The following is a 54,594-nucleotide window of genomic DNA, read 5'->3' as shown; positions in this document are numbered from 1 at the left end:
TCAACTACTTTTGTGACTCGAAAAATCGTTTAATGGCAAAGAATTTAGTTATTGTAGAGTCACCGGCAAAGGCTAAGACTATAGAAAAATTTTTAGGTAAGGATTTTAAGGTAGAGTCCAGTTTTGGCCATATCGCTGATTTGCCTTCAAAGGAATTGGGTGTCGACGTCGACAATGGATTCAAACCCAAATATATTGTCGATAAGGACAAAAAGGCCTTGGTGAAAAAGCTTAAGGACCTGGCAAAAAAAGCAGATATAATTTGGCTGGCGAGTGATGAGGACCGGGAGGGAGAGGCTATTTCATGGCATCTTTCCGAGACCTTGGGACTGGATAAGAAAAAGACCAAACGCATTGTTTTCAACTCAATTACCAAATCCGCAATCCAAAAAGCCATTGAGAATCCCCGTGACATCAATTACAATTTGGTCAACGCCCAACAGGCAAGAAGGGTATTGGATAGATTGGTGGGGTATCAACTATCCCCGATTCTTTGGAAAAAAATAAAACCCGGACTTTCAGCAGGGAGGGTCCAATCCGTAGCGGTTCGTTTAATTGTGGAAAGGGAGCGCGATATTGAGGCCTTTACCCCGGAAGCATCATTCAGGGTAGCTGCGGAATTCAAGACAGACAATGGCAGTGTACTTACTGCCAAATTAGGGAAGACATTTGCATCGAAGGCTGAGGCAGAGGCATTCCTGAAGAAAAATATTGGCGCCAAATTCTCCGTAGGGGACTTGGATAAAAAACCTGCGAAAAAATCGCCGTCAGCACCATTTACTACCTCTACACTGCAGCAAGAAGCATCCCGTAAATTGTATTTTTCAGTGGGAAGAACCATGCAGGTGGCACAACGGTTATATGAGGCTGGACTCATCACTTATATGAGAACCGATAGTGTCAACCTTTCGGTAGAGGCTATCAATGCTGCAAAAGATGCTATAATTGATAATTATGGGCAAGATTATAGTACCGTTCGCAATTTCAAGGGTAAATCCAAAGGAGCGCAAGAAGCCCATGAGGCGATTCGCCCTACGGATATGACGATGCAATCCCCTTCCTTAGAGCGTGATCAATCGAAGTTATACGATTTGATTTGGAAAAGAACCATTGCTTCCCAGATGAGCGACGCCCAATTGGAACGTACCAATGTCAAGATAAAAGCCAGTACCCATAAAGATGAATTTATGGCCAATGGTGAAGTCATCAAATTCGATGGTTTCCTAAAAGTGTATATGGAAGGTATTGATGATGAGGATGTGAGTGAAGAGCAGGAAGGAATGCTGCCTCCAATGAAATTGGGCGAAGTACTATATAATAATTTGATTACGGCTACCGAGCGATTTTCAAGACCTCCGTATCGATTTACAGAGGCCTCCTTGGTTAAGAAATTGGAAGAGCTAGGCATTGGAAGACCTTCTACCTATGCGCCAACTATCTCAACAATACAGAATCGGGGCTATGTAGAAAAAGGAACTGTTGAAGGTGTCGAAAGAAAGTACACCCAACTCCTATTGAAAAATGATGCCATAAAGGGCAAGGAATTGACCGAAACCGTTGGTTCGGATAAAGGTAAAATGGTACCAACGGATATTGGAATGATCGTGACCGATTTCTTGGTCAGTCATTTTTCGAATATCTTGGATTATAACTTCACAGCCAAGGTTGAAGAGGATTTTGATGAAATTGCCGAGGGTGATGAGGATTGGCAAAAAGTAATGAAGGATTTTTATAAAGACTTTCATCCCATGGTACTTCATGTTGAGGAAAATGCGGATCGTGCCAGTGGTGAAAGGGTGTTGGGCAAGGACCCAAAGACCGGTAAACAAGTCGCAGTGCGATTGGGAAGATTTGGTCCAATGGTACAGATAGGTACGGTTGATGATGAGGAAAAACCCCAATTTGCCAGTTTATCCCCAGACCAATCCTTGAATTCGATTACCTTTGAAGAGGCAATGGACCTATTTAAACTTCCCAGAAAACTGGGTGTTTTTGAAGGGGAGAATGTCGAGGCCAATGTAGGTAGGTTCGGACCTTACGTTAAATTTGGTAAAAAGTTCGTCTCTCTGTCCAAAGGTGAAAATGCTATGGATGTTTCCTTGGAACGGGCCATAGAATTGATAAAGGAAAAACAGAAAGCGGATGCTCCTATCGCCGTTTACGAGGGTAAGGATGTGATAAAGGGGGTTGGTCGATTCGGACCGTTCATCAAATGGGATGGCACATTTATAAATGTCAATAAGAAATATGATTTTGACAACCTGAGCCAAGCGGATATCAAGGAGTTGATCGAGGCCAAAAAACAAAAGGAAATAGATAAGGTTGTACAAGACTGGCCTGAAGAGGGAATCAGGATAGAAAAGGCCAGATGGGGACGGCATACGGTAATCAAAGGGCGCGTTAAAGTAGAGTTGGCAAAGACTGTTGATGTCACTAAAATGAGCTTGGAAGAGGCTAAAAGCCTGATCGAAAAGAAATCCCCAAAGAAAACAACTAAGGCAAAATCAAAAGCAAAACCTAAAGCTAAAAAATAAGTATGGCGTTCGATTTTTTGGTCCCTGTAGAAGATAGGGTCTTGGCCCATTCCGAGTTATTACCCCCACAAGCCCTAGGAAAACATATATTCGCGCACACCAAAAACGATGGCCTGCCGGTATTGGCCAATGCCACCATAGCCCTTTTAGGGGTGAAGGAATCTAGAAATGCCTACGAAAAAAAACCCGAAAAATTAGATGTTTCCTCGATACGGATTCAGCTGTACAAGTTGATGCTCGGCAATTGGAATTCCACCATCGTTGACATGGGTGATATCGAAGAAGGGGAAACCGTTGAAGATACCTATTTCGTGGTCAAGGAAATCGTGGCAGGATTGATCGAAGAGAACATCATACCAATCATTTTAGGGGCGACCCAAGATATCACCTACCCGGCATATCGGGCGTTTGATGGTATACGGGATATGGTCAATTTAGTAGCCATAGACAGCCGATTTGATTTTGGAATGGAAGATGAGCTCATCTCATCCCACTCCTATATGAGTAAGATCATTACCGATAAGCCCAATAATCTTTTTAATTTCTCTAACCTAGGATACCAAAGTTATTTCAATGCGCAGGAAGAAAAAGACCTTATGGAGCGTCTTTTTTTTGATGCCTATAGGTTGGGTGACTTGATTCATGATATTTCCTTGGCAGAACCTGTGTTGCGTAATGCGCATATGGTAAGCTTGGATGCAAGGGCCATAAAAGCCGGTGATATAGGGATTTCATCTAATTTTTCCCCCAATGGTTTTGACGGTCGGGAAATATGTGCCATTGCAAGATATGCGGGCCTAAGCGATAAAGTAAGTGTGTTCGGCATTTATGAAATGGAGAATATAGACCAATCATTTCAGCTGTTGGCCCAGATTATTTGGTACTTCATTGAAGGGGTCAATTTTAGGATAAAAGAATCCCCCTATTCAAAAACAGACGATTTTACTAAGTACACCGTACCAACCGATACTGAGCAGTTGGTCTATTATAAGAGCCATCTTACCGAAAGATGGTGGGTAGAGGTACCCTCAATTTTGACTTCACATACTAAAGCCGAAGCCACGGCGTTATTACCATGCACCGAACAGGACTATTTGGATGCTTGTAATCAGATTATTCCCGAAAGGTGGTTTAAGGCGTATAGAAAAGGCTTTAACTGATTAAAAAAAAATTAGTCGATAATTGTACAACATACAATAATTTACTCAAATCGTAGTTTTAGAGAGTAGAATAATATTGTGTTTGCATTTATAACCTTAATCGAAATTTAACCTAAAGTATGAAGAAGCTATTGTTATCATCTATAGCATTTGTTTTTTTGCTCACCAGTTGTGGGTCCAAAACAAAAGGCGAGCTAGTTGGCGTCCAGGGTAAAAAGTGGTATCCTGAAAAACCTTATGGAATGGAATTGATCCCACGTGGATCTTTCATTATGGGTAAGAGTGAAGAGGATCAGGCTAAACTTCTCAATGCACCGACAAAGACCGTTACCGTGAGATCCTTTTATATGGATGACACCGAAATCACAAATAGCGAATATCGCCAGTTTGTCGAGTGGGTCAAGGATTCAATCGCTAGAACCAAGTTGGCCATATTGGCCGATGAATTAGGATTAGGCCCTGAAGATGGTGGAATTGGTGAATATGCATTCAAAGATGCGGATACGACCAAAGCCTCTGTGTATGACAAGTATATGTTGGATAACTATGCTGGTATGGGAGAAACAGGTTATGAAGGTCGTGGACTGAATAAGGATGTCGATCTCATTTGGGATGTCTCGGATTTCCCAGACGAGTATTATACAGAAGTTATGGACTCGCTTTATATTCCTGAAGAAGAGTCATACAATGGCCAAAGAACAATTGACGTTACCGCATTGAAGTTTAAGTATAGTTGGATGGATATCGAAGCAGCTGCCCGTTCTAGAACAGGTAACAGAAAAGACTTCATTAAACATGAGGAATTGGAGATTTACCCAGATACAACCGTTTGGATCAGGGATTTTGAATATTCTTACAATGAACCCATGCATAACGATTATTTCTGGCATGATGCCTATAGTGAATATCCTGTAGTTGGAATTTCATGGAAACAGGCACAAGCGTTCTGTAATTGGAGGACCAAGTACAAGAACGATGATCAGAAGAGTAGGGGGAAACAATTCGTGAATAAATTCAGGTTACCTACCGAAGCAGAATGGGAGTATGCCGCAAGAGGTGGTATCGAAGGGGGTACATACCCTTGGGGTGGCCCCTATGTCATCAGTGACACAGGTTGTTTTATGGCTAATTTTAAACCACAACGTGGTGACTATGCGGCCGATCAGGCATTGTATACGGTAGAAGCCAAGTCGTACGAGCCCAACGATTTCAACTTATACAACATGGCAGGTAATGTCTCTGAGTGGACAAACTCGAGCTACGACCCAAGTTCCTACGAATATGTATCTACCATGAACCCTAACGGTGGTGATGGCAACAACGAAAGAAAAGTGATCAGGGGCGGATCCTGGAAAGATGTTGCTTATTTCTTACAGGTGAGTACAAGGGATTACGAATACGCAGATTCTGCCCGAAGTTATGTTGGGTTTAGAACCGTACAGGATTATATGGGCGAAGAAGATTCAACACAATAAAAAATAGAATACGAGTAAATCATAAATACATCCCGATGGTTGTCGGGAAATAATCAAACTTTAACCAAATACTTATTATTAACATAACAAAAATTAAATTTAAAATTATGGCACAGTCAAAATCAACAAAAAAATTATTCAACATGGCCTACGGGCTTGGAGCATCGGTAGTAATTATTGGTGCATTGTTCAAGATCCTTCACTGGGAATTTGGTCCTTTAACAGGTGGACTTTTATTGGCAGTAGGTCTTATTACCGAAGCACTTATTTTTGCAATTAGTGCATTTGAACCAGTAGATGACGAATATGACTGGTCTTTGGTTTACCCAGAATTAGCTGGTGGTATGGGCGGTATGAGAAAAAATGAAGCCGCTGAGATCAAAGAGACAGAAACTTCCTTGTCCAAAAAATTGGATAACCTATTGGAAGAAGCCGGTATTGATGCCAGTCTGATGGAAAGCCTAGGATCCAGTATCAAGAATTTCGAAGGTGCAGCAAAAGGTATCGCCCCTACAGTGGATGCCATGCAATCTACCAAGAAATACTCTGATGAAATGGTACAGGCAGCCGCCCAAATGGAATCTTTGAACAGTTTATATAAAGTTCAGTTAGAGAGTGCAAGCAGACAAGCTTCGGTTAACGAAGAAGTTGTACAAAACGCAAGTGCACTTAAAGATCAAATGGAATCTTTGGCCACGAACCTTTCTTCATTGAACGGTGTTTACGGTGGTATGTTAAGCGCAATGAATAGAAACTAATTAGAACATTAGTACAAACCCAAATCAATTAATCAATAATATCTAATTAGAAAACATGGCAGGAGGAAAGCTATCACCACGTCAGAAGATGATCAATCTTATGTATTTGATCTTCATCGCAATGCTGGCGTTGAATATGAGTAAAGAAGTTCTAGCGGCATTCGGTATAATGAATGAAAAGTTAGAAGCTTCAAATGTAAAGACGACGGAAAGCAATGATGCTTTCCTAGGAAGTCTGGAAACCAAAGCATCTGAAGATGCAGCCAAATATGAAAAGCTGTATCAGAATGCACAGAAAATAAAGTCAATGTCCCAAGAGTACTTTGACTATCTGGAAGGTATCAAAAAAGGAATGACAGAAAATTTAGAGGATGCCAAGGATTATGCCCGTATGGATAACTCGGATTTTTTAGACGAAATGTTATTTCAAGGAGACAACCTTTCTGAAGCTGGTAAGGACTTCATGAAAAGGCTTACTGAATATCGTACGCAAGTGGCAGCAATAGCCCCTGAAAGCCTTAAAGAAGCAGTTAATTTACGTTTCAAAACCGGAGACGAAAATGGTAAGGTCGAAAAAAGGGATGGTACCAAGCAAGATTGGATCAACTACCATTATGAAGGCTATCCTTTAATAGCTTCATTGGCCAAATTGACTGCGCTTCAAGCAGATGTTAAGTCAACGGAGGAAGATGCTTTGAAATCAATGTTGGAAGGTGAGCTGACCAGCCAGGTTTCCTTGACGAATTTTAAAACCTCATTAGCCGCTAGTAAATCAGCATTCTATTCCGGTGAAAAATATGATGGAAAAATCATTATCAGCAAAACTGACGCCTCATCTACACCAGTACGTGCAGAATTGACCCTTGATGGAAGAAAACTTTCTGAAGGGAAAGACTATGCCTTTGAAGCAGGTGGAATTAAAATGCTTATCGGAGCTGGATCTCCCGGAGACCATGAAATTTCTGGAACCATGTACTTTATGCAGGATGGTGAGGAAATTCCGGTTGAAGTGAAAAACAGCTTTGCTACCATTAGTAAGCCTAATGCTGCGTTGATCGCTGCCGATAAGATGAATGTTGTTTATCGCGGTGTCGCCAACCCTATGTCGATTTCCATTCCTGGTATTCCTGACAATAAGGTAACAGCTTCAGCACCTGGTCTAAAAAAGATAAGTGCCAGCAAATATGTAATGAACCCTGGTACGGGTAGAACCGTTAAGATCGTAGCTTCTGGTGTTTTGCCTGATGGTCAACGTATCTCTACTCCTGCTGAATTCAGGATCAAGGATATTCCAAGACCAGCCGGTGCTATTCGAGGAGAGACTGGTAGCACAAAGATGCCAAGAAAGAACTTGGAAATTGCAACCGTTAGTGCTATGTTGGAAGACTTTGATTTTGATTTAGGTCTAAAAGTAAGTGGATTTAAATTCAAGGTGCCAGGTCAACCTACAGTAAGTGTAAATGGAGACAAACTTGATTCAAGGGCTATTTCAGCATTGAAAAGAGCGAGCCGTGGTGACGCTGTTCAGATATTCGATGTAAATGCTTATATCACGAACAATAAGAGCTACAAACTTAAAAAGGTATCTCCAGTTGTTGTTGAGATAACAAACTAATAAGTAGTATTATTTAAATTATATTTTTATGAATTGGAAGAATGTTTTATTAATCGGAGTTGTTAGTCTACTGCCCGCATCGATCATGGCCCAAGCAAACATTTTGAATGCTAAGAAGCCACAGGAAATTGGTGTGCGGACAGAGGCCCAAAAAGCTCTGGACAATGATGCTCCCTTAGAGTATGGTTATGTCGATGATAGGGATATCCTATGGTCTAAAACCGTATGGGAGACCGTTGACCTTGACGAGCGTGTCAACTTTCCTCTATACTACCCTATAGACACCATAGACATCGGTGCCGATAGAAGGTCCTTATACGATGTGCTGATAAAGAACATCAAAAACGGGAAGTTGGAGGATGTATACGTAGATTCCTATTTTACTGAAAAAAGAAAGTTCAGTGATTTGGCCGCTACCTTACGAAAAGTGGATACCACCGATATGGGATACGAACAGATAAATGCAGGTGAGACTTTGTCCGCCGAATTTATCAACCAGCGCGATTTGACTGCCGCTGACATAGAAGAGTATCGCATAAAGGGAATCTGGTATTTCGATAAGCGCCAAGGGGAACTGAAATACCGTTTGTTGGGTATTGCCCCAGTAGCTCCCGATGTTAACTTCATCGATGATGAATCCATGGATCCGGCCGATGCCAAGGTTGAACTTTTCTGGGTATGGTACCCAGGTGCCAGGCAGATATTACATGATGCCAAAGTTTTTAACCAACTTAATTCGGCGCAGCCCATAACTTTTGATATGTTGCTGAACGCACGTAGGTTCAATGGGGTTATCTATCGTGAGGATAATGTTCATGGTGACCGTAAGGTCAACGACTATATTGCGGATAACGCCCTTTTCCAATTGTTGGAGGCCAAACGAATCAAAGAGGCCATCAGGGATAGGGAGCAAGATATGTGGTCCTATTAAAATCTAGATTATTCCAATTCAATACATAAACTGAAAACCCTGACGATTTCGTCAGGGTTTTTTGTATGGATAAGGTAAGGGAACAATTCTAGATTGCATAATTTTACATGATGATAGATTATATAGTGGTTGGCCTAGGATTGGCGGGGATGTCGTTTTGTGAGCAATTACATGATCATGACAAGGATTTTATGGTCGTTTCGGATGATTCCCAAACGTCCTCGTTGGTTGCCGGGGGGGTATATAATCCGGTAATTTTGAAGCGGTTTACCCTGGCTTGGAATGCGGATGTTCAACTTGAAATCGCGATGCCCTTTTATAAAAGGCTTGAAGAGAAATTGGGAAGGCAGTTTGATCATAAAATTCCCATCCTAAGAAAATTCGCTTCGATCGAAGAACAAAATCTTTGGTTTGAAGCTGCAGACAAGAAACGACTGGATCAATTTTTGGATACATCCATTATCGAAAATAGAAACAAGGCCATTGACGCCCCTTATGGTTTTGGGAAGGTTTTGCATACAGGAAGAATAGATGTAAAGGCATTGATAGCAGCCTATGAAGCAGCGCTAATCGAAAAAGGCAATCTGTTGAAGGAAACCTTTCGATTTGATGCATTGGAGGTTCATAAAGATCATGTTGAATATAAGACGATAAAGGCAAAAAAAATTGTTTTTGCAACAGGTTTTGGGCTGAAATCGAATACGTACTTCAACTACCTTCCTTTGCACGGAAATAAAGGCGAGGTGTTAACGATAAAAGCCCCAGAAGTAAAGCTCCATTCCATCATAAAATCATCGGTGTTCATTATTCCGTTGGGCGATGACCTGTATCGGATAGGGGCAACCTATGATAGAACGGATAAGTCTAACGCCCCATCTTCCCAAGGCAGTAAGGAGTTATCAGAAAAATTGCAGACATTTTTGAAATGTCGTTTTGAAATTGTGGACCATGTTGCTGGTATTCGTCCCACAGTCGCCGATAGAAAACCATTGGTGGGGGTGCACCCAAGTCATGATCATATGTTTGTGTTGAACGGCTTTGGTTCCCGTGGGGTCTTGATAGCGCCAACAGCATCAAGACTACTCTATAACTTTATCGAGAATGGGCAGCCTATTCCTCCAGAGATGAACGTCAACAGATTTTCAGGAAAATTCGAGCCTAGGATTATTTAGCTATTTTGGGGTCGTAATGAATGAAAAAATTGATCCAGATATTTCTGGACAATCGAATGATGATTGGTAAAAAAACAATCATTGTAGCCACTATCGCAATAAAAGTATTCACCAAGGACGTTCCGATGAATACATAAGAGATAACAAAAGCCGCAACGGCAAATGCGATACCCACGCCATAACTTACATACATGGCCCCATAAAAAAAAGAAGGTTCGATCTTGTATTTGGTATTGCAAGTAGAACAACGCTCGTGCATTTTGAACAATTTGCCCAATTTATATGGGTTTTTTTCCAAATACATGCTTTCACAATGACATTTAGGACAAGTTCCTGTTAAAATGCTGTAGAGTTTGTTTCCTTTTTTTAACATTTGCAAAAGTTTTCGCGAAAATACGGTTTTGCGCTATTCTCTATTGTAACCTAGGTCACAAATTATGCTAAACATACATAATCTTTCAGTCTCATTTGGGGGTGAATACTTATTCGAGGAAATCTCGTTTAGGCTAAATGCTGGTGACCGGGTTGGACTCATTGGAAAAAATGGTGCTGGCAAGTCCACCCTTTTAAAGCTCCTGTCGAAGGATATGCCTATTGACTCTGGGACCATTGCTACGGAAAAAAACCTGAATATTGGTTTCCTGCGACAAGATATAGATTTTAAGCAAGGTAGAACGGTTTTAGAAGAAGCCTATCATGCTTTTGAGGAAATCAAGGCCTTAGAGCTTAAACTTGATGAAGTGAACCAACAGCTTGCCGAACGCACTGATTATGAGAGCGAGGCATACCATCAATTTATGGTGGATCTAAATGATTTTACGCATCATTATGAGATTATAGGGGGGTATAACTACCAAGGTGAGACAGAAAAAATCCTTCAAGGCCTTGGTTTTAAACGGGAGGATTTTGATAAAAAAACCGAAACATTTTCGGGAGGTTGGCGCATGCGTATCGAGTTGGCCAAATTATTACTTCAAAACAATGATGTGCTCTTGCTCGATGAACCTACCAATCACTTGGATATTGAATCGATCATTTGGTTAGAACAATTTTTGAACAACTACTCTGGTGCCGTAGTCATTGTATCGCATGATAAGATGTTCTTGGATAATGTGACCAACCGGACCATTGAGATATCCCTAGGTAGGATCTACGACTATAACAAACCTTATAGTGAATTTCTAAAATTAAGGGAAGAGATCAAGGAGCAACAGCTAAACGCCCAAAAAAACCAGGATAAGGAAATACAGCAAGCAGAACGTCTCATCGAGAAGTTCAGGGCAAAGTCTACCAAGGCATCCATGGCACAATCCCTGATCAAGAAGTTGGATAAGATCGAGAGGATAGAGGTTGACCAGGATGATACTTCCGTAATGAACCTGCGGTTTCCAATTTCAACGACCCCGGGCAAAATAATTGCCGAAATTAATGATGTCTCTAAGAGATATGGTGATAATCTAGTGCTCCAAAACATTGATTTATTGATCGAAAGGGACAGTAAAACGGCTTTTGTAGGTCAAAATGGACAAGGCAAGTCTACCTTGGCGAAGATCATTGTCGGTGAGTTGCAGTATGAAGGTCAATGTAAGTTGGGCCATAATGTACAGATAGGCTATTTTGCGCAAAACCAGGCGGAATATCTAGATGGCCGGAAAACGATCTTGGATACCATGATCGATGCTGCCAATGAGACCAACCGAAGCAAGGTTCGTGATATTCTTGGATCTTTCCTCTTTCGTGGGGAAGAGGTAGATAAATACGTTAAAGTGCTTTCCGGGGGTGAACGAAATAGGCTTGCCTTGGCAAAGATGTTGTTACAGCCCTTTAATGTATTGGTCATGGATGAGCCGACCAACCATCTTGATATTCAATCGAAGAATGTACTGAAAAGGGCCTTGCAAAGATTTGAAGGCACGTTGATCCTCGTTTCCCATGATAGGGATTTCCTTCAAGGGTTGACCAATAAGGTCTATGATTTTAGGGACCGAAAGATCAAGGAATATTTGGGTGACATTGAGTTTTATTTAGAACAACGTAAGGTGAACGACTTTAGGGCCATTGAACAGCAAAAAAATAGTGAGGTGAAAAAGGTCAAGGTCGATAAGCCCTCAAATTCTTTCCACGATCAAAAGAAAACGAAGTCATTGAAGAATAGATTAAGTGCTGTAGAGAGCAAGATTTCCTCCTTGGAAAGGGAATTGAAGGAAATAGACCACGATCTTTTAATGAACTATGATGCAACCATAGCCAAACCCAATTTTTTTGATTCCTACCAAGGGAAGAAGAAAAAGCTGGAAGAATTAATGGAGCAATGGACCCAAATCACAATCGATTTAGAAAAAACGACCCCATAACCCCAAAATTTAACTTACAGATATTTCCTACACCACAAATAAATGATCCTTCACAACATAATGGGGCCGTTTAACGATAAAAATTGCTTTTAGACCAATACATAGTTTACTTTTGTAGGGTAATTCTTAGGTTAATGAAAGTAAGGACAGTTAACGCTTAATTATTTGCAATATGAAAAAGATCCTTTGTTTGGTTTTGATTGGTGTTTTAAGCAGTGTTGCCGTACGTGCTGAGGTCCCTATGGATGAAAAGCAGGCCTTGATAGATCTTTATTACAGTACGAACGGGGCATCATGGAAGGCATCATGGGATTTAGAAACCCCATGCAATACCTGGTACGGTGTAAAAGTGGTCAATGATAAAATCATCGAGATTGATTTGTTTCATAATAATTTATCGGGAACCTTGCCAATGAGCATCGGTAAACTTGTTCATCTTAAAAAATTGAATTTGGCATTCAATGCCATTTCTGGAAAGCTGCCCACAGGTTTAGGGCTGTTGAAGGAACTCAGGGTGTTAAAACTGGAAATGAACCGATTTAAAGGGCCGCTACCCAACACGATTGGGATGATGGCCAAATTGGAAGAGCTATCCATTTTCAATAATTTCATATCAGGAAGTATTCCAGAGACGATTGGTGGACTTAAAAATCTGAAGGTACTGAACCTTTCGAGCAACAATTTAAAAGGAACCATTCCCAAATCATTGGGCGATTTGACCAAATTGGAAAGTCTAGGACTTTTCGAGAACGGATTGGATGGTAACATACCCAATGAAATGGGAAACCTATCAAAATTGAAAGAACTGGTTTTGGCAAACAATCAATTAGGGGGTGAAATCCCCAAGGAATTTGGGCAATTGGCCAGTCTTGAGATTTTCCAAATACAGAACAATAATTTCAATTCCTTTAAGAACTTGGGAATGATGGAAACAAAAGGCATGTTGGTCTTTGATTATGATAAGGAGGATGCCCAATTTGATTTCAAAGATATTAACTTTAGCAAAACTAGGATGGCAGACACAAAGTTCGAAGATGTTGAGGATTAGTTAGTGATTCATAGTTTTAGTTAGTTTGGTTAAAAGGGATGCAGCAGCATCCCTTTTTTATTCAATGTCAATAGGATGTTTAATCAAAAGCCAAAAACATTAAACAAATATTGTGATAATTTTAACATTCGTTGCATATGCAACTAATATGTATTTTGCTAGATTCGCGCAGTGAAAACGAAAGATGTGCATATTGATTTTGAGAGATCTATTGCCCCATGGATAGGCAGGACCTCGAAAGTGGTTGATTATTATTTGCATGACCTATTAAACCAATTTGGTTTGGATATGTCTAAAGAACAAGTGATCACCCTTAAAATGTTGCATGACAATGACGGTGATGGCCTCAACCAAAATGATCTGGCCTTTCTGACTTCCAGGGATAAATCATCCTTGGCACGCTTACTTTCAAAAATGGAAAAGAAAAAGTACATTCTTAGAAAACAGCATTTGGAGGATAAGCGGGTCAATCAGGTTTTCTTGACCGATGAAGGTAGATCGGTTTACAAACAAGCCAAAGTAGTTTTAAAACAACTGATTTGTTCGATGGAAAAAGATATCAGCCAAACTGAGAAAAAGCAGTTGGTCAACATATTGAAAAAGGTACAATTTAATCTAATGCAAGAAAAAGTAGGACTATAACCAAACCAAATGAGAAAAACTATATTGAGCATTTTGGGTGTTTTGATTATTGTGGCATCCGTTTTTGTGGCAAAAATGATCGTTGATAGCAAGAACAATGCACGGCCAAAAGCTGAAAAAATTGTCAAGACTGTTTTTGCAGAACAGGTGCAAAACGGTACCATACCCATCGTAGTCCCTGCGAATGGAAGTTTAAAAGCCAAAAACAGGTTGGAGCTTTATGCTGAAGTTCAAGGGGTTTTTAGAGGCGGGACTAAATTGTTTCGACCCGGACAAACGTATCGTAAAGGTGAACCTATTATTCGTATTGATGCGTCGGAATATGCAGCCAATGTACAATCGGCCAAAAGCAATTTATATAATCAACTTACGTCTATCATGCCCGACCTTCGGTTGGATTATCCCGATATTTTTCCAAAATGGCAAACCTATCTCACGGGTTTCGATATGGATAAGGTCACCCCAGAATTGCCGGAAATGACTACGGAAAAGGAGAAGTTCTTTATTTCAGGCAGGGGTATTTTGACCACGTATTACAATGTTAGGAATATGGAGCAACGACTTTCGAAATATCGAATTTCAGCCCCGTTCAACGGGGTCCTGACCGAAGCTTTGGTTACCGAAGGCACCTTGATCCGTGCCGGTCAGAAACTGGGGGAATTCATCAATACCGACATATACGAATTGGAAGTATCTATAAGTAAAAAATTCAGTGACCTGTTAAAAGTGGGAGAACAGGTTGCACTCAGCAATCTTGAAAATACCAAGAACTATAAAGGTGTGGTCACGCGAATCAATGGTAGTGTGGATCAAGCAACCCAAACGATCAAGGCCTATATCGAGGTAAGTGACAAAACCTTAAGAGAGGGAATGTATATGGAAGCCAACCTCGATGCCAAGGAAGAAACCAATGCCATTGAAATTGACCGGAACCTGTTGTTGGAAAACAACCAGATTTTCGTTGTCCGCGATTCACTTTTAGATTTGATCGATGTAGATCCAGTATATTTTTCAAATAAAAAGGTGGTGTTGAAAAATGTACCTGATGGGACTACGATTTTAAGTAAACCGGTCATGGGGGCTTTTACAGGCATGTTGGTAAAACAATATCAGGAAAACGGAATAGGGGAGCCATCTAAACCAGCAAACGAATGAGAAATATCATTACCTATTTCATTAAGTACCATGTTGCGGTAACAGTCTTTATATTCGCATTTGTTATTTTTGGTATTTTTGGGGCACTTTCCTTAAAATCCTCCTTTTTTCCACTATCGGATTCCAAGAATATTTTCATTAACATTACGTATCCTGGCGCATCCCCCCAAGAGGTTGAAGAAGGAATTGTCCTTAAGATCGAGGACAATCTAAAGGGTTTGGAAGGTGTAGATAGGGTAACCTCAACTTCCCGTGAGAACAGTGGCAATATAAATGTAGAGATAGAAAAAGGGCGTGATATAGATTTTATGTTGCTTCAGGTCAAAAATGCGGTGGATCGGGTGCCGACGTTCCCTACGGGTATGGAACCTTTGATCGTTTCTAAACTGGAGGCCGTTCGGCAAACGATTAATTTTGCGATCAGTGGGGAGAATATTCCACTGGCAACCTTAAAACAGATTGGGCGTCAAATAGAAAATGACATTAGGGCAATAGATGGAATTTCCCAGATTACCATTTCAGGATATCCCCAGGAAGAGATTGAGATTGCCGTGGACGAGAATAGCTTATTGGCCTATAATCTGTCTTTCAATGAAGTCGCACAGGCCGTGAACAATGCCAATATCCTGGTTACGGGAGGGAATATAAAGACAAGTGCCGAAGAGTACTTGATACGGGCCAATAATAGGTCCTATTATGGTAAAGAATTCTCCAACATCGTAATAAAAGCTGATCCGAACGGACAAACAGTTCGTCTTAAGGATGTAGCCATAATTCGTGATCGGTTTTCCGAGACGCCGAATGCTACCTATTTTAACGGTAACATGGCCATAAATACGGTGATTACCAGTACCAATACCGAGGATTTGATCAGTTCAGCTGAAAAAGTCAAGGATTATGTGGCCAGTTTTAACCAAAAGTTCAACAATGTACAATTGAATGTGGTGAGTGATCAATCGAAGACTTTGACGCAGCGAACACAATTGCTTACTGAAAATGCTATAATGGGAGTGAGTTTGGTCCTAATATTCCTTTCACTCTTTTTAAATACACGGTTGGCGTTTTGGGTGGCTTTTGGATTGCCTATTTCTTTTTTGGGCATGTTCATCTTTGCCGGGTTTTTCAATGTGACCATCAATGTCCTGTCCTTGTTCGGAATGATCATTGTTATCGGTATCCTTGTTGATGATGGAATAGTCATCGCCGAAAACATCTATCAACATTATGAAAGGGGCAAGTCGCCTTTGGCTGCGGCCATTGATGGGACCATGGAGGTAATTCCACCCATTGTTTCCGCGATTATCACCACCGTTCTGGCGTTTTCCGTTTTCTTGTTCTTAGACGGTAGGATCGGTGAGTTTTTCGGTGAGGTTTCGATCGTTGTAATATTGACCCTTGTGGTTTCCTTGATAGAGGCTTTGATTATCCTGCCTGCGCATTTGGCTCATTCAAAAGCACTACAGCCTGTTGACAATAAAGAGAAAAAGGGTATTGCCAAGGCATTTGCCCGGCTTAGGGTCATCAATAAGGCCGGAGATCGTTTTATGAAATGGATGAGGGACCGATTGTATAGTCCGACCTTGCGATTTGTCATGCAGTATAAGATGCTTTCTTTTGGCATTTTTATGATGCTCTTTATTTTGACCTTGGGTTCAATTCAGGGGGGGATTATCAGAACGTCCTTCTTTCCAAGAATTGCAAGTGATAGGGTACAAGTTGAATTATTGATGCCCAATGGCACCAATGAAAAGGTCACCGATTCCATCATATCATTGATCGAGGAGAAAGCGGAGATCGTAAATCAGGAATTGACCGGGAAGTACTTGAAAGGAACAGGTAAGGTGCTCTTTGAAAATGTTATAAAAAGTATAGGTCCAGGTTCATCAGCAGCTACGCTGACCTTGAATCTATTGCCGGGGGAAGAACGCCCGGATGAGATTATTTCAGATATGGTGTCTAACCGACTAAGGGAGTTGGTGGGGCCTGTAATCGGAGTGGAGAGTTTGATCTATGGTTCTGGAGGTAATTTTGGGGGCAGTCCCGTTTCGGTCTCCCTTCTCGGAAATAATATTGAAGAATTAAAGGCCGCAAAGGACGAACTGAAAACGGCTATGTTGAATAATTCTGCCTTGAAAGACATCGAGGATAATGACCCTGCAGGGATTAAGGAAATACGATTGGAACTTAAGGAAAATGCCTATTTATTGGGATTGGACTTAAGAACGATCATGAACCAGGTCCGATCCGGGTTTTTTGGGGCCCAAGCACAACGTTTTCAAAGGGGCCAGGATGAAATCAGGGTTTGGGTGCGCTATGATCGTGAAAACCGTTCCTCTATCTCTGATTTGGATGAAATGCGCATACAGACCCCGTCGGGTAATCGTGTGCCCCTAAAGGAAATTGCCACGTATACGATTGAAAGAGGGGATGTGGCCATAAATCGCTTGGAAGGTAGACGCGAAATTCAGATTTCGGCGGATCTTAAGGATGAAAAGGTCACAAGTGCCACCGATGTCATGGCAGAAATCAAAAGCGATATTATGCCCGAAATACAATCAAAATATCCCACTGTGAGTCCTTCATATGAAGGGCAGAACAGAGAGGCGGATAAATTGACGAAATCATTTCGGGTTGTAGGGGTAGTGGTCCTCCTCTTGATCTATATAACCATAGCATTTACCTTCAGAAGTTTCAGCCAACCTTTGATGCTGCTCTTATTGGTACCTTTTAGTATTACTGCTGTTGGATGGGGGCATTGGATTCATGGTTTTCCATTGAACTTCCTATCCATTTTGGGGATTATCGCCTTGATAGGGATTATGGTCAATGATGGATTGGTACTTATAGGTAAATTCAATGGAAACCTTCGGTTAGGTATGAATTTCGACGATGCTTTGATCGAAGCTGGAAAATCTAGGTTTAGGGCTATATTTTTAACCTCGGTAACCACGATTGCAGGTCTTGCACCCCTATTGTTGGAAAAAAGTAGACAAGCCCAGTTTCTAAAACCTATGGCGATCTCCATTGCGTATGGTATTGCTTTTGCGACAGTACTGACCTTATTGATGTTACCTTTGTTCCTGTCATTTAGTAACAAGATCAAAGTGCGTACAAAATGGCTTAAGACTGGTAATGAAGTAACCAAGGAGGAGGTTGAACGGGCCATTAAAGAACAGAAGGAAGAAGCCCACCTAAGCGGTGGCCTTTCAAAAGGTCATGAAGCAGTAAAAACGGATAACGAGTAAGTATTTTATGGAATACAAAAGATGGGGACACCTAGCGAAGTACCTTCAAGAAAAAAAGCAGTTGCATAGTATGCAAAATAAATTAGTCATTCTAAGTGTTATTGGCCTATTTACAATCGGGGTACATGCCCAAGATAAGCTATTGACCAAGGAAGATGCCATCGCGCTTGCTTTGGAAAACAACTATGGTATAAATGTGGCAAAAAACCAAGTTGAGGTCGCCAAGAATAACAAAAGTGTACTGAATTCAGGATATCTGCCGACACTTACGGGTAGTGCCAACGCCAATTACAGTAGGGATGATTCAGTCATTGAATTTCCGGGTCAGTTTAACGAAGACGGAAGTCCAAGAGGCGACCTGGAAATAGACCAGGCAGAAGCGCAACGCTATTCCTCTACCCTAAACGCGAATTATACGTTGTTTGATGGTCTTGGCCGTCTTTATAACTATAAAAGATTAAAGGAACAATTTCAACTGAGCGAATTACAGGCTAGGGAAACCATAGAAAATACGCTAGTGCAATTATTCAGTGTTTACTACGAGATCGCTAGACTTACAGAAAATGAAAATGTTCTAAAGCAAGCCCTAGATATTTCGCGAGATCGATATCAACGCTCACAATATGCCTTTGAATATGGGCAAAGCACCAAACTCGATATATTGAATGCCCAAGTTGATATTACCAATGATAGCATCAATGTTTTGAATGCAAGACAGCAACTGTCGAATACAAAGCGCGATCTTAATGTTTTGTTGAGCCAAAATATAGATGCGGTATATGCCGTAGATACTTTGGTAGCCTTTATTCCAAAATTACAATTGGAAGAATTTGTTGATCAGGCAAAATTGAATAATGTCGCCTTACTACAGACCGAAAGGGGTCTTGCGATCAATGCTTATGATATCAAGGTTCAGAAATCAGGTTATCTGCCTAAAGTTGGTTTAAATGGATCTTATGGTTGGAATTTGAACCAAAGCGCCGCTTCGGCATTTTTCCCGGGAACCAACAACAATAACTTTAATTTAGGTTTAGGGGCCAGTCTTACCTGGAATCTATTTGATGGTGGTGGTACCACGGTACGGGTGAAGAATGCCAAAATAGCCTTTGAGAACCAAGAATTATTAAAAAAACAAATAGAACTTGAAGTGCAACGCGATATCCAGAATGCTATGGCCATTTACGAAAATAGATTGGTGATTTACGCCATTCAGGAACAAAATGTAATCACCAATGAGAACAATTTTGAACGATCTAAAGAACAGTTCCAGTTGGGTCGGATCACATCCATCGAATTCAGGCAGGCCCAGATCAATTTATTGAATGCCCAGACCAATAAGAATTTGGCCAAATACGATGCTAAGTTGGCAGAACTTCAATTATTGCAGCTCACAGGTCAGTTGTTGAATGTGGAACTTTAAGGATGTACGAACATTATTTCCAATGCCCTTATTGCTGGGAAGAAATTTCCATGCTTTTGGATACTTCCATACAAACCCAAACCTATGTTGAGGATTGTGAGGTTTGTTGCAACCCCATAGAAATCACGCCAATATTTGAGAACAATATGCTAATGGCATTTGAAGCGCATGGTTTGGAACAGTAATTTTCCCAAAAGTACCGGTAGGTTTATGGCTAAAATGTTCTTGCCCACATTTAAAAGGCCAATGTAGGTCTTGTGGGGATGGTCATTCAATGTAAAGGATTAAAAATGATGCCTTGATAATTATTTTTTGAAGTTGGAATTTAATAATTTTAATAAAATTTTATTAATGACCTTCCTATTGAATAACCCTACCAAATATCGGTCTTTGTATTTTTGGATTCTAAGCATTACCCTGATTTTAAGCTCCTGTAAGTCGTCAGTTACCGCACTTGAAGCGCCTGTAGTCAAAAAAACAAACGAAGTCTATACCGAAACCATCCCGTTGACCGATGTAACATTTGAAATGGTTTTAATACCCGAAGGGCAATTCTTTATGGGCAGTCCAGCAAATGAGGCATACAGAAATGATGATGAAGGGCCCCAAAGGCAAGTGACCCTTGATGCCTTCTGGATGGGTAAGTATGAAGTAACCTGGGGCATTTTTGAACTTTTCTTTAAACAGAACCAATCCCTATTTGATAATCTGGAAGCAGAAAAACGGAATGCGATTGATGCTATAACCCGACCTAGCCCACCTTATGAGGATCCTTCGTATGGTATGGGTAAGGATGATTTTCCGGCTGTGAGCATGTCGACCTACTCCGCCTTGGTTTTCTGCAAATGGTTAAGTGAACTAACAGGGCGCTTTTACAGATTGCCCACAGAGGCCGAATGGGAATATGCGGCCCGAGCAGGGACACAGACTTTATTTGGGTTCGGTGATTCTATCGATGCATTGGATACATATGCCGTTTATCACAAAAATTCGATGGGCAAATATGCAAAAGTAGGGAGCAAATTGCCCAATACTTGGGGATTGTATGATATGCATGGTAATGTGGCTGAATGGACGTTAGATCAATATAAACCTGATGCCTATGCTAGCATGGAGGAGGATAATCCATGGGTTATACCTATGGTGATACATCCGCGGGTGATTCGGGGAGGTTCTTGGGATGATGATGCTGAAAGTTTGAGATCTGCCGCCCGAAGGGCATCGAGTAGTAAGTTGCAAAAACGAGACCCACAGATACCGAAAAGTTTTTGGTGGTTTACCGACTCCAATTTTGTGGGTATGCGGTTAGTGAGTCCCAAAGACCAACCGAGCCCAGAGGATCAGAAGAAATTTTGGCAAATGGTGCTCGATGAAGGATAATTAAAAATCACTAAACCATGAAAATTATAGTACTTATTCCGTTACTGTTATTCACCTCAATGTTGTTAATCGCCCAAGATTCCTATACTTTGTCGAATGAAAGTACATTAACGGTGGATGGCACTTCAACGTTACATGATTGGACGGTTACTGCAAATACCATTCAAGGTGCACTACAGAGTAATGCGCAAGTTTTCACCACGATATCATTTGAGGTAGATGTAACGAGTATTGTCAGTACAAGGGGGGCGACCATGGATAAGAAGACCCACAATGCCCTAAAAATGGAAGAGCATCCCAAGATTGTTTTCAGCGCACGGGAAGTTGCTTTTTCAGAAGGTAGCGATCAACATATTACTGGAAAATTGACTATTGCTGGCGTACAGAAAGATGTAGTGATTGTTGTGGCTATAAAAGAATCGGAAGGTAAAATACAAATAAGGGGAAATCATAAAATCATCTTGCAAGATTATGACATGGAGCCTCCAACGGCTATGTTCGGTTCTATAGTTGTTGGTGATGAGGTAACCGTAAACTTCGATCTGATCTTTGCGAAATAACCACTATCATCCTAGCCCATTATGGGTCGTATAAAATATTGCTGTGGAAAAGGTTTTACTTTCGTTATTATTGTTTCTTATCGGATATGTGGCCTGGTCACAAAATAGATTTGAATATACCTATCCACAAATGGGTACCCAGATAAGATGGGTATTATATGCCGAAAATGAAGAAAAAGCCGATTCGGTATCCGCTGTGGTCTCTGAAAGAATTGATGAACTAAACCGTAACCTTAGTGATTATCTTGAAGATAGTGAGTTGAACCAGCTAGGCAGAAAAGGGTTCGAAATGGTTCGGGTCGGCGATGATCTTTATCGGATTTTGAAAGCGGCAACGGAGATTTCTAGAATGACAGAGGGTGCTTTCGACGTAACCGTTGGTCCTTTGACAAAGCTCTGGAGAAAAGTTCGAAATATAAAAATACTGCCGAATAGCACTGAAATGGCAAAAGCCAAACAAAGGGTGGGGTACGGTTTAGTCCATTTTCCAGGGCCTGGCTTAGTACAACTTAAAGCAAAGGGAATGCAATTGGACCTCGGTGGAATAGGCAAAGGCTTTGCTGCTGATGAGATCATTGAAATATTTGAATCGCACGGAATCCATTCGGCTCTGGTTGATCTAGGGGGGGACATTCGAGTAAGTGATCCTCCTCCGGAAAGAGCGCACTGGGTAATAGCATTTTCCTATATCGATCAGAACGGCACCGAGCAGTTGCAAAAAGTTAACTTGAAAAAGGGAGCGGTAGCAACCTCAGGTGATCGATATCAATTTATTGAAATTGATGGCGTACGATATTCACACATTATCGACCCAAGAACGGGCATGGCCTTGAACGATAGGGTCCAAGTGACCGTAATAGCCAAGGATGCGACAACGGCGGATGCTTTTGCTTCAGCGTGTGGTGTACTGGGTTTTGATGAGGTAAAGGAACGTTTCAATGAATGGCCTTCTTTGGAGGTCTTTATTACCAATCAATCCCAAAAAGGGTATCGACAATGGAAGAGCCCCGGATTTGAGGCGTGTTTAATAAAGGATTAATTTAAGAATCAGTATATGAAATTCAATCTTCAAGGCAAGACTGCCATAATTACCGGTGGGGGGAGTGGTATTGGGAAGGCTATCTCAAAAACCCTTGCAACACAAGGTGCAACGGTCCATATTTTAGAATTAAATGTGAATACGGCCCAGGAATGTACAAGCGAGATCATTGCCGAAGGCGGAAAGGCTTTTGCCCATAAATGCAATGTTGCCAAACATTCAGAAGTACTTCATGTGGTGAACGGCATTGCAAAGGATTTTGAGTTGGACATACTTGTAAATAATGCGGGGATTGCACATATTGGTAACGTAGAGAACACCACTGAAGCGGATATCGATAAGGTTTATGAAGTAAATGTAAAGGGTATATACAATTGCATCTATGCCGTTATTCCTCACATGAAAAAAAAGGGTGGGGTAATTCTTAATATGACATCCATAGCATCTGCAGTTGGTATTAAGGACCGATTTGCCTATTCTATGTCAAAAGGGGCCGCGTTGACCATGATGTATTCCGTGGCCAAGGATTATATCACTTTTGGGGTACGCTGCAATAGCATCTCCCCGGCTAGGATACATACCCCTTTAGTAGATGGATATTTAAAGGAAAACTACCCCGGAAGGGAGGATGAAATGTACGGGAAACTCTCTGCGACCCAACCTATTGGGCGAATGGGCAAACCCGAAGAGGTGGCTGATTTAGCCCTATATTTATGTTCCGATGAAGCTTCTTTCATCACGGGTACAGAATTCCCAATTGATGGTGGATTTGTTAAATTGAATGGTAATTAAAACATTAGGAATACGCATATGAAACTAATACGATATGGAGTTAAAGACAATGAGAAACCAGGTGTGCAACTGGATAACGGAACAAGGTTGGACGTCTCGGCTTTCGGACAAGACTATGATGAACATTTTTTTGGTGGAGTGGGGGTCACCGATCTGAAGAAATGGTTGGTTTCCAATGAGGCTGCTTGTCCAAAAGTTCCCAATGATATCCGTTTGGGAGCTCCGCTATGCAGACCTTCCAAAATTATTTGTATCGGTTTGAATTATGCCAAACATGCCGCTGAAAGTGGTATGCAATTGCCTAAAGAACCAGTGTTGTTCTTTAAGGCTACCTCTGCGATTGTCGGCCCGAACGATGATTTGATTATTCCTAAAGGCAGTACAAAAACCGATTGGGAGGTAGAGCTGGCCGTTGTAATCGGAAAAAAAGCCTCTTATGTTTCACAAAAAGAGGCTATGGATCATGTGGCCGGTTATGTGTTGCATAATGATTATAGTGAAAGGGAATTTCAATTGGAACGTGAAGGCCAATGGGTCAAAGGCAAAAGCTGCGATACGTTTGCCCCCTTAGGTCCATTCATTGCCACAAAAGATGAAATAAAAGACCCACATACTCTGAATCTGTGGTTGAAGGTCAATGGTGAAATACTTCAAAATAGCAATACCTCTGATTTTGTCTTCAATATTCCAGAATCCATCAGTTATATAAGCCAATTCATGACCTTATTGCCCGGCGATATCATCTCAACGGGCACGCCATTCGGCGTTGGGTTGGGGTTTGATCCCCCACGATATCTAAAACCGGGAGATGTCGTGGAACTGGGTGTTGAGGGTTTGGGAACATCACGCCAAGTAGCCAAGGCATTCTAGGAAGTTATATAAGAGTGTCAGTATCGGATTTTAGCTGAAGGTTGAAGTGATTTCGAAGGCATCGATACCTTTAATCGATTACAGCATAATCGAATCGGCTTCATATTTCAAAGGCAAAGAATCGAAAGTAGTTTGGTGCAAATAACCAAAAATAATGGTTTAAACACTTGAAAAAGACGTTTAAAGATAGCCATTTAGTGCAAATTGCTTCAAAACCTATGAATTTTTGCTAGTACAAGGTTCAAAACTATTCTGGAACTTTGGTACCATTAGAACCCAAAATCTTTTACTTATGAAAAATGCTATACCCTACAACGTGGCCTTCGGCTTTATTATTATATTTTTCTGTTATTCTTTAAACGGGCAGGAGAATACGATTAACGATTCCAATTCAGTTCCTACCTACGAAACCCATAAGAGGGTCGGAGCGTATCTTGAATTACAAAAATTAGGATACGACGATAAGGAAATTTTCGAAGATCTTGGCAATGCGAATTTTCTGCAAAAGAAGTATGGCACTGCCCTTTTTTGGTATGATAAACTAAAGGAGGTGTCGGCAGAAGATGCCTTAAGTGACGGTTTTAATAGGCGATACCAACATGCCAAACAGATGATATCCTTTTCAGGGGTAACGACGTTAATGGATGATGAAGATTGGCTTGCAAACATACGGGCGGATTATGGAATAGCTTCAACAGAAAGCCCAATGGCGTCAAAATACCGACCGTTGGATACCCAGTTGCGGCCCCAGGAAGCTTTAGGGCAACAAGTATCGATAGGTGACCAAGGTGATTTGAATACTGATATTTTGAATGATCATCGTGCATATAAGGTGCCGATGACGGTAACTGCAGATGGAAAAACCGCATTTTTCAGTAAGGCTGTTTTTATAAAACCCCCGATTGGGATTTTCTCAAAAAAGGAGTTGGTTCATAAAATCTATCGGGCCGAAAAAAGGAATGGTAAGTGGCAAAATATTAAAGAGTTAGCGCTTTGCCCGAAATACCATTCCGCACTTCACCCTGCGGTATCCTTAGATGGGAAACGCTTGTTTTTTGCTTCGGATATGCCGGGCACGTACGGTAAATATGATATCTATGTGTCTAATATTCAGAGTGATGGTGCTTTAGGTAGGGTCAAGAATCTAGGCGATAAAGTAAACACCAGAAAAGATGACCTATATCCTAAACTAGTAGGCGAAAACACCCTCTTCTTTGCATCCGACGGACGAAAAGGCCTAGGCGGTCTTGATATGTACATGGTGCAGGTAAACAGTGATAACGTCGGCCTGGCCATTAATTTGGGAAGAACCCTGAATAGCGAGGAAGATGATTTTGCAATTCGTTTTATGCCTAAAAAAGGGGTGGCCTATGTGATTTCAAATCGGCGTAAGGAGAAGGACGCCTTACATCAAGTTGCCTTTTCATATAATCATCTGAATGATGATATTTCTGAGGAAAAAACGGTGTACAACGTTTTGGAAGTCCTAAATAAGGATCTAAGTATTGATTATTCCTCATCGGTCTTTGAAGATGAGTGAGCTTTAGGAAAAAGATACCCAGTGCAAACCTTACTGTATTTTTTAAATGATATCCTGATTTCGTAGGGTAAAACAGGGGTAATGAGCCTTACTATGCTACTAATACTGTACATGATGATTTTAGGTAGATAAGTAGGTAGAAATACTTTCTAGGGATTGCAAAATAGACAAATAATAAATTTCAACAAAATGAGCTATAATACTACAATAACGCAAAAGTTACGCTTTCTGATGGTATTTTACATACTTTTTAGTGCAACTACCTCATTTGCACAAAACGAAAGTTCGGGCCTTAGTTCCAGAAGCGCCTATCATAATCAGTTGTTTTTCAACCGGTTTCTGATTAATCCAACGTTCTCCTTGGTGCGGGAAAATAAATCATACCTAAATATCTTGCATAGGAATCAATATGCCACCTTTGAAGATAATAGCCAAAACTACTTCTTGGGATTCAGTAACCGCCTGAATGAGAATACAGCCTTAGGGATTGGCGTATATAGCCAATGGGAAGGCGTAGTGCAGGAATTCGGTTTTAACGCCAATTATGCCACTGCCGTAAAGTTGGGGGCGAAAAGCAAATTGACCTTTGGCACCAATGTTTCCTATTACAATGAGGGTCTTGACAAAAACCGTATTATTACAAATGAGGATGATCCTGAGGTGCTCGAAGCAAACAAGGAGAGTAAAATTGCCATACAACCTGGTGTCACCCTATCCGTAGGAAGTTTTGATTTTGGATTGTACGCTGAAGATCTGTTTAAATTCAATCAAACCACCAATGAGTTCTTGACACAGTTGGATGATAAGAGCATAAAGGCTTCGTTGCAATATACCCATTCCTTTGGGGCTAATATGGGAATGTTCAAGAATGCCCGGTTAATGCCATTGATACAAGTTGGAAGAAATAAGGATAATTCTATGTCCTATCTTGGTTCCCTGCTCTTAGATCTCCCAAGCTATGGTTGGTTGCAGACTACATTGGATGATACCTATGGCCTTTCGATGGGCCTTGGTTTCAATCTTAGTAAGAAGATGTCTATTGGGTATTTAATGGAAAAAGATATTAAGCAACAAGATGCCGATCTTGGTTTCAATCACGAATTGTCATTGGCCTATACCTTTAAGGATGACAATGATTCCAATGGAGGAAATGTAGGTACTTCAGTGGATGAGAAGATAGATCGTATTGTTCGAAATTATGAAGAGCAGATTCTTGCACTTAAGGCTGAAAAAAAGGCGATAAACAAAGAGGATCCCGTTCAACCAGAAAGTGACGGGAATGCGGGCTCAAATAATCTAGCGTATCAAAACCGTCTTATTTTGGACGAACTTATTATAAGACAGGACTCGGTTGAACAGGCACGCAATAAAGAATTTGAAAAACGCTTTGAGACCGTAGTACGGGTATTGCGAAATGATCTGAAGCATAATATCGAGGCAAATATTAAGGAGTTTAGCAGTGCGGGCCACACGGTGCTGGTTACCAATGAACAAGGGACCGAGACCTCAGATCGTATGAATGAATTGGAACATAAGGATTATGTAAAGTTACCTATTAAGGTGTTGAACCAGTCCGATATTATCGGTGTAAAGACCGGGTACTACGTCATTGTCAATGTATATAAAAATAAAAGGTATTTGAATGCCTTTATGGATAACCTGAAGCATCAAGGACTGAATGCTAAACAATTCTATAACAAATCAAATGGACTACATTATGTCTATTTGGCTGATTATGATTATAAAAAGGACGCAGAAACGGCTATCGTTTCTAATCTTGAGGGTGAATATCGTGACGAAAAATGGATCATGCAGGTAGAGAATACGACCGCAACAGCTGCGAATTTATATGATGAATAGAGACGATACTTAGTTGCCTTAGACCATAATCAGTCGCAAAGACTGCAAGTTCCTAAGGTTAAAAGTGTTTCTACTTAAAAAAGTTTTCTGATTGGGTTGATAAAAGGAGGGGTATCCGGGGGGATAATCTTTTACCCCCTCCTTTTCATTGTTTTATGGCTTGACAAAACCCAAAATTAGTACAGGATAACGTACAATGTGCCATAATCTTTGCGATCCTCTTCAAGGGAAATCTTGAATATAGGGTTTTGCCCACTGTGCATTTGAACGAAAATACGTACAAAAAATCAGGGTGTATTTCAAAATTGGCTATCATTGTATAACAAATCAACCAGTATTAACCTCCAAATCCCCCCACGAAATGGAACCAAACCTACAGTACCCCAAAAGTATCGAACACGGTATAGTGCTTCATACAAGATTTCTTCAAAATCACCCGTCATTTAATAGTTTACGCTTGAGAGATAGTTATCCTACTTCTTCTCAACATCCGAGCTTTCTGTTTAAGAAAGCTTACAATCGCAAGATTTATTGCTAAGAAGTTTATTGGTTCGAAATGCTTTGAGGGATCCATTCGTAGTTCTCTCCTATAAATCCTACCAACAAATTTCCAAAGTGGTGTTTTTCCTAAATGATATCTAATCGTTAGGAAGAACCTGTGACTCTTGTTGTATGGTTTTAAAAAGCATAAACGGTTCTCGTAGTAGGCCTGTTCAATCGCGACCTGAATCTAGAAAACAGAAATTTATGTAATAAAAATACCCTACGTTATGAATTCAAACATCTTAAAGATCATTATCTTGGATAATGATCGACTGCTTCATGAAGGATATCGTTTTTATTTTGAAACCTACAGGGATTATTCCCTAGCAGGGCTTTATGAATCAGCAAAAGAGGCCCTAATGGAGTATAATGCCACCTTACCTGACATCGTTGTTTCAGAAACCGCATTGGGCGATACAAATGGTATCGATAGCATACAGGCATTTCGTAAAAAGGATCCTGATGTTAAGGTTATTATGATGAGTAACCAATCTGACTTTGAACTTGTAAAAATGGCGTTTAAAAAAGGGGCCAATGGGTTTCTTACCAAACCCTTGACCAACGATCGTCTGCATCATGCCTTAAACTCAATTAAATATGAAGGGGCGGCCATGAGTAATGATATTGTTCAAAAAGTTGTGTCAAATTTACAAGGAAAGTCATACCAATACTTTTCGGAGCGAGAGAACCAAATCATTGATTATCTATGTCGAGGGGCAACCTATAAGATTATCGCCGATAAATTATTCGTGACGACCAGTACCATCAACTTCCATATTCAGAATATTTACTTAAAACTCAATGTGAATTCAAAATCTGAGGCCTTGACAAAGCTCAAGCAGCTGTAATCAGGATTCTGAAGGTTGGTATCCCTATTATTTCAGAGGAAAAAAACGTAAAATGCTAGGAAAATATCAAAGACGGTACACCAAAGGAAATATGTTTAAGGCCTTAAGACTTTTCTAAGGGGTTACCTGGCATAGCACTTTTTTCCCAATCCACGATTCACGGAATGGTCAATAAAACAATAATACAAAACCATTCGAATAGATGTTCGCTAAGAAGATATTTATCCCTATTTCTCTTGACAGTTGTCAAAAATACATTATATTTGCGTAATCGATTGCATTAAATAGTAAACATAATGATAACCCACCAATTTAGATATGCGGCCAACCCCGTCGATGCCAGAAACTATGGAACTGAGGAATTACGAAAGGAATTTCTGATCCAGGACCTTTTTGTAAAAGACCAGATTCAACTTACGTACTCCATGTACGATCGTTATATTGTGGGTGGGATTATGCCTGTAAGTAAGGGCTTAATGCTCGAAACCATACCATACCTTAAGTCTGAGAACTTTTTGGATCGAAGGGAACTGGGGATCGTGAATGTGGGCGGAAAGGGCAACGTGACAGTAGATGGAACGACCTATGAATTGAACAAAAAGGAGGCCCTCTATGTGGGTAAAGGGATCCTAGAGGTGATCTTTGAAAGCGCTGGAGGCGAACAGCCCTTGTTCTATATCAATTCTGCCCCGGCCCACAAAAGTTTTCCTACTAAAAAAGTAAGTGGTGGTGATGCTGAGGTAATTCAGCTAGGGGATGAGAAATATGCTAACAAACGGGTGTTGAACAAGCTTATCGTGAATGGTATTGTTGAGACTTGTCAGTTGCAAATGGGCCTTACGGAGCTCTTGCCGGGTAATGTGTGGAATACAATGCCGGCACATACGCACAACAGACGTATGGAAGCCTATTTCTATTTTGATTTGGAAAAAGGTCAGACGATTTCCCACTTCATGGGGGAGCCACAACATACAAGACATATCTTTATGCAGAACAATCAAGCCGTTCTATCACCGGAATGGTCCATTCATTCTGGTTCGGGAACTTCCAATTATTCATTCGTTTGGGGCATGGCCGGTGAGAACCTGAATTATGGCGATATGGATGTTTGCCCCCCTAATGAATTAAGATGATTGCTTTAGAATGGAGAATTCATATGATTTAAATGGGATTAGAGCCCTGATGATTAGGGCTGCACATGGTTTGGGAATGTCCATTGAAGAGGAGTTGGCCCAGACAGAGGCAGCACTTGAGGTTACGGGGTCTACTAAAAGCAAAATAGAGTATGCCCTAGCTCATTATAAAAACATGGGAATTGAGGTTTCATGATATTTATTCGATATTACCGACGAAAAACGAGCTGCAAAATACGTGGAAAAAATCGTTGCCGAACGTGGTGAAATTGATATCTTGTCATCTAAAGGGAGTGACTTCGTAAATGGTCAAATCATCTATACGGACGGTGAAATATTGGACGCTATAGAAAACCGGCTAATTAAAAATAAGGAAATCAGTATGGCTAAAACCGGCACATTTATACATGATGATTTTTTGTTGGAAAACAAATATGCCCAAGAATTGTATCATGGTTATGCAAAGAAACAACCCATAATCGACTATCATAATCATTTGCCACCCCAAGAGATTGCCGAGGATAAGGTTTTTGGTAACATGACCAAGATCTGGATCAATGGTGATCATTACAAATGGCGCGCCATGCGAACTTTGGGTGTCAATGAAAGATTCATTACCGGTGAAAGTTCGGATAAGGAAAAATTTATGCATTGGGCCAAAACGGTGCCTTATACGATGCGTAATCCGTTATACCACTGGACACATTTGGAATTGGCCCGGTATTTTGATATATATGATTTATTGGATGAAAAATCGGCTGAAAATATATATCAAGAAACATCGGAAAAATTAAGTTCTCCGGATTATAGTTGCCAAAATTTACTGCGTAGGGTTCACGCCGAGGTTGTCTGTACCACGGAAGACCCCATAGATAGTTTGGAATACCATAAAACATTGGCGAAAAGTGACTTTGATGTCAAGGTCAGTACGGCCTTTAGACCAGATAAGGCCATTCTCATTTCAAACAAGGGTTATAATGATTATGTCGATGCCCTGGGGAAAGCTGCAAATCAAGAAATCAATACGTTCAATGAACTCTGTGATGCCCTTGAAAATAGAATAGCCTATTTTCACCAAAATGGATGCACACTTTGCGACCATGGGTTAGACCGGATATGTTTTGAGCCCTATACGGAATTGGAAGTTCAGGCCATATTTTTAAAGAGAAGAAACGGCCAGGACCTTACCCAAGAGGAAGCGTCAAAATTTCAAAGCGCGATTTTACTTTTCTTATCTGAGACCTATCATGAATATGGTTGGGTGCAACAGTTACATTTAGGGGCCTTAAGAAACAACAATGCCCGTATGCATAGCCTTCTGGGACCTGACACGGGGTGGGATTCCATTGGGGATTATCCACAAGCACAACAATTATCGGCCTTTTTGAATGCCTTGGATCGTAAGGATAAATTGACGAAGACGATCATCTATAACCTGAATCCGGCCGATAATGAGGTGATGGCCAGTATGATCGGTAATTTCAATGATGGCAGCATAAAAGGAAAAGTGCAATTTGGTTCCGGATGGTGGTTTATGGACCAAAAAGATGGGATGACCAAACAAATGAACGCGCTTTCCAACATGGGACTCATCAGCTGTTTTATCGGTATGCTTACAGATTCCAGAAGTTTTCTGTCTTTTCCGCGCCATGAATATTTCAGGCGGGTGTTGTGCAATCTTTTTGGGGATGAAATTCAGCGCGGGGAACTACCTAATGATATAGCTTGGATAGGAAAACTGGTACAGGATATCTCCTATCAAAATGCAAAGGACTATTTTAATTTTTAAGAACACAATCCAACGATATAAACCGAAATGAAAAAATCAGAAACGATTAGGATATGAAAATCCTTGGGAGACTTATCATCTTATCCCTCCTAATGCTCATCCAAGCATGTGGGTCGGAAAATAAGAACAGGACCTTACGATTGGGACATGGCTTGGATGTAAGCCACTCCGTGCACAAGGCCATGTTGAAAATGGGGGAGGATCTATTTGAAAGATCCGGAGGTAAGCTGAAATTGGAGATTTATCCCAGTCAACAGTTGGGTACGGAACGCGAGTGTTTGGAGCTATTACAAATAGGCAGTTTGGATATGACCAAGGTTTCCGTAGGTGTCTTGGAGAATTTCGCCCCCAAAATGAAGGTATTGGGGCTGCCATTCCTCTTTCGGGATAGGGAACATTCCTTTAACGTGTTGGATGGTCCAATAGGACAGTCTTTATTGAATGAAGGCCAAAAATATTGGCTAAAGGGCCTTGGCTATTATGATGCCGGAAGCCGAAGTTTCTACACTATGAACAAACCCATCAACACACCGGAGGACCTTCAAGGACTTAAAATAAGGGTCATGGAAAGTGTCACTGCTGTACGGATGGTGCAGGAATTGGGTGGTTCGCCAACGCCCATTTCATGGGGAGAGCTTTATACCTCCTTACAACAAGGGGTGGTAGATGGGGCTGAGAACAATCCACCTAGTTTTTATCTTTCCAGGCATTATGAGGTTTGTAAATATTATTCACTTGATGAACATACGGTCTTACCGGATGTATTGCTCATGGGCACCTATATTTGGAATAAGCTTTCAAATCAAGAAAAGCAATGGCTTACCGAATCGGTCAAGGAATCGGTCAAATATCAAAGAAAACTTTGGGCAGAGGCCGAAGCTGAGGCCTTACGCGAAGTTGAAAAAGCCGGGGTCTCGATTATACGACCCGATAAGTCGCTTTTTGCGAAAAAGGTCTCCGGTATTTATGAAGATTATAAAGATGATAAGGACATCTACCCATTGATCCAGCAAATAAGAGAAACCAACTAATATGGCATTACGAAAACGAATCGATAAAATTCTGGGAAGAACCTTGGTGGTCATCATGTCCATTATGGTAATAAACGTACTCTGGCAGGTATTTACAAGATATGTTACAGGTGATCCAAGTTCATTTACCGATGAATTGGCCCGGTATCTCATGATATGGATAGGGATTTTGGGAGCGGCCTTCGTCGCAGGCAAGAATATGCATGTAGCCATAGATATTCTTCCTTCAAGAGCCTCCGCCAAAACACAGAGAAAATTAAAGATCATTGTAACGCTGCTCATCATCCTATTCGTAATTTTTGCTTTTGTCGTGGGCGGTTCCCGATTGGTATACATCTCCTATATTTTGGGACAACAATCCCCGGCACTGCAAATACCTTTGGCAGTGGTTTATTTAATTCTTCCAATCAGTGGTCTCTTGATCATTTATTACAAAGTATCGGATCTTTTAAACCTTAGGTCATGATGGAAAATATACCCATTTTAGTATTGGTCATAAGTTTTATATGCCTTTTGGCCATGGGTACCCCTGTTGCCTGGAGTATTGCTATTTCATCCCTATTGACCATGCTGGTAAGTATTCCCGCTATCCCAGCTTTTACCACGGTGTCACAACGAATGGCAACAGGACTCGATAGTTTTGCTTTGCTGGCCATACCCTTCTTTATACTCTCGGGGGAACTGATGAATAAGGGAGGTATAGCACATCGACTTATAGCCTTTGCCAAAACCTTAGTGGGTTCCCTTCCTGGGGGACTTGCACTGATTAATGTCATCGCTGCCATGCTCATGGGTGCTATTGCAGGATCGGCCATGGCTTCTGCTTCCGCTATGGGTAGTATTCTCGGCCCGGAAATGGAAAAAGAAGGGTATTCCCGAGAGTTTGGTGCTGCCGTAAATATTACCTCGGCCACGACCGGTTTGGTCATTCCACCGAGCAACGTTTTGATAGTGTATTCCTTGGCTAGCGGGGGCGCATCTATCGCAGCTTTGTTTTTGGCGGGTTATATCCCTGGTATTTTAACCGGTTTGTTTTTAATGATCGTGGCTTCGGTTTGGGCCAAAAAGAAAAAATACAAAATAGGAAAACGAAGTAGTTTAAAGGACATGTTCAAGACGTTCGTTGATGCGTTACCAAGTCTGCTTATGCTGGTGGTTGTTATCGGCGGTATTGTTACCGGTATCTTCACTGCAACGGAAGCCTCGGCAATAGCCGTTTTATATAGCTTGATCTTGGGCTTCGTTTATAAGGAGATTACTTTTGAAAAACTACCTCAGATTTTATTGGATTCAGCATCCACCACAGCTATAGTAATGTTATTAATCGGAGCATCAATGTGTATGTCGTGGGCACTCTCCTATGAGAATATTCCCCAAGAAATCAGTACAGGTTTGTTGAGTTTGAGCGAAAATAAGATTGTCATTTTATTGATTATCAATTTATTGCTTTTGTTCGTGGGTATTTTTATGGATATGACTCCGGCCGTTTTGATCTTTACACCGATATTTTTGCCCGTGGTAACAAAATTGGGCTTAGACCCGGTTCATTTTGGAATCATCATGGTGTTGAATCTTTGTATTGGACTGTGTACCCCTCCGGTAGGTTCGGTGCTCTTTGTGGGTGTGGGAATCGCCAAGACGACCATAGAGAAAGTATTCAAGCCCCTCTTGCCCTTGTTCATTGCGATGATCCTAGCCCTATTCTTGGTGACTTATATTCCACAACTAAGTTTGTGGTTACCAAGTTTATTCGATCTCTAACATTTATTATGAAATACTATAACCCATGCAACAATTAAATAGAACGAATACCGCTATATCGGAAACTCAACCCATAAAAGTCATTCAGTTTGGTGAAGGAAATTTTTTACGGGCTTTTGTTGAGCCGGCCTTTCAAAAATTGAACCAAGAAGTGGGTTTCAATGCGGGAATCGCCGTGGTACAGCCAATCGACAAGGGGATGGTCTCCATGCTAAATGATCAAGATGGTCTTTATACCCTTTTTACCAAAGGAATCAAGGATGGTAAGGAAGTAGAGGGCAAGGAACTTATTACCAATATTGTAAAGGGCGTAGATCCATATACGGATTTTGACCAATATTTGGAATTGGCGAAGGAGCAACACTTACAATTTATCATTTCGAACACCACGGAAGCAGGCATTGCCTATGTGGCAACCGATACTCCCGATATGAAACCTCCGAGTTCGTTTCCTGCCAAGCTAACGGTTTTGCTATATAAGCGTTATACCCATTTCAAGGGAGCCGTCGACAAAGGACTTACCCTGATTCCTTGTGAATTGATCAATTACAATTCAGACACCTTGCGAAAGATCATACTTGATTATATTGCCCAATGGAAGTTGGAGGACGGATTCAAGAACTGGCTTTTAAATGCCTGTACCTTTCATAACACCTTGGTCGATAGAATTGTCCCTGGATATCCCCGTGACCAGATAGAAACGTATAACGCCCAATTGGATTATAAGGACAATTTGATCGTCAGTGCCGAAACCTTCTTTTTGTGGGTTATTGAAGGAGACGAAACACTAAAGGAAAAGCTTCCTTTTCATAAAACGGACCTCGATGTCAAGATCGTAAAAGACATGCAACCGTTCCGCACAAGGAAGGTACGTATATTAAATGGGGCACATACCGCCATGGTACCCTTTTCCATCTTATATGGCAACAAAACAGTGAAGGAAAGTGTCGATGAAGGTTTTACCGGGCCATTCATTCGTACTTTGGTACAGGATGAGATAATACCGACCTTGGATATGGACCAAGCTGAATTGGAAGCATTTGCCAATGCAGTGTTCGACCGATTTAGAAATCCTTTTATCATACATCAATTAGCGAGTATTGCCTTAAACTCCATTTCAAAATTTAAGGTCAGGGTGTTACCCAGCCTTTTGGAGTTCGCTAAAATAAAGAAGCGTTTACCCTTGCACACGGTTTTTGCCTTTGCCTGTTTAATCCGTTTCTATAAGGGCAGTTACAAAGGACAGGAGTTACCCGTCAACGATGATGCTGAAATCGTCAACGAAATGCGGTTCATTTGGCAGTCCGATGATTATGATGAAATATCAAGGGCCGTGTTGTCTAAAAATGAATATTGGGGAGAAGACTTAACTCAAATAACAGGCCTTAAGGATCGAATTGCAAAGGCATTACGGAGTATAGATGAACAAGGAATAAAAGAAGGTTTTACTACATTTAAGAATACTAAATAGCGGTTTTATGCAAAAGTTGATAAGAATACAAAAGGAAGACAATGTTGCTGTGGCCCTTATAGATCTAGCAAAAGGGGATAGATTGCAATTTGAAGGTGAGGAGCTTGTTATCTTGACGCATACCAAGGCAAAACACAAAGTAACCTTGGTCGATTTACTGCCAGATGATACTATTTATATGTATGGCGTACTGGTAGGAAAAGCCGTAACCCCTATTAATAGAGGAGGGTTATTGACCACTGATAATGTAAAACACCAAGTAAATCCTGTAAAGGAAAAGACCGCAAGCGTTTCATGGACACCACCTTCCGTTGATAAATGGAAAGACCGGACTTTTATGGGATATCACCGACCCGATGGTCAAGTAGGTACGGCAAATGTGTGGTTGTTCTTTCCGTTGGTGTTTTGTGAAAATAGGAATATAGAGGTGCTCAAGGATATTTTCGAAAAAGAACTTTCCATAGGCAAGGTAAGCCAACAACAACAGCTACTCCGAAATCTTATCAGTGGAAATACAAGCCAGGTTAATGTAGAAAATGAGAACAATTCCACCCGAAGTTTGGAGAATATCGAGGTTAAATTCATAACCCATCAAGGGGGTTGTGGCGGAATTCGTCAAGATTCAGAAACCTTGGCTAAACTATTGGCGGGGTATGTAAAAAACCCGAATGTCGCCGGAGCTACCGTACTGAGTTTAGGTTGTCAAAATCTACAGGTCGATATCTTTAAAAAGGCGTTATCGAATATTGATGATAAGTTAGAGAAACCGGTTCTCATATATGAACAACAACAATTGGGTACCGTGGACCATATGTTGAACACCATCATTAAAGAATCTTTTGAGGCCATCAAGAAAGCGAATGAAATAGAACGTAAACCTGCACCGATCTCCAAGTTAAAAATGGGATTGGAGTGTGGGGGTTCTGATGGTTTTTCAGGAATATCGGCCAACCCTGCTTTGGGCTATGCATCCGATATTTTGGCAGCCTTGGGTGGGTCGCCTATTCTCTCCGAATTTCCTGAATTGTGTGGTGTTGAACAAGAGCTTGTCAATAGATGTGTACATGATGCAGATGGTCAACGATTTATGCAGTTAATGAAGGATTATGAAAAATCCGCAGAAAATGTCGGTTCTGGTTTTGATATGAATCCGTCCCCGGGGAATATTAAGGATGGTTTGATTACAGATGCGATGAAATCTGCTGGGGCGGCTAAAAAGGGAGGTACTTCACCTGTAGAAGCTGTATTGGACTATGCCGAGTATGTTACAAAACCAGGTCTTAATTTGTTATGTACGCCTGGCAATGATGTGGAAAGTACCACTGGTTTGGTGGGCTCTGGCGCAAATATTGTTTTATTTACCACGGGTTTGGGCACCCCTACAGGAAACCCGATAGCTCCTGTGTTAAAGGTTTCGAGCAATACGATTTTGGCAGAACGCATGCCTGATATTATCGATATTGATACCGGAGCTGTGATACGCGGGGAAAAGTCCATACCTGAAATGGGAGAAGAAATTATGGAGTATGTAATCAAGGTGGCAAGTGGTGAGGTTATATCCAAAGCAGACCAATTGGGTCAAGATGATTTTATTCCATGGAAACGCGGAGTTTCATTATAAAGTCTAATTCAATCTGGACGAGGATTTGCGTATTTTAAGACTTGGCGACAGCACCACTCGCTTTTCAATCTTTACGTTAGCGGCATCCATTTGTTCCAAAAAAACCTTAGCTGCAGTTTTTCCCATTAGCAAGGGTGATTGGTCTACCGAACTAATCGTCAGTTCCATAAACTGGGTAAAAGGCTCATTACTAAACCCTACCACACAAAAATCTTCTGGAATGCGTATACCATTATCTTTTAGATATTGTATGGCCCCCAATGCAGCAAGGTCACTAGCTGAGAATAGGGCATTGGGTGGATCGGCTAATTCCATTAATGTTTTGGCCGCTTCCCTGCCAGCATCGATATTACTTTCGAGCCCCAGCACATAGGAATCGTTAAAACCAATGCCGTTATCCAACAAGGCTTGCTTATATCCCTCAAACCTATTCTCATATATCTCCAAAGAGCGATCAACGGTAAAATGGGCAATTTTAGTACAGCCTTGCTCAATTAGATGTTGGGTTGCTTCATACGCCCCACTATAATCATTAAGGGTTACAGAACTAGCCCCCTTTATATCCTTTTTACGGTCAAAGAAAATCAAGGGGATGTTTTTTTTGAGAATCTGTTTAAAATGTTCCGTGCTTTTGGTTTGTCTTGCGATAGACATGATGATGCCATCCACTTGGGCGTTCAACAGATTTTGTATAATTACTATTTCCTTCTTCTCGTCCTCATGCGTTTGAGAAATAATAACATTGTATCCCATCGGATTCAGTTCTTCTTCAATTCCGCGGATTACGTTCGAAAAAAAATTTCTATTGACTATGGGGAGTACAACGCCGACATTCTTACTTTTGCCGCTCTTTAATGCCAACGCCAACTTATTCTGCTTGTAGTTCAATTGCGCTGCGACTTCTAGCACCATTTTCTTGGTGTCCTCACTAATTCTAGGATTGTCGTTGAGGGCTCTTGATACAGTCGCAGCGGTAATGTTCAGAACCTTCGCAATATCATAGATGGTGGTTTTTTTGCTCATTTATTCTTTTTCAATCAGAAAAAGGGATTTGTCCAATTTCAATGTTAATCGCGTTATCGATTACATAAACCTTTGTGAAGGTATAAAAGTAGTATAATTATAGGGAAAATTACTTTGGACTAGTGGAAATTCAGGTTGCTTTTGTAAGTATTCGAATCATAATAAATGGCCCCGAAAATTATCGAAGTCATGATGACACGCTTCAATGCCACGAATAATTCAGAAACTATGTTTCCTCAATTTATATCAGACCAGACCTGTAAATCCTAAAAATGCCAAGGACAAGAGTCCTGCGACCAATAGATTGATCGGAACCCCTTTCATGCCCTCGGGTATGTTGGCGAGCTCTAGATATTCCCGTATGCTGGCGAAAACAATCAGTGCCAAACCAAAACCAAGTGAATTTGAAAAGGCAAAGAATACCGCTTTCAGAAGACTACCGTTTTCAAGGCCCAAGGCTAAAATAGCTACCCCCAGTACGGCACAATTCGTAGTGATCAACGGGAGAAAGACTCCAAGTGCTTGGTATAAGGGGGGGCTTACTTTTTTAAGGATGATTTCGACCATTTGCACTAAGGCCGCGATAACCAATATAAAGGTAATGGTGCGCAAGTAATCCAAGCCGGCTGGCTGCAGAATATAAATATGTAATAAATAGGTCGCTGTAGTGGCAATGGTCATCACGAACATAACCGCTCCCGCCATACCGATAGAGGTCGATATTTTGTTCGAGACACCTAAAAAAGGACAAATCCCCAAGAATTGCGATAGCACAATATTATTGACGAATACAGCGGCGATGAGTATTACGATATAGTCCATTTTAAGCTGTTTTAGCGGTTAGTTTATTGAATAAAATCGCGAGATAAGACAAAGCTATAAACGCCCCTGGAGGCAAGATGAACAGGATAAAGGTATTGGCGTCCTCGGGAACGAATTTAAAATCGAAGATACTTCCGTTACCCAAGATTTCACGTACAGCACCCAATACGGTCAATGCAATTACAAATCCAATACCCATACCAAGGGCATCCAAAACCGAGGATTTCAGATTGTTTTTTGAAGCAAAGGCCTCGGCCCTTCCCAAAATCAAACAGTTGACCACGATCAAGGGGATAAATATGCCCAATTGCTCATATAGAAACGGGATAAAGGCTTCCAGGACCATTTCTACGATGGTCACAAAGGATGCGATAATGATGATGAAGGCCGGGATCCTTACCTTGCTGGGTATTTGGGATTTAACCAAGGATACCACGGTGTTCGACATCAGCAATACGAACAAGGTGGCTACTCCCATGCCAAATCCGTTAAAAGCGGATGAGGTAACGCCTAAGGTGGGGCACATACCCAAAAGCATCACAAAGACCGGATTTTCCTTTACGATACCTTTTAAGAAATTTTCCTTTTGATTTATGGTTTTGGACATTGTTCCTACTGATTGGCTTTGGTTAAAGAATCCTTTATTTTTATATATTCGTCATAAGCACTTTGCGCGGCTTCAGTAAAGGCCCTTGTGCTGATCGTGGCACCGGTCAAGGCATCCACATCACCACCGTCCTTGCCCACTTTCAAATCGAAATTAGAAGGGTTTTTGTCCTTGAATTGCCCCAAGAACTTTTCCTCTTTCATTTTCGTTCCCAAACCAGGGGTTTCCTTTTGTTCCAACACGACGATATCCTGCATGGATCCATCAGGTTTAAAACCGACCATGATCTTTACCAATCCACTAAAACCTTTTTCGGAGGACCCGATTACGGCTGCCCCAACGAATTCAAGGCCTTGAAAAGCGGGGTAAATTTCCATACTGTCTTTGGCAACCTCTGATTTTATTCGGACCACTTGGGCGACTAGGTCATTGTCAAATGCGGGCAACACCAATTTAAGGGCATTGACCTTTTTTGCTAATTTCGCCCGGGCCTTGGGTTCTAAGGTGAGGTCATTGACAAACCCCAATGAGAATCCGGCTACAACGGTTATCACGATAAGCGCTAGGGCCATGTTCAAAAATGTTGATTTCTTGTTACTCATAGCTATATCATTTTGGCTTTGATCTTAGCACCGAACCTACGTGGTTTAAAATACCTGTTGATCAAGGGAACAAAGGCGTTCATAATCAATATGGCAAATGAGATTCCTTCAGGATAGGCCCCGAACAAACGAATTACAACGGTTATGACTCCGATACCGATGGCAAAAATCACCATTCCCTTTTTTGTCACGGGACTAGTGACCAGATCGGTCGCCATATAAAATGCGCCGAGGATAGCCCCGCCGGATAATAGATGAATTACCGGATTCGCGTAGTGTTCTGGGTCTACGAACCAGAAAATACCTGTCATGACCCCAATAGTGAGCAATACCATCACAGGAATATGCCAAGAGATTATTTTTCGGAAAATAAGGTACAGGCCTCCAAGTAGCAAGGCGATTGCCGACATTTCACCAATAGATCCCCCTGTAATCCCTAAAAGCATATTGACACTCGAAGGAATCTTGGCGCTTATTTCAGTCATTGTTTCACCAAATTGTAAGCCATCCTTGATTATCCCCAACGTAGTTGCCCCGGATACGGCGTCAGCAATGGATGTGTTGTTTTCCACCGCAGTGGGCCATAATGTCATTTGTACAGGAAAGCAGACTAATAGGAACACCCGACCTACCAACGCCGGGTTGAACACGTTGAACCCGAGACCGCCGAAAGAGAGCTTTGCGATTCCGATAGCAACCAAACTACCAACGATGATCATCCATATTGGGAGTCCAGCGGGGATGTTGAATGCCAGTAGAATACCGGTTAGAAGAGCGGATCCATCCGTAATCGTAACCTCGGTCTTCATGAGATATTTTTGAATCAGATACTCAAATAATAAACATGAAAAAATGGTGACGGAGATAGCTATCAAAGCATTAAAGCCAAATACATATAGGGAGACCAAAAATGCAGGTATCAGTGCGATGACCACATCATACATTATTCTTTTGGAAGTTCTATCGGAATGTACGTGGGGAGAGGCGGAGATAACAATTGCGGGGCTATCCATACTTAATTTTTAGAAGATGCTAATTTTTTAGTAATATTTTTTCCAAATCGGATATAGTCCAATAATGGGCGGTGGGAAGGGCAAACATAACTGCAGGAACCACATTCGATACAGGTCATGATATCCTCTTGGGCCGCTTTTTCATACATCCCTTTTTCAGTAAGATTCATTAAAAGATGGGGTTCCAGTCCCATGGGACAAACGTTGACACACTCGCCACAACGAATGCAATTCTTAGGTTCACCCCTGCTGGCTTCATCCTCATTTATTATTAGGATACCTGATGTGCCTTTGGTGACCGGGACGTCTGTATTCTTAATGGCCTTACCCATCATAGGACCGCCATTTACTATTTTCCGTGTACCTTCTGGCATACCACCTACTTCCTCGATCAAGTCATTGATGGGAGTGCCTATTTTTACCCAAAAATTGGAGGGGTCCCCTAACTTCTTGCCAGTTACGGTAACAACACGTTCGATCAATGGTTGGTTATGCTGTATGGCTTGATAAATGGCAAAAATAGTACCGACATTATGTACGATCACCCCTACATCCAAGGGTAAACCATTTTTTGGGACTTCCCTTTTCAAAATAGCCCTTATCAATTGCTTTTCCCCACCTTGTGGATATTTTACCTGCAGGGCAGCGACTTGGATTTCCTTTTCGTCAACCGTTAAGCGTTTAAAGAGTTCAACGGCATCCCTCTTGTTGTTTTCAATTCCGATAACAGCTTTTTTTACATGAAGGGCGCTCATCAGGATTTTTATTCCCACTATGATTTCTTCCGCCTTTTCGAGCATCAATCTATGGTCCGCTGTTAAATAAGGTTCGCATTCAACCCCGTTTATAATCAGACAATCGATTTTTATACCCTCCTTGACATTCAGTTTTACATGGGAAGGAAAGGTCGCCCCACCCAATCCAACGATTCCGAAATCTGAAATACGTTTTATGATTTCAACGGGTTCAAGGCTTATCTCTTTTTTTAGGGGATATTCGATTTCCTGAAAATTGGACTCATTTTTATCATCAGTACGAATAACGATGCATTGTTTTTTATAGCCGCTACTATCGATGATCATATCCAATTTCGTGACGGTTCCGGCTACTGGGGAATGGATGTTGGAAGAGACAAATCCGCCTGATTTGGCAATTACCTGTCCTATTTCAACCTTATCTTTTCGATCTACAACAATTTCGGCAGGGATACCGATATGTTGTGCAATGGGTACATAAACGACCTTGGGCACCGGTAATCGTTTGATTTTTTTTGATGAGGTCAGTTTATTTTCTGGGGGATGTATACCTCCCTTTGGGAATGTTCTAAGCATCTTTTACAAGATTTACCGATGTAACTTCACCTGATGGGTCAGCTTCTACTTTTTTGACTTTTGGTGGCGGAAAATTGGTTTCGATGATGGCATGGGTAGGGCATACAGGAACACATTTTCTACACAAAGTGCAGTACTCGGGATCGATATAAGCCAAGTTATTTACCATGGTGATGGCGTCTTTTGGACAAACATCCTCACATTTTGCACATCCTATACACGCAACGGAACAGGCTTTTTTGGCAATACCTCCTTTTTCCTCGTTCAAACATCCCACGAAAACCTTCAGGTCCCTCTTGTTCTTTGGCCGCATTTCAATAATATCACGGGGACATGCATCGACGCACATGCCGCACGATGTACATTTGTCGGCGATAACGACGGGTAGACCCGTGGTCTCATCCATAAACATGGCATCGAACTTACATGCTATAACACAATCCCCATCGCCTAGACAGCCATATTGGCAATCGGTTTCCCCACTATAGATCATGGCAGAGATCGCACAAGATTTTGGTCCTTGGTACTCGGTCGTCTTCGGCCGTACCTCGCAAGATCCCTGGCATCGTACCACCGCGACTGTTGGGTCTTTTTCGGCCACTTCCTTTCCTAAGACCTCTGCAACCATTTTCATCACCTCATTGCCGCCTACTGGGCAAAATAAATCCGAGATATCATCGGAGGTCACCAATTTTTCTGCAAAGGATTTACATCCTGGGGAACCACATCCGGCACAATTCGCCGCAGGCAATAGTTCTTCCACCTTCGCTATCAAAGGATCCTCATAAACATAGAATTTTTTAGAGACCACATAAAGCACCAAGGCTGTTACGGCACCTAAGGAAACCAGCAAGAGAACACTATTTAATATGGATTCGTTCATTATCGTCTAAATTTTTACAATGGTAATTTTAAAGGTTTTTTTAAAGACATTCCGCAAAGTGTAGAGTAACATGTAATACGGTATCAATACCACAAGGGATAGTAGACCTGCCATCCATTCGACCAGGAATGCTGAAGCGACGAATAAAGTAAGGACCATGAGTAGAAAGGGAAAAAGATAGGCCCAGAAAACGGCCTTTAACCCCAATCCTTTTTTTAAGACCACGTTTACCTGTTCATTCATCGCAAAGGATTCATCGGGATAGGATATTTCCACTTCTTTTGATCCTGAATCGGAAACACCACAACTGCCCTTGGCACGACAGGATTCGCAATGTACATTCTCATCCAAGGAGACAATGAGTGAATTTCCATTCTTTCTGGAAACCACCCCGGAGTGGATATATGCCTCTTCGCTTGTTAACTTCGAATCCATTGAAAATGGTTTTTTGTCCTTTTTTATCGAGGGTATAAAATTAAGATGATCGGTTTGGCTATTTTATGACTTATGTCAGGATTTGGATAGGGGTCTACCTGTTTGTGGCTAATCTGAACCATCTAGTAGCTGTTTATCCCTTAAATCCATCTCTATAAATGGCTAAAATTTCATGACCATGGTCATACTATCTGTTTCGGCATTAATCTTCTCTATTTTTTAGTGCCTATCTAGTTTCGTATTTTTCCATAACTCAAATTCCTTGCTCATTTTTTCATCGATAAGCGGATAGAGTCCGATTATCGATTGTCCATCTTTTACCTTTTCCATAACGAATTCCTCGAACAAGGTCATCTGAAGACATTCGTCCGCCACTTCATCGGCTATGTGCGCTGGTATGACCATGACCCCGTCATCATCACCCACTAGCATATCCCCAGGGAAAACAGCCACATCACCGCATCCAATGGGTTCGTTGATTGAAATCGCTTGATGCAAGGTTAAATTCGTAGGTGCAGAAGGGCGATTGTGATAGGATGGCAGGGCTAATTCCGCAATTTCTGCCGAATCCCGAAAGCCACCATCGGTGACAATGCCTGCAGCGCCTCTCACCATTAATCGCGTGGCCAAAATGGAACCGGCCGATGCCGCTCGGGCATCTTTTCGACTATCGATGACCATAATGGCCCCTTTGGGACATTCCTCTACAGCAACCCTTTGAAGATGTTTGGGGTCCTTGAATACCTCTATGGGATTCAGATCTTCCCTAGCGGGAATATATCTAAGGGTATACGCCTCACCAACCATTGTGGGTTTGTTCAATTTCAAGGGTTTGACATCTTGTATGAATTGATGCTTCAATCCTCTTTTGAATAAGCAAGTGGCAATGGTTGCCGTACTTACTTTCCTAAGTTTGTCCTTTGTAGTATTTGCTGATGGTATCATGATTTACCCAGTTTTAATGTATTATTCAGCTAATTGCCAAGCTTCCCTTAAAAATCTTAAATCTTTCTTCATTTGACCGAAAATCGCATTTTTGTCCATGGTTATTTTTGAGGCACCCTGCTCTGCACCACCAAGGTCGTATTCTAAATGAAGGGAAACAGGAACATTGATCTTGTATTTTTTGAGTAATGAAAAATAGCGATTGAAATCTACCATTCCTTCTCCTAAGGGTGTGTTGATGGGTTCCCATTTTCCATTGACCACGCCCCATTTAAAGTCTTTTATGACGATAGATTTTATATACGGTTGAATCTGTCTTAAACCCAATTCCCAACTGCTACCACCTTCTACCACGGCATGCCTTATATCATATTGAGCACCCATATGTTCATTTTTTGTGGCCCTTAGGATGGGGAGTAAATCCCAAATAGGCGCCCCCACATGGTTGCCTGCATGATTTTGATAGCACCCTATCAATCCTTGTGTTTTGTTGAGTATTTCCAAGTCTTTGAATTGTTGTGCGTATTTGGATTGACTTTCGTCAATCGACCTGTCTTCAGGATAGGTTAGCCATCCCGTTCGGTAATACTTCAATCCTTGTTGACTGGCCATTTCCAATACAGTTCTACTTGTTTGATCATCGGCATCAGTTACATTGGTAGTCATCATTTGTGGTCGCAGTCCGAATTTCCTCATCGCTTCGACAGCTTTCGGCAAATCTTCAGTAACCCGTTCAGGTAAAACATGGCCTTCAGGCCTTACGGTAAGATCGAGACCATCAAAACCCATTTCTGCAGTAGCTTCCGACATCCCATTATAATCCAAAAATTGTAGATGTTTGGAAAACAAATGCACTTGTAGATTTTCATTGGTATTACCATTATCTGATAAAAAGGCACTTTTTATACCCTGATAGGGAAAAATCAGTGCAGAACCTGCTAACGTTGATTGTTTGATGAAGTTTCTTCTGGTACGTTTCATTCATATAATTTTAAGGTTTCCGACTATGTTGCACAGCTTGAGTTGGTTTTTTGATGTTTTTTCATTTCAATAGTAAATAGAATTAAGAAGTGTCTATTTCGTATTTCAATGTAAATAATTTGTGGGGTCCACAAATATACATATATTTGGTAAACCAAACTGGTTAACCAGTTTAAAATTTGTAGTTCCACCTTAAAAATTTGATCGATCATGAGGAAATTGGTAACTGTACTTTGCTTGTTATTTATTTTAAGCGCCTGTGGAGATAAAACCAATCGAAATATTAGAATGGTAAGCACGCCTGAAGAATTGGAAGAAGCTTTGAAAAGTGTAGAGGCTGGTGACGATATTGTGTTGACCAATGGTGTATGGAACGATGTTCAGATAAGATTTGTAGGTTACGGAACTGAGAAGCAGCCCATTGCACTAAAAGCAGAAACTGCTGGAAAAGTGATTATTGGAGGGAATTCTGATTTGAAACTTGGAGGTGACTATTTACAAGTGAGTGGATTGTACTTCACGAATGGCTCATCTCCGTCCGAATCGGTTATTGAGTTTGCAATCAACCAGGATACCGTCGCTAACCATTCCCAGATCACCAACTGTGTGATTGTCGATTACAATAAAGCCCAAAGAAACCAGACGGATCTCTGGGTACTATTCAAGGGGCGACATAATGAGCTTGATCATTGTTACATCGCGGGCAAGTCCAATAGAGGGCCTACTGTGAGGGTTGATCTGGCAGGAAATAAAAGCATAAAAAATCACCATAAAATCACTAATAACTATTTTGGACCAAGGCCTCCCAAAGGCGGGCCTAGTGCCGAGACCATACAACTCGGTAATAGTTTTACCTCCATGGCTCCCAGCTATACCCTAGTAGCAAATAATTTTTTTGAGCGATGTAATGGAGAAGTAGAAGTTATTTCAAGTAAAACCAATTTCAATGAGTTCAGGAATAATGTTTTTTACAAGAGTGAAGGATCATTGGTAACAAGACACGGAAACTATTGCATCATAGATGGCAATTATTTTATCGGAGACACGAATTCTGAACAAATTGGTGGTGTGCGATTGATCGGTACGGGTCATTGGGTAACCAACAACTATTTTTATAACCTAAAAGGAAAGACGTTCAGAAGTCCCCTTGCCGTCATGAACGGTATTCCAAAATCACCCCTTAATAGGTATATTCAGGTTACGGATGTTGTCGTGGCCTACAACTCTTGGGTTAATTGCAATTCGCCTTGGCAATTTGGAGTGGGGTCCAATGTCGATCAAAAAGATATACTACCGGCTTCTGAAATTAGATCAGAAAGACCCATTCGTACTATTGTAGCGAATAATCTTATTTACAGCGCACAAGGTGATAAGCAACCCGTAGTTGCTTATGATTCCGTGGATGGAATCGATTTTGAAGGTAATGTCATCAATAATCAAGGTCTGCCTTTTGAATATGATTCCAGGTTTAAGCAGGAAGATTTTTCACTTACGGAATTGGAGAAAAATATTTTTGTTCCATCGAATGAGCTGTCAGATGTTCAACTATATAATGGTTTCGAGTTTGACCAAATTACAAAAGACTTGTTCGGCAATTCACGGGCTAAGAATAATAGGGTGGGGGCTATCGCGGGTGTACTAGTCGAAAAGCCAAATCTTATGGACATGTCCAAATACGGCCCAGATTGGTATCCCTTGAAATCAACTGAAGAAATTAGTGCTAAAACCCATCCCGTAGGATCGATTGCCGAATTGGAAACTGCGGTTCAAGGGGCAAAAAGCGGCGATACCATTATCCTGACAGGGGATCTTTATGAGCTGAAAACCTCATTAAAGATCGATAAGATGCTAACCATAAAGTCTGGTAACGTTAACAAAAAAATGAAGATCCATTACAATGGCGCTCCAAAAACCCCTGCCTTTGAAATGAACCCCAAAGGGCAACTTACCCTTATAGGCGTTGACCTGAAAGGGACAAATAGCCAATATGCATTTGCAAGTTTGCAAAGGAATATGTCAAGTCTATACAATTTGAGTGTTACGGATTGTGAGATATCGGATTTCGATTATGTGCTGAAAGCGTACAAATATTCTTTTTCCGAGTATATTAAATTCCAATCAACCCTTATTAAGAATTGCACAAATGGATTAGAGTTGTCTGAAGAGTCCGATGATCGTGGCGAATACAATGCAGAAAACATATTTGTTGATAACTGCTGGTTCGAAAACATCGATAAAAATGTAATAGATTATTATAGAGGAGGGTATGATGAGTCTACGGTGGGAGGCAATTTAGTAGTGACCAACAGTACCTTTACAAAGTGTGGCGCTAAGGAAGCGGATGGAATTTTGCTCAACACCTACGGCATCATCAATGTAGACCTTTCAGGAAACAAATTTATTGACAATAAAACGGAACTTGTAGCGCGACTATGGGGAGCGAAGAATAATTCACATTCCGGTAATGTCATAAAAAACTCAGGGGAGTTGCTAGTTGAAGAGAATCTTCCGCTTAAGTTAATGTACTAGAGATTATGCCAAAAAAAGTAATAACATTTGGTGAAGTAATGATGCGTTTGTCCCCCCCGGGTTATGAGAAATTTTCACAGGCTTCTTCTTTCGAACTTGTTTATGGAGGTGGTGAGGCGAACGTAGCCATTTCATGCGCTTATTTGGGTATGAAAGCCGCCCACGTGACCCGTTTTCCTGATAATGCCCTTGGCAAGGCAGCCACACAATTTTTACGCAAGCATTGGCTAAGCACCGAACACGTTATTTATGGCGATGACATGATGGGCAAGTATTTTCTTGAAAAAGGTGCGGTGCATAGACCCAGTGAGGTAATTTACGAAAGGGAAGGGTCCTCTTTCTCCTTAATCGAGCCTTCAATGGTAAATTGGGAAGATGTGCTCAAAAACGCCGATTGGTTCCACTGGACAGGGATTACCCCTGCCATTTCGGAAGGTGCCTACCAATGTTGCCTAGATGCCATTAAAACAGCTAACAAATTGGGAATAACGGTTTCGGGAGACATTAATTCGCGCAGCAACATGTGGAAATATGGGAAAACGATGCAGGAGCTTATCCCCAGTTTGGTGCAACATTGCGATGTGGTAATTACCAGCAGCCGCGGTATTCGCGAAATGTTCGGGTTCGGTCAGGCGGAGGATAAATTCCCGTCTTTAGCCAAAAAGTTGATAGACCTTTTTCCCAATATCAATAAAGTGGTCAAAAAAACCAGAAGGCCCATAAGTGCTTCCCACCACCAAATACAAGGTAAAATGTGGAACGGTCATGACTATATTAAATCCGATATGCTGAACATTACCCATATTATAGACCGTGTGGGTACCGGAGATGCCTTTGCCGCTGGCCTCATTTATGGGCTATTGCATTATGATGATGAAAAGGCTTTGGAATTTGCCACCGCTGCCTGTGCCTTAAAACATACCGTTATAGGCGATGTAAACTTGGTGTCTTTGGACAATGTGCTGGATTTAATGGAAGGGGATACTTCCGGAGCAATAAGAAGGTAGTTTTTTAATGAACACCATACCGCACGTTCCATTTCAAAAAGAATTAAAAAAAACCAAATATAATGAGCTATAAAACCCTTACATCAGTAGTCCAATCTCTCTTAATGATTGGCCTTGCATTAGTCATAAACAGTTGCCTTGATAAAGCTAAGAAATCTAATAACGAAGATTCTAAAGCTACCATGTATCCAAGCGATGTACTTCCATTTATGGATGAATGGAATATTCTCTTGGGAGACGGTACACGTTCTGAGGACCTGGTACATTATGAAAAGAAAGATTTCTTTTATGTTGAAAACGACGGAAAAACCGATTGGGTGGTTTACAAAACCCCTAATTCTGGTGTTACCTCACGAACATCAAGCAATACAAGAACGGAATTAGGTCAAAAAGAACATTGGATTCCCGAAACTGGGGGTAAATTATCGGGTACGTTAAAAGTAATGCATGTTTCAACTTCTGGTGATGCACGAGTTGCTGCGTCATATTCGGTCGTAGTGGGGCAAATTCATAGTGATGAGGGGAATGAAAACGAACCTTTAAAAATCTTTTACAAAAAATTCCCAGGGCACACAAAAGGCTCTGTTTTTTGGAACTATGAAATTAACACCGAAGGTGATAATTCAAAAAGATGGGATTATTCAACAGCCGTTTGGGGAAATGATATGTCTGTAATTGGCGATAGTCCAAGTACGTATCCCGAAGAACCCAAAGATGGTATTGCATTGGGGGAGGAATTCACTTATGAAATAAATGTCTACCAAGGCATCATGTATCTCACTTTTACCAGCGAAGGTCATGAGACCAAAACATTCACAAAGAACTTATTGAAATCCGATTTTTCGAAGAAAGCGGATATTCCCCAACAAATTTTGACATTATACGCAGCAATTGGTCGTGACGGTGTTGAACGCGAAAATGCCTATGCAGGTGAAATTCAGTTTTTCAAACAAGGTGCGTATAATCAAACCAATGGCAAAAACCCAGAGGATAATATAGTTTGGAGTACGGGATCAGAAACTTATGACGGGGATATAGCCAAACAATATGCCAATGGAAGCTATACCGAAGTTTGGTTTAGAGAAGCGAGTGTAGGGGTTGGCACAATGCCAAGTACAGAGTAAGTGCTTTAAAAATAAATTGGAACCACAAGGGATATTAGGATGAAAATAAAGGATATAAAAGTTTTTGTTTGTTGCCCAGGCCGCAATTTTGTTACCGTCAAGGTTATAACGGAAGATGGTACGTATGGGTTGGGAGATGCCACGCTGAACGGCAGGGAAATGGCCGTCGTAGCCTATTTAGAGGAACATATAGTTCCGTGTCTTTTAGGAAGGGATGCCCATCAAATCGAGGATATTTGGCAGTATCTCTACAAAGGAGCTTATTGGCAAAATGGTGCTGTGAGTATGGCTGCTATTGGTGCTATAGACATGGCCCTTTGGGATATTAAGGGAAAGTTGGCCAATATGCCAGTATATCAACTACTCGGCGGAAAAAGTAGAAAAGGAGTTACGGTATATGGTCATGCCAATGGGGAAACCATAGAAGAAGTCTTGAATAATCTGGGCACATTTATTAAAGAGGGATACAAAGCGGTGCGCTTACAGTGTACCATTCCCAATACGAAGGGTACATACGGTACCATGGAAGGCAAAAAGAACTATTATGAATTACAGGGCAATAGGCCCTTACCACCGGAACAAGTGTGGTCGACCGACAGATACATGAATTTTATTCCCGAACTCTTTAAACAGGCACGAGAGAAATTTGGCTATGAAATAGCACTTTGCCACGATGTGCATAGTAGATTGACCCCTATCGAGGCATCACGGTTGTGCAAACTATTGGAACCCTACAAACTACTTTTTATAGAGGATGCCGTCACTACGGAAAATGCCGAAGGATATAAAGTCATTCGAGAACATACCGATACCCCTTTGGCTACAGGAGAAAAATTCAACACCCTTTGGGATGCCAAAGAGATGATACAAAACCAATGGATCGATTATGTGCGGACTGCGGTACCCCATGGTGGCGGATTAACCCCCCTAAAAAAATTAGCGGATTTTGCATCATTACATCATGTGCGCATGGCACCACACGGAGCACCCGACCTTTCGCCCGTCTGCGTAATGGCACATATGCATTTTAATCTTTGGGCCCCTAATTTCGGTGTTCAAGAATTTATTGGTTTCGGCACCCCTGAGCTGAACGAAGTGTTTCAATACAAAATTGAACTTAAGGAAGGGTTACTATATATGGATGACAAACCCGGATGGGGCATTGATTTCGTCGAGGAAGCAGCAAAGAAATACCCTTACAAGCGATCGTACCTTCCTGTAAACAGGTTAGAGGATGGCACCTTATGGAATTGGTAAACGCAATCAACAGATAAATAAAATATAGATAAATGGGCAAAAAGTTAAAAGTACTTATTTCGGGAACCGGGTTTGCCGGCCAGGGCCATGCGGTTGCGTTTCGAGCTGCAGGTTGTGAGGTAGTAGGTATTGTTGGGAGAACCCCAAGTGTCGTAAGCAAGGTGGCCAAGAAAATGGCTATTCCATACTCCGGAACAGATTGGCAACAAGCATTGAAGGAATGTCAACCCGATATTGTTTCAATCGCGACTCCTGGAGGCGCCCACTATGAGCCAATTAAACAGGCCATTGCATTTGGGTGTCACGTATTTAGCGATAAGCCTCTTACAGATACTGGAGCGTCTGCATTGGAGTTGTACGAACTTGCCAAAAAGAGAAAAGTAAAAACGGCGTATGCTTCCAGCTTTAGATATATGCCTCATATTCAACACGCTAAACAACTTGTTGCAGATGGTGCAATTGGCGAACCTGTGGAGGTGGAGTGTATCTCCCACTTCAACCTGGAGCGGGATATTCCCTTCGGCTGGTCGCACCGAAAGGAAGATGGTGGCGGTCGTTTGAACAATAATTTCACACACATGATTTCCATTGCAACATCGGTAATCGGTGAAAAAATCCTATCGATAATCGGGGAAGTACGGGACGATTTAGGTAAGGCACCCATCGTTGAAGGCGTACATAATTTCAAGACGAGAAGGGACTTTATTCCCGAAGATCTCAACGACCCTTCCCTTAAATGGGGGGAAAGCAATGTAGAGTGGTCCTATACCGTGTTGGCACAATTGCAAAGTGAATTTGCCACCAAACCGGTCTCCGTATTGTTCAAACATGGCGGACTGAACCCCAAATTTCAAGAGAACCATATTGTGTTTTACGGCACCAAGGGTGCGATTTTCATTGAAGGCCATTATGGCATGGGCCCGCTGTATTTATATGGCAAAAACAAAACCTGGGATGAGCTGCCAATACCTAAGGAAATAGCCGATAATCAACCTAAAATTGAAGGTGATACCGAGCGAAATTGGCATTATCTTGTTAGGGAATTTGTAAAAGATATTAAAGGAGAAAAAGTTGCTCCTTACCAATCCTTTAAGGAAGGTAGTCTGTATCAGCAACTCATTGACATCATCAGAAAGAATGATAACTGGACAGACGTTAGTCATCTTCAATAAAAAGGAAAATTATGTTCTATGACTATATCGTAATTGGAGTCTATTTTGTATTGATCCTTGCCATTGGGGTCATATTTTCACGAATGGCAAGTAAATCTACCAGTGATTATTTTCGGGGTGGTGGAAGAATGTTGTGGTGGATGGTAGGCTCAACCGCTTTTATGGCTCAATTTTCAGCCGTTACTTTCACTGGCGCAGCAGGTAAAGCCTTCAACGACGGTTTCGCCATTTGTGCTGTGTATATTGGAAATACTTTTGCTTTCTATTGTGGCTATTTGTTCTTCGCGCATCGATTTAGACAAATGCGGGTAGATACACCTACTGAAGCCATAAAAAGGCGATTTGGTCCTGAAAATGAGCTGTTTTTTTCTTGGGCCTTAATCGTATTTTCCTTCATAAATGCCGGTGTTTGGTTAAACGCGTTAGGCGTTTTTACCAGTGCGGTTTTTGATGCGGATATTTTTATAACCATTATAGGAATTGGCTTGACGGTAGTTTTTGTGTCGGTACTTTCAGGGGCTTGGGGGGTTGTCGCATCAGACTTTGTTCAAACTTTGGTGGTAGCGGTTGTTTCAGTAGCTACTGCGATAGTGGCATTGGTGCTGGTTGACGGTCCGGTTAATTTGGTTAAAAATTTTCCAGGTGGTTTTCTCGTAGGTCCGAATATGAACTACCCCTTGATATTAATCGGAACGTTCATCTTCTTTTTACCGAAACAGATCATCACCATGATGAATCTTCATGATTCATTTCGATTTCTCGGTGCAAAAGATAGTATCAACGCACGTAAAGCTGCAATACTAGCTATGATTCTTATGGGAGTGGGAACTATAATTTGGTTTATCCCCCCGTGGGCAGCGGCTACCCTATACCCTGATGCCGCAACAAATTATTCACAACTGGGCAACAAGGCAACAGATGCAGTATATCTATATTTTGCCCGTAATGCTATGCCCATAGGTACTGTTGGATTACTAATGGCGGGCCTCTTTGCTGCTTCCATGTCTTCTATGGACTCAGCACTGAATAAAAACGCTGGAATCTTTGTAAGAAGTATCTATCAACCTTTTCTTGCTAAGAGAAGTAGACAAAATAGTGACAAGAAATTGTTAAGGA

47 protein-coding genes are annotated in these 54,594 nt (G+C 41.3%); 36 read left to right on the top strand and 11 right to left on the bottom strand.

From position 1 onward, the window contains the following. Positions 1–32 precede the first annotated feature (32 nt). The 7 genes from topA (at position 33) to WBM98_RS16055 (ending at position 9,645) form a co-directional block, all read left to right on the top strand. On the top strand, positions 33–2,534 hold the full coding sequence (gene topA, locus WBM98_RS16085; protein ID WP_424367041.1) for a type I DNA topoisomerase: 2,502 nt from the start codon (positions 33–35) through the stop codon (positions 2,532–2,534). Between the two features lie 2 nt (positions 2,535–2,536). Further along, a complete protein-coding gene (locus WBM98_RS16080; protein ID WP_424367040.1) occupies positions 2,537–3,694 on the top strand; it encodes a formimidoylglutamase in 1,158 nt (385 codons plus the stop codon). Between the two features lie 119 nt (positions 3,695–3,813). Further along, a complete protein-coding gene (gene gldK / locus WBM98_RS16075) occupies positions 3,814–5,169 on the top strand; it encodes a gliding motility lipoprotein GldK (RefSeq protein ID WP_424367039.1) in 1,356 nt (451 codons plus the stop codon). A gap of 107 nt (positions 5,170–5,276) precedes the next feature. After that, positions 5,277–5,927, top strand: a complete 651-nt coding sequence (gene gldL / locus WBM98_RS16070; RefSeq protein WP_424367038.1) for a gliding motility protein GldL — start codon at positions 5,277–5,279, stop codon at positions 5,925–5,927. 55 nt (positions 5,928–5,982) lie between these two features. Further along, a complete protein-coding gene (gene gldM / locus WBM98_RS16065) occupies positions 5,983–7,542 on the top strand; it encodes a gliding motility protein GldM (protein WP_424367037.1) in 1,560 nt (519 codons plus the stop codon). A gap of 28 nt (positions 7,543–7,570) precedes the next feature. After that, positions 7,571–8,473 carry a gliding motility protein GldN gene (gene gldN / locus WBM98_RS16060; protein WP_424367036.1) on the top strand — a complete coding sequence of 301 codons (903 nt, stop codon included), beginning with the start codon at positions 7,571–7,573 and terminating at the stop codon, positions 8,471–8,473. A gap of 110 nt (positions 8,474–8,583) precedes the next feature. Further along, positions 8,584–9,645, top strand: a complete 1,062-nt coding sequence (locus WBM98_RS16055; protein ID WP_424367035.1) for an NAD(P)/FAD-dependent oxidoreductase — start codon at positions 8,584–8,586, stop codon at positions 9,643–9,645. Here the strand turns inward: WBM98_RS16055 and WBM98_RS16050 are convergent. Further along, complete coding sequence (locus WBM98_RS16050; RefSeq protein ID WP_424367034.1) at positions 9,638–10,018, bottom strand: DUF983 domain-containing protein; 381 nt, start codon at positions 10,016–10,018, stop codon at positions 9,638–9,640. The genes WBM98_RS16055 and WBM98_RS16050 overlap by 8 nt on opposite strands. A 64-nt stretch (positions 10,019–10,082) precedes the next feature. Here WBM98_RS16050 and abc-f point away from each other — a divergent pair, with 64 nt between their 5' ends. The 23 genes from abc-f (at position 10,083) to WBM98_RS15935 (ending at position 37,747) form a co-directional block, all read left to right on the top strand. After that, positions 10,083–11,999, top strand: coding sequence for a ribosomal protection-like ABC-F family protein (abc-f, locus tag WBM98_RS16045; RefSeq protein WP_424367033.1), 1,917 nt, complete (start codon positions 10,083–10,085; stop codon positions 11,997–11,999). A 172-nt stretch (positions 12,000–12,171) separates the two neighbouring features. Then, the gene (locus WBM98_RS16040; RefSeq protein ID WP_424367032.1) at positions 12,172–13,047 is read left to right on the top strand and encodes a leucine-rich repeat domain-containing protein; all 876 of its coding nucleotides are present in this window, start codon (positions 12,172–12,174) and stop codon (positions 13,045–13,047) included. A gap of 171 nt (positions 13,048–13,218) precedes the next feature. After that, positions 13,219–13,689 (top strand): MarR family winged helix-turn-helix transcriptional regulator, encoded by a 471-nt coding sequence (locus tag WBM98_RS16035; RefSeq protein WP_424367031.1) that lies wholly within the window; start codon positions 13,219–13,221, stop codon positions 13,687–13,689. A 9-nt stretch (positions 13,690–13,698) separates the two neighbouring features. Further along, a complete protein-coding gene (locus tag WBM98_RS16030) occupies positions 13,699–14,844 on the top strand; it encodes an efflux RND transporter periplasmic adaptor subunit (protein ID WP_424367030.1) in 1,146 nt (381 codons plus the stop codon). Continuing rightward, a complete protein-coding gene (locus WBM98_RS16025) occupies positions 14,841–18,089 on the top strand; it encodes an efflux RND transporter permease subunit (protein ID WP_424367029.1) in 3,249 nt (1,082 codons plus the stop codon). The genes WBM98_RS16030 and WBM98_RS16025 overlap by 4 nt, the downstream gene beginning before the upstream one ends. 70 nt (positions 18,090–18,159) lie before the next feature. After that, positions 18,160–19,509, top strand: a complete 1,350-nt coding sequence (locus WBM98_RS16020) for a TolC family protein (RefSeq protein WP_424367028.1) — start codon at positions 18,160–18,162, stop codon at positions 19,507–19,509. 2 nt (positions 19,510–19,511) lie between these two features. Further along, entirely contained in the window at positions 19,512–19,694 is a 183-nt protein-coding gene (locus WBM98_RS16015) for a CPXCG motif-containing cysteine-rich protein (protein WP_424367027.1), read from the top strand. Positions 19,695–19,860: 166 nt separating this feature from the next. Beyond that, a complete protein-coding gene (locus WBM98_RS16010) occupies positions 19,861–20,889 on the top strand; it encodes a formylglycine-generating enzyme family protein (protein WP_424367026.1) in 1,029 nt (342 codons plus the stop codon). Positions 20,890–20,906: 17 nt separating this feature from the next. After that, positions 20,907–21,449 (top strand): YceI family protein, encoded by a 543-nt coding sequence (locus tag WBM98_RS16005; protein WP_424367025.1) that lies wholly within the window; start codon positions 20,907–20,909, stop codon positions 21,447–21,449. Between the two features lie 43 nt (positions 21,450–21,492). Then, the gene (locus tag WBM98_RS16000; RefSeq protein WP_424367024.1) at positions 21,493–22,488 is read left to right on the top strand and encodes an FAD:protein FMN transferase; all 996 of its coding nucleotides are present in this window, start codon (positions 21,493–21,495) and stop codon (positions 22,486–22,488) included. A 15-nt stretch (positions 22,489–22,503) separates the two neighbouring features. Next, positions 22,504–23,280 carry an SDR family NAD(P)-dependent oxidoreductase gene (locus WBM98_RS15995; protein WP_424367023.1) on the top strand — a complete coding sequence of 259 codons (777 nt, stop codon included), beginning with the start codon at positions 22,504–22,506 and terminating at the stop codon, positions 23,278–23,280. 18 nt (positions 23,281–23,298) lie between these two features. Further along, the gene (locus WBM98_RS15990) at positions 23,299–24,150 is read left to right on the top strand and encodes a fumarylacetoacetate hydrolase family protein (RefSeq protein WP_424367022.1); all 852 of its coding nucleotides are present in this window, start codon (positions 23,299–23,301) and stop codon (positions 24,148–24,150) included. A 292-nt stretch (positions 24,151–24,442) separates the two neighbouring features. Then, positions 24,443–25,690 carry a cell envelope biogenesis protein OmpA gene (locus WBM98_RS15985; protein WP_424367021.1) on the top strand — a complete coding sequence of 416 codons (1,248 nt, stop codon included), beginning with the start codon at positions 24,443–24,445 and terminating at the stop codon, positions 25,688–25,690. Between the two features lie 189 nt (positions 25,691–25,879). After that, on the top strand, positions 25,880–27,550 hold the full coding sequence (locus WBM98_RS15980; RefSeq protein ID WP_424367020.1) for a PorP/SprF family type IX secretion system membrane protein: 1,671 nt from the start codon (positions 25,880–25,882) through the stop codon (positions 27,548–27,550). Between the two features lie 770 nt (positions 27,551–28,320). Beyond that, positions 28,321–28,941, top strand: a complete 621-nt coding sequence (locus WBM98_RS15975; RefSeq protein WP_424367019.1) for a response regulator transcription factor — start codon at positions 28,321–28,323, stop codon at positions 28,939–28,941. Between the two features lie 296 nt (positions 28,942–29,237). Next, complete coding sequence (gene kduI, locus WBM98_RS15970; protein ID WP_424367018.1) at positions 29,238–30,074, top strand: 5-dehydro-4-deoxy-D-glucuronate isomerase; 837 nt, start codon at positions 29,238–29,240, stop codon at positions 30,072–30,074. 10 nt (positions 30,075–30,084) lie between these two features. Next, entirely contained in the window at positions 30,085–30,270 is a 186-nt protein-coding gene (locus WBM98_RS15965; protein WP_424367017.1) for a hypothetical protein, read from the top strand. 186 nt (positions 30,271–30,456) lie between these two features. Continuing rightward, positions 30,457–31,863 (top strand): glucuronate isomerase, encoded by a 1,407-nt coding sequence (gene uxaC, locus WBM98_RS15960; RefSeq protein ID WP_424367043.1) that lies wholly within the window; start codon positions 30,457–30,459, stop codon positions 31,861–31,863. Between the two features lie 53 nt (positions 31,864–31,916). Next, positions 31,917–32,894, top strand: a complete 978-nt coding sequence (locus WBM98_RS15955) for a TRAP transporter substrate-binding protein (RefSeq protein WP_424367016.1) — start codon at positions 31,917–31,919, stop codon at positions 32,892–32,894. Position 32,895: 1 nt separating this feature from the next. Further along, complete coding sequence (locus tag WBM98_RS15950; RefSeq protein ID WP_424367015.1) at positions 32,896–33,360, top strand: TRAP transporter small permease; 465 nt, start codon at positions 32,896–32,898, stop codon at positions 33,358–33,360. Then, positions 33,360–34,655, top strand: a complete 1,296-nt coding sequence (locus tag WBM98_RS15945) for a TRAP transporter large permease (RefSeq protein WP_424367042.1) — start codon at positions 33,360–33,362, stop codon at positions 34,653–34,655. Before WBM98_RS15950 ends, WBM98_RS15945 begins: the two co-directional genes overlap by 1 nt. Before the next feature lie 25 nt (positions 34,656–34,680). Continuing rightward, positions 34,681–36,126, top strand: a complete 1,446-nt coding sequence (locus WBM98_RS15940) for a tagaturonate reductase (RefSeq protein WP_424367014.1) — start codon at positions 34,681–34,683, stop codon at positions 36,124–36,126. 7 nt (positions 36,127–36,133) lie between these two features. Further along, positions 36,134–37,747, top strand: coding sequence for a UxaA family hydrolase (locus WBM98_RS15935; protein WP_424367013.1), 1,614 nt, complete (start codon positions 36,134–36,136; stop codon positions 37,745–37,747). A gap of 3 nt (positions 37,748–37,750) precedes the next feature. Here WBM98_RS15935 and WBM98_RS15930 read toward each other — a convergent pair whose 3' ends face one another. From WBM98_RS15930 to WBM98_RS15885, 10 genes are all read right to left on the bottom strand, one after another. Next, positions 37,751–38,770 carry a LacI family DNA-binding transcriptional regulator gene (locus WBM98_RS15930; RefSeq protein ID WP_424367012.1) on the bottom strand — a complete coding sequence of 340 codons (1,020 nt, stop codon included), beginning with the start codon at positions 38,768–38,770 and terminating at the stop codon, positions 37,751–37,753. 246 nt (positions 38,771–39,016) lie between these two features. Beyond that, positions 39,017–39,592, bottom strand: a complete 576-nt coding sequence (locus tag WBM98_RS15925; protein ID WP_424367011.1) for an electron transport complex protein RnfA — start codon at positions 39,590–39,592, stop codon at positions 39,017–39,019. A 1-nt stretch (position 39,593) separates the two neighbouring features. Then, entirely contained in the window at positions 39,594–40,199 is a 606-nt protein-coding gene (locus WBM98_RS15920) for an RnfABCDGE type electron transport complex subunit E (protein ID WP_424367010.1), read from the bottom strand. Positions 40,200–40,204: 5 nt separating this feature from the next. Continuing rightward, positions 40,205–40,801: an RnfABCDGE type electron transport complex subunit G gene (locus WBM98_RS15915; RefSeq protein ID WP_424367009.1), complete on the bottom strand. Its 597-nt coding sequence runs from the start codon at positions 40,799–40,801 to the stop codon at positions 40,205–40,207. Positions 40,802–40,803: 2 nt separating this feature from the next. Next, a complete protein-coding gene (locus tag WBM98_RS15910; protein WP_424367008.1) occupies positions 40,804–41,814 on the bottom strand; it encodes an RnfABCDGE type electron transport complex subunit D in 1,011 nt (336 codons plus the stop codon). Between the two features lie 2 nt (positions 41,815–41,816). Continuing rightward, complete coding sequence (gene rsxC, locus WBM98_RS15905) at positions 41,817–43,145, bottom strand: electron transport complex subunit RsxC (protein WP_424367007.1); 1,329 nt, start codon at positions 43,143–43,145, stop codon at positions 41,817–41,819. Then, positions 43,138–44,028 (bottom strand): Fe-S cluster domain-containing protein, encoded by an 891-nt coding sequence (locus tag WBM98_RS15900; protein WP_424367006.1) that lies wholly within the window; start codon positions 44,026–44,028, stop codon positions 43,138–43,140. Before WBM98_RS15900 ends, rsxC begins: the two co-directional genes overlap by 8 nt. Positions 44,029–44,034: 6 nt before the next feature. Further along, on the bottom strand, positions 44,035–44,463 hold the full coding sequence (locus WBM98_RS15895; protein WP_424367005.1) for a SoxR reducing system RseC family protein: 429 nt from the start codon (positions 44,461–44,463) through the stop codon (positions 44,035–44,037). A gap of 219 nt (positions 44,464–44,682) precedes the next feature. After that, positions 44,683–45,408, bottom strand: coding sequence for a ribonuclease activity regulator RraA (locus WBM98_RS15890; RefSeq protein ID WP_424367004.1), 726 nt, complete (start codon positions 45,406–45,408; stop codon positions 44,683–44,685). A gap of 21 nt (positions 45,409–45,429) precedes the next feature. Then, positions 45,430–46,389: a sugar phosphate isomerase/epimerase family protein gene (locus WBM98_RS15885; protein WP_424367003.1), complete on the bottom strand. Its 960-nt coding sequence runs from the start codon at positions 46,387–46,389 to the stop codon at positions 45,430–45,432. A 210-nt stretch (positions 46,390–46,599) separates the two neighbouring features. Here WBM98_RS15885 and WBM98_RS15880 point away from each other — a divergent pair, with 210 nt between their 5' ends. From WBM98_RS15880 to WBM98_RS15855, 6 genes are all read left to right on the top strand, one after another. After that, complete coding sequence (locus tag WBM98_RS15880; protein WP_424367002.1) at positions 46,600–48,918, top strand: chondroitinase-B domain-containing protein; 2,319 nt, start codon at positions 46,600–46,602, stop codon at positions 48,916–48,918. A gap of 5 nt (positions 48,919–48,923) precedes the next feature. After that, positions 48,924–49,925, top strand: coding sequence for a sugar kinase (locus WBM98_RS15875; RefSeq protein ID WP_424367001.1), 1,002 nt, complete (start codon positions 48,924–48,926; stop codon positions 49,923–49,925). Between the two features lie 182 nt (positions 49,926–50,107). Further along, entirely contained in the window at positions 50,108–51,049 is a 942-nt protein-coding gene (locus WBM98_RS15870; RefSeq protein WP_424367000.1) for a polysaccharide lyase family 7 protein, read from the top strand. 39 nt (positions 51,050–51,088) lie between these two features. Beyond that, on the top strand, positions 51,089–52,306 hold the full coding sequence (manD, locus tag WBM98_RS15865) for a D-mannonate dehydratase ManD (RefSeq protein ID WP_424366999.1): 1,218 nt from the start codon (positions 51,089–51,091) through the stop codon (positions 52,304–52,306). Between the two features lie 32 nt (positions 52,307–52,338). Beyond that, positions 52,339–53,478, top strand: a complete 1,140-nt coding sequence (locus WBM98_RS15860) for a Gfo/Idh/MocA family protein (protein ID WP_424366998.1) — start codon at positions 52,339–52,341, stop codon at positions 53,476–53,478. Positions 53,479–53,561: 83 nt separating this feature from the next. After that, on the top strand, positions 53,562–54,594 hold a 1,033-nt coding region (locus WBM98_RS15855), incomplete at its 3' end, for a sodium:solute symporter family transporter (RefSeq protein WP_424366997.1).

It is taken from the genome of Maribacter sp., from assembly GCF_049667165.1.
In the GTDB taxonomy this organism is placed as follows: domain Bacteria; phylum Bacteroidota; class Bacteroidia; order Flavobacteriales; family Flavobacteriaceae; genus Maribacter_A.
Note: the sequence above shows the minus strand (reverse complement) of the source record. Positions and strands in the feature narration are given on the sequence as shown.

Excerpts from the sequence above, each read along its gene's own strand:
- WBM98_RS15945 (WP_424367042.1), top strand. The coding sequence starts at position 33,360 with ATGGAAAATATACCCATTTTAGTATTGGTCATAAGTTTTATATGCCTT.
- WBM98_RS16025 (WP_424367029.1), top strand. The coding sequence starts at position 14,841 with ATGAGAAATATCATTACCTATTTCATTAAGTACCATGTTGCGGTAACA.
- WBM98_RS16055 (WP_424367035.1), top strand. The coding sequence starts at position 8,584 with ATGATAGATTATATAGTGGTTGGCCTAGGATTGGCGGGGATGTCGTTT.
- kduI (WP_424367018.1), top strand. The coding sequence starts at position 29,238 with ATGATAACCCACCAATTTAGATATGCGGCCAACCCCGTCGATGCCAGA.
- rsxC (WP_424367007.1), bottom strand. The coding sequence starts at position 43,145 with ATGCTTAGAACATTCCCAAAGGGAGGTATACATCCCCCAGAAAATAAA.
- WBM98_RS15910 (WP_424367008.1), bottom strand. The coding sequence starts at position 41,814 with ATGGATAGCCCCGCAATTGTTATCTCCGCCTCTCCCCACGTACATTCC.
- WBM98_RS15955 (WP_424367016.1), top strand. The coding sequence starts at position 31,917 with ATGAAAATCCTTGGGAGACTTATCATCTTATCCCTCCTAATGCTCATC.
- WBM98_RS15940 (WP_424367014.1), top strand. The coding sequence starts at position 34,681 with ATGCAACAATTAAATAGAACGAATACCGCTATATCGGAAACTCAACCC.
- WBM98_RS15925 (WP_424367011.1), bottom strand. The coding sequence starts at position 39,592 with ATGGACTATATCGTAATACTCATCGCCGCTGTATTCGTCAATAATATT.
- WBM98_RS15975 (WP_424367019.1), top strand. The coding sequence starts at position 28,321 with ATGAATTCAAACATCTTAAAGATCATTATCTTGGATAATGATCGACTG.
- WBM98_RS16005 (WP_424367025.1), top strand. The coding sequence starts at position 20,907 with ATGAAAATTATAGTACTTATTCCGTTACTGTTATTCACCTCAATGTTG.
- abc-f (WP_424367033.1), top strand. The coding sequence starts at position 10,083 with ATGCTAAACATACATAATCTTTCAGTCTCATTTGGGGGTGAATACTTA.
- WBM98_RS15875 (WP_424367001.1), top strand. The coding sequence starts at position 48,924 with ATGCCAAAAAAAGTAATAACATTTGGTGAAGTAATGATGCGTTTGTCC.
- WBM98_RS15870 (WP_424367000.1), top strand. The coding sequence starts at position 50,108 with ATGTATCCAAGCGATGTACTTCCATTTATGGATGAATGGAATATTCTC.
- gldL (WP_424367038.1), top strand. The coding sequence starts at position 5,277 with ATGGCACAGTCAAAATCAACAAAAAAATTATTCAACATGGCCTACGGG.
- WBM98_RS15860 (WP_424366998.1), top strand. The coding sequence starts at position 52,339 with ATGGGCAAAAAGTTAAAAGTACTTATTTCGGGAACCGGGTTTGCCGGC.
- WBM98_RS16010 (WP_424367026.1), top strand. The coding sequence starts at position 19,861 with ATGACCTTCCTATTGAATAACCCTACCAAATATCGGTCTTTGTATTTT.
- WBM98_RS15920 (WP_424367010.1), bottom strand. The coding sequence starts at position 40,199 with ATGTCCAAAACCATAAATCAAAAGGAAAATTTCTTAAAAGGTATCGTA.
- WBM98_RS15990 (WP_424367022.1), top strand. The coding sequence starts at position 23,299 with ATGAAACTAATACGATATGGAGTTAAAGACAATGAGAAACCAGGTGTG.
- WBM98_RS15995 (WP_424367023.1), top strand. The coding sequence starts at position 22,504 with ATGAAATTCAATCTTCAAGGCAAGACTGCCATAATTACCGGTGGGGGG.
- WBM98_RS16040 (WP_424367032.1), top strand. The coding sequence starts at position 12,172 with ATGAAAAAGATCCTTTGTTTGGTTTTGATTGGTGTTTTAAGCAGTGTT.
- WBM98_RS15965 (WP_424367017.1), top strand. The coding sequence starts at position 30,085 with ATGGAGAATTCATATGATTTAAATGGGATTAGAGCCCTGATGATTAGG.
- WBM98_RS15885 (WP_424367003.1), bottom strand. The coding sequence starts at position 46,389 with ATGAAACGTACCAGAAGAAACTTCATCAAACAATCAACGTTAGCAGGT.
- uxaC (WP_424367043.1), top strand. The coding sequence starts at position 30,457 with ATGGCTAAAACCGGCACATTTATACATGATGATTTTTTGTTGGAAAAC.
- WBM98_RS15890 (WP_424367004.1), bottom strand. The coding sequence starts at position 45,408 with ATGATACCATCAGCAAATACTACAAAGGACAAACTTAGGAAAGTAAGT.
- WBM98_RS15935 (WP_424367013.1), top strand. The coding sequence starts at position 36,134 with ATGCAAAAGTTGATAAGAATACAAAAGGAAGACAATGTTGCTGTGGCC.
- WBM98_RS16015 (WP_424367027.1), top strand. The coding sequence starts at position 19,512 with ATGTACGAACATTATTTCCAATGCCCTTATTGCTGGGAAGAAATTTCC.
- WBM98_RS16030 (WP_424367030.1), top strand. The coding sequence starts at position 13,699 with ATGAGAAAAACTATATTGAGCATTTTGGGTGTTTTGATTATTGTGGCA.
- gldM (WP_424367037.1), top strand. The coding sequence starts at position 5,983 with ATGGCAGGAGGAAAGCTATCACCACGTCAGAAGATGATCAATCTTATG.
- manD (WP_424366999.1), top strand. The coding sequence starts at position 51,089 with ATGAAAATAAAGGATATAAAAGTTTTTGTTTGTTGCCCAGGCCGCAAT.
- WBM98_RS15915 (WP_424367009.1), bottom strand. The coding sequence starts at position 40,801 with ATGAGTAACAAGAAATCAACATTTTTGAACATGGCCCTAGCGCTTATC.
- WBM98_RS15980 (WP_424367020.1), top strand. The coding sequence starts at position 25,880 with ATGAGCTATAATACTACAATAACGCAAAAGTTACGCTTTCTGATGGTA.
- WBM98_RS15985 (WP_424367021.1), top strand. The coding sequence starts at position 24,443 with ATGAAAAATGCTATACCCTACAACGTGGCCTTCGGCTTTATTATTATA.
- WBM98_RS16050 (WP_424367034.1), bottom strand. The coding sequence starts at position 10,018 with ATGTTAAAAAAAGGAAACAAACTCTACAGCATTTTAACAGGAACTTGT.
- topA (WP_424367041.1), top strand. The coding sequence starts at position 33 with ATGGCAAAGAATTTAGTTATTGTAGAGTCACCGGCAAAGGCTAAGACT.
- WBM98_RS15895 (WP_424367005.1), bottom strand. The coding sequence starts at position 44,463 with ATGGATTCGAAGTTAACAAGCGAAGAGGCATATATCCACTCCGGGGTG.
- gldN (WP_424367036.1), top strand. The coding sequence starts at position 7,571 with ATGAATTGGAAGAATGTTTTATTAATCGGAGTTGTTAGTCTACTGCCC.
- WBM98_RS16020 (WP_424367028.1), top strand. The coding sequence starts at position 18,160 with ATGCAAAATAAATTAGTCATTCTAAGTGTTATTGGCCTATTTACAATC.
- WBM98_RS15930 (WP_424367012.1), bottom strand. The coding sequence starts at position 38,770 with ATGAGCAAAAAAACCACCATCTATGATATTGCGAAGGTTCTGAACATT.
- WBM98_RS15950 (WP_424367015.1), top strand. The coding sequence starts at position 32,896 with ATGGCATTACGAAAACGAATCGATAAAATTCTGGGAAGAACCTTGGTG.
- WBM98_RS15880 (WP_424367002.1), top strand. The coding sequence starts at position 46,600 with ATGAGGAAATTGGTAACTGTACTTTGCTTGTTATTTATTTTAAGCGCC.
- gldK (WP_424367039.1), top strand. The coding sequence starts at position 3,814 with ATGAAGAAGCTATTGTTATCATCTATAGCATTTGTTTTTTTGCTCACC.
- WBM98_RS15900 (WP_424367006.1), bottom strand. The coding sequence starts at position 44,028 with ATGAACGAATCCATATTAAATAGTGTTCTCTTGCTGGTTTCCTTAGGT.
- WBM98_RS16080 (WP_424367040.1), top strand. The coding sequence starts at position 2,537 with ATGGCGTTCGATTTTTTGGTCCCTGTAGAAGATAGGGTCTTGGCCCAT.